Raw genomic sequence first — 57,671 nt, 5'->3', positions numbered from 1 at the left:
ACACATAGATAGATTTTCACCTCTATCATTAACTGCATGTAATCAAATCCCATTCCCTTGCACTTGTGTCATCTGATATAGTAAAGACCAGTACTCCGGATTCGTTCCTATCGGAGAAAAAAACTCCTTTTTCAATGGATCAAGCACGGGGCTAATAACTCTCGTATACTTTCGCTTATAGGCCTGTCTTTCTGCGGACTGAATACTTATCATATCTTTATACAATAGATTGGATAAATCTTCAAGTTACTGTGAAAACTAATGGTCAGATTTGCGTAAAAAGGAGACCATCAAGGCACACGTCCGTATACCTCAATGGTCTCCTAATGTTCGTACCACCGAACAAAATACGTGATATGTTCGCAGGACAAACGCTCTATTTTAGTTCATCTACTTCTAGAATCTATAGCTCGTTGTTAAGCTTGACCAGAGCTTGATCAAGACTCTTCTCCGTCAGCTTGCCGGCGCTGAATGACACTAGTCCGCGCAGCGGCAAATAGTTCAGAAACGCCGCCATCATATCCGATGAAGACTCATCGCTCTCCCCCGTATTGGCGGATCCGCCAAATGGAGTCTGATTCACGAGCTCCTTAATGATCGGTGCCGCTAGGGGGTTTTCCATGATATCCCCGACCGTTGAGTTTCTTGTATATCGCGGTTTGATTGATGTAGTGGACTTTACATGAACTGTCCCTGTCAGAACCATCTCTGCTGAAGACTTGCCCACCAAGAGCTCAAAGTCTCCCGTCTCCACATGCCAGTCCTGCAAACCTACATGATAATAGGCGAACGAACGTTTATCCAACGTAAATGAAACCGTGCTTTGCTCGCCGGGCTCCAGGCTTACCTTGGCAAAACCCTTCAGCTCCTTATCGGGGCGCGACACGCTGCTCTTCACGTCACGAACATACAGCTGTACGATCTCTTTTCCCGCCAGCTTCCCGATATTTTTGACATTGACTGTTACTACCAGCGTCTCCGTATCCTCGATTTGCGATTTACTTATTGTCATGTCGGAATACTCAAAATTTGTATAGCTTAAGCCATGACCAAAAGGAAATAAAGGACGCATTTTTTTCTTGGCATAATAACGATAGCCGACGTAGATGCCCTCTTTGTACTCCACCGTATCCCCGTCTCCAGGGAAGAAGAGGTAAGATGGGTTGTCACTGAGTTGGGCCGGGAACGTCTCTGCCAATTTGCCGCAAGGGTTCGCATCGCCGAATAATAGATCCGCTATTGCACCGCCCATAGCTTGACCACCCAAATACGCCTCCAGGACGGCTTTGACATCATCGATCCATGGCATTTCAATCGGAGCGCCATTGCTTAACACGACGACGACCTGTTTCTGTATGGCGGTAATCCCTTCAATGAGCTTCATTTGATTATTCGGCAGACCCAGGTGGGTCCTGTCAAATCCTTCCGACTCGTAGCGATCGGGCAAACCGGCAAAAATGATAGTTACATCCGCATCCTTGGCAGCTTGAATTGCCTCATCTAAGAGCACAGTATCTGTATCATCCGTGTTAAGCGTATACCCTTCCGCATAAGAAATCTCCGCTGTACCCCCTGCCTTGGCCAGTTCCGCCATAAGATCGTCCATTTTGGTAGGCTTGATGTGGGAGCTCCCTCCACCTTGATAGCGTGGTTGTTTGGCCAAGGCGCCAACGACCGCAATGCGTTCCCCCTTCTTTAACGGAAGGATCCTATCTTCGTTCTTTAGAAGAACCATGCTTTCTCGGGCTACCTCTCGGGCCAGCTGGTGATGTGCTTCCATATCGTAGGTGGAGCCAGGTTTTCTATGATCGACCGCTTTATATATGACCCGCAGTATTCTTTCCACAGCGGCGTCCAGCTTCTGCTCAGAAAGCCGGCCTTCCCTAACCGCATCAATAATTTTTTGGTCGCCGACACCTCCTGAGGCAGGCATTTCTAGTTCGAGTCCTGCCGCTATTCCATCGGCTCTTTCGTTAACTGCGCCCCAATCGGATACAACAAAGCCTTCGTGTCCCCATTCGTCCTTTAGTATCTCTGTAAGCAGGCGATGATTCTCCGCACAATATTCCCCGTTAAGCTGGTTATAGGCACACATAACCGTCCATGGCTGCCCTTTCTTGACCGCTCCCTCAAAACTGGCCAAATAAATCTCTCTCAGCGTTCTCTCGTCCACAACCGCATTCGTTGTCATTCGGCGATGCTCTTGATTGTTTGCCGCAAAATGCTTGAGTGAAGCACCTACGCCTTGACTCTGAACGCCTAGAATGTGCTCGGCCGCCAATTCCGTTGACAAATAAGGGTCCTCCGAGAAGTACTCGAAATTTCGTCCGCAAAGCGGCGATCTCTTTATATTTGCCCCTGGTCCGAGAAGAATGCCTACCTGCTCTGCCTGACATTCTTCCCCTAGAGCAACGCCAACCTTGCGAAGCAGTTCCCGATCCCATGATGTAGCCAGACCTGCCGCTGAAGGGAAGCAAGTCGCAGGCACGCTATCGAATAAGCCCAGATGGTCTGCAGAGGCTCGTTGTTTCCGAAGGCCATGAGGCCCGTCTGTCATCATGATGGATGGTATGTCAAGTCTCTCGATGGCTTTGGTATTCCAGAAATCAAACCCGGAGCAAAGTCCAGCCTTTTCCTCCAGAGTCATGGTGGAAATCAGTTTTTTCAAGTCGCGATTCATTGATATATTCTCCTCTCTATGGGTATGGAGCCTGTTATTTATCCTTTCACAGCTCCGATCGTCATTCCTCTCACGAAATATTTCTGGAAGAACGGGTAAGCGATCAGAATCGGAATGACGGCAATAACCGCAATGGCCATGCGGAACGTTTCACTAGGCAGCTGAGCAACCTTCTCGCCCGCACTCGCGCTCAGATCGCCGTTGCTTGCAAGAAATTGGATATCGCTCATGATGCGATTCAAAACATTTTGCAGACTGAACAATTGGGGATCGGTCACATATATGAGCCCGTTATTCCAGTCATTCCAATAGGCAAGGCCCTGAAATAAGCCTACTGTGGCAAGGATGGGCAATGACAAGGGCAACACGATTTTATAGTACATTTTAAATTCACTTGCGCCGTCAATACTGGCGGATTCCAGAACGGGCACCGGTACGGTTGTCATGAAAAACGTCCGCATTAACAGCGTGTTGAAGCCATTCAATAGTAATCCGGGAACAATAAGCGCCCAAATCGTATTTTTTATATCCAGCAGCTGTGTATAGACGAGGTACGTAGGAACAAGACCGCCGTTAAATAATAAGGTAAAGAACAGCAGGAAGGCGAAAAACATGCCTCCGGGCAAATCGCGCCGGGAGAGCGGGTAAGCAAGCATGGACGTGATGATCAAGCTGGCCGTTGTTCCTACCACGGTAATCAGTATTGTTATCCCATAAGCGTTAAAGATTAGGGAGGATTGCTCCCATAAATATTCATATGCTGACAGGCTGAACTGCTTAGGAAAGAAAGAGTAGCCATTCTGCAGGATGGATTTCTCATCGCTTATGGAGGACATAATCAGCAATAGAAACGGAAGCAGGCACGATAGCGAAAATAAAAACAGGATGGTATGGGCAATCCACTGCCAAGCACGATTTTCTGTGTTCACGATGGTTCCTCCTCTAAAACAATGCGTTTTCCTTATTAATTTTCCGTACTACGTAGTTAGATACAAGGACGAGGATGAATCCGACGAGCGATTGATAAAAACCTGCGGCGGACGACATCCCGATATTGCCCAATTGAAGCAACCCGCGGAATACATACGTATCAATGACGTTCGTTGTACTGAACAACGCTCCTGCATTCATTGGAACCTGGTAGAACAAGCCGAAGTCGGAATAGAAAATCCGCCCGATCTGAAGGAGGGTCAGCATGATAATAACGGGTGTGATCAGCGGAATCGTGATTGTGCGGATTTGCTGCCACTTGGATGCTCCGTCCAATTTGGCTGCTTCATAATACTCCGGATCAATTCCAATGATGGCCGCCAAGTAAATGATGCATGAGTATCCGACTCCCTTCCAAGTATGCACAAGCGTTAGTATCACAGGCCAGTATTTTGGTTCGTTATACCAAGAAATCGGATCTATGCCCAAAGCCGGCAAGACGGTTTTATTCATAAACCCGCTCTCCATGCTGAGCATCGAGAAGACCAAATAGCTGACGATAACCATCGAAATCAAAAAAGGAAGTATAATTACGCTTTGATAAAACCGGGAGGCAAACTTGCTTTTGATTTCATTGAGAAGAATTGCAAAAGCGACAGCAACGACGAGACCAATAACGATAAAAGCCGCATTGTACAGTATCGTGTTCCTGGTAATAATATAGGCATCCGACGTTTGAAACAGGAACTTAAAGTTTTGAAAGCCTACCCAGTCACTTGCCCAGATGCCTTTGGCAAAGTTAATATCCTTGAATGCAATGATGAGGCCAAACATCGGCAGATAGTTATTAATTAGCAAATACGCGATCCCCGGCAGCATCATGAAGTAGAGCGGGCTGTATTTCCATAGTTTCTTCATAGCCACGCTCTGTGAACGATTTGTCATTTCTGGTTCCCCTTTCCGTATTAACGAAATTCTTGTTGTACTCTTATAGTAATCAATCGGCAGTCCTTCTCACTACCGCTCACACGACTTCCAATTTGCACTTTGCCGACCATCCGTCAATGGATGAAAAAAGCTCTGCCAGGCCAAGCGGCCTAGCAGAGCAGTTCATCCGGGATTTACTTCGATATGATGTTGAGCTCCCGGTTAATAACCGGCAGCAATTCCGGAGGAATTCCGTAAAACACGAGCTGGGACATCTTGTCGATAGACATAACCCCTTGAGTTACCTCAAAGAACGGATTGCTCGTCACATGTCCGAAGTATTTGAGAAACACTGCTTTGGAAGCATCATTGCTATACAGATCCTCGATCGTATCATAGATGGAATAATAGCCTTCCTTCACTTCAATCTGCCCTGCCTCGGACAAGTCGAATTGTTCAAACCAATTGACGACGTGCTTGCTCTTCTCTTCTTTCACATGAATATAGCTGGTGTCGATCTCCGATACATGGCGCAAAACGATCTCATCTGTATAGACCGTTCCTTGGTCATCCACACCTTCCACTCTAATGCGGTTATCCCCTGGCTTCAACAAGACGTTTTTAACGACGTATACCGGCTTACCGTCCTGAGTCTCCGTCAGCAATATATCGTTGTGATATAAGCGGATATGACTCAGATTCGATAAAATGATGATATCGTTCCCCTCTTTATGCCGATGGTAGAATCGGCGTCCGGCCACGTGAACAAAAGGATCCTTCGACCAATAGGCCTTGCAAAGATAGAAAGCATCCTTCTTCAAGGTCCGGTCAATGGTGACAAGTCCCTTCAAATTTTTGCCGACTTCTCCGCCTTCCTTACGGTTCGCACTACCGAAATCAAACATGTTCCAGACGTATCCGCCAAGAACGAATGGCCTCGCCTGAAAGGTTTCCAGCGCGTTATGATGGAACAATAGCTGGTATTCTTCTGTATAATCCTGAACCTGTGGAGTATAAGAATGGTATCGGGGATTCGTGTCGACCCCATATTCCGAAACCAGCGCAGGAACGTCAGGGCGAACTCTGTGAAACTCGTCAAGCCTCTCCCCAAGATCCTTGATTTCGCCATAGTACCAGCCATAATATAAATTGTAACCGACAAGGTCGGTGAAATTATTGATTATACTATCGTCCGCAACTCCATTAATATTCGCCTGTGCGACGAAACGGCTTGGATCCAGCCGCTTGGCTTCCTCCACCAGCTTTTGAATCGTTCGATACGTATTCTCCGTCTCAACGGCGATCGTTATTTCGTTTTGAACTCCCCAACAATAAATAGAAGTGTGATTATAGGCTTGTTTAATCAAACGCTCCAACTGTTCGAAGGCGTTACGGCTTTCCGGATCCTTGGTCGAAGGAATGCTAATATACGGAATTTCGGCCCACACCAGCAAACCATAGCGGTCACAGAGACTGTAAAAATAATCGTCATGCTGGTAATGGGCAAGACGAATGCTGTTGGCGCCGATCTCCCGAATGAGCTCCATGTCCAATTCCATGTGAGCCTTCGTAATGGCATTGCCCACGCCTCCGAAATCCTGATGGCGGCACACTCCATTGAGCTTGACCGGTTTTCCGTTCAAAATGACGCCTCGGTCGGCTGTAAGCTCGACGGTTCGAAAGCCGATTTCGATTTGACGAGCATCCGCAACTTCTCCTTGGACGCTGACGGTGATCACAGCCTTATACAGATAGGGATTATCCACGCCGTCCCAAAGCGTAGGATTGCTGATGGTTCCATGCAAGGAGAACTCCGTTTCGGTTGCAAAGGACAACTCGGAGCTTGCTTCCCACACGATGGTTCCTTCGAGGTCCGCGAGTTGAATCAGGACGCTTCCATTGGCTGGTGCGCATGATTCATTAATGACCCGTCCGCGTACATCCAGCCGAAATGAATTGTCGCCGCTGCTTGTCTGCGTTAGATATACACCGTCTCGGCCGTGATCCATCACATCAAAGTGGATGTCGTCCATGATAAGCAGGTTCACTTCCCTGTAGAGGCCGCCAAAGAAAGTAAAGTCCGCCATCAGCGGGTACACCTCATTATCATAGCTATTGTCCACTCTTATGGCGATTAGATTATCTCCTTCCCTCAAATAAGGATTCAATGCTGCACGAAACATTGCGTAACCGCATCGGCTTTCCCCTACAAGATGACCATTGATATAAACCTGGCCCATATTGCCGGCTGCCCCGATTTCCAAATAGAAACGTTTGCCAATATCTTCTGGAGCGATATGGAGTGTTCTTTGATACCAGCAGGCCCCCCTGTAATACGGCTCTGTCCCCCCTTGTCCGTCCATATCATTCCAAGTGTGCGGTAACGTAACTGACTGCCCTTCTTTTATTAAGGTGCTGGCATAAGAGGGACTGTTTTCTTTGGTAAACATCCAAAGCTGATTAAATGGAATTATTTTCAACATGAACGACCTCTTTTCTTGGGATCTAGACGATACTCGGCAAAAAAATGCCCGTTCAACCAGAAAGTTGACGGGCAACGAATTTCGTCTTATTTATTACCTTTCGCCCATTCGTCAAGCTGTTTTTGCTTTTCAGCGATAATTTTATCGATACCGGCGGATTTCAGCTTGGATATAAATTCCGGCAATATCTTATCCGGATCAACGCTTCCCGTTTCAAGCGGAAGCTTGTATTGAGTGATCACGTTGGACACGGCGGCATACTCTGTCTTAACCGATGTAGCGTCGAACGTGAAGCCCAATGCTTTGGATTTTATAGCCGACTTATTGAAATCATCCATCTTTTTCCATATATTAGGATCGTCTCCGTTAAACACGTAAGACAAGAATTGATTGCCGAATAAATAGCCCATATTCAAGCTGTAGCCAGAGGTTTTAGCATCTACACCTTGCGGAAAATCAATCACATTACCGGATTTAACGACGTAATGCTTATCTGCTACACCCCAATCGAACAGGTTGACGATATCTTTGTCGGTGTACATTAAATTCAGGAATTCCATCGCTTTTTCCGGCATCTTGGAATTAACGGGTACGCCCCACATAATACTCGTGACGTTTGTCGTTGTTGAGACCGGTTTAACCAGGTTGGCTGTCACTACCGGTACGCCGCTGCTCTTCGATTCCTGCTCCTCAAATCCCGGCTTCATATTGGAAAAGTATGCGAAGCCGCGGTTAGATTTTAATAAATCAAACTGAGAAGTCTTATTGGTGGCGGCGTCTTTCAAGATCAACCCCGATGTGTACCAGCTTCTCATCTTTTGCACGAACTGGGCATATTCCTGTGTTTCGTATAAATTCACGACTTTCAGGTTATTATCATAATTTGGAAGTACTCCCATCGAATCGCCCAGCATATCGAACCATCGATAAGAATCGAGCATCGTTCTGCCGATATTGCCCGGAACCAGCGGGGTCAGGTCCGGCTCTTTCTCCTTGATTAACTTCAATGCCGCTTCTACCTCATCCAGCGTATGAATTTTGCTGACGTCAATTTGATACTTCTCGACAAGATCCTTCCGCATGGTCAAGCCCTGGCTAGCGGCAAAATCTCGAATTGTGGGCACTGCGTATGTCGATCCGCCGATTTTTACTGCATTCAGGTAAGCCGGGTCCATAGATTGTTTAATTCCTTGTCCTTGAGCTTCAAGCAACTTATCCAACGCGATGATTTGGCCTTTGGCAACCAAACTGCTGTAAAGACTGCTCGTAACTACCATCAGATCCAATTTCTCATTGCTGCTTAGCATCAGGTTGACCTGCTGCTCCCAATTCCCGAAGCTGATCGGTGTCAGTTTCACTGTAGCGTTGATCTTTTGCTGCGCAATTTTGTTAATAGAGTCCTGCACCACCGGCAAATCCTTCGGCACCGAACCAAAAATCGGATAAGCGATATTCAACTCTGGCAATTTCTTGTTCGAGGCATTCCCTCCAGAAGCGCCGCCTCCATTATTTCCGCCGCAAGCGGATAAGAAAAGCATGGAACCTATTACGAGCCCGCTTGCTGCTGTAAATCTCTTCCTCATGGTACTCCCCCATTTGCGTAGTGTCATTCACCTTGAAACCGATTGCGAGCAAGCGGATTCAAAAGGTGAACATACGCCTATTGTACTTCCGCTGCAATTATGGCACTGCTCCGGTCACGACTTTTCAATGTGCATTTGCAGACTATCTAATCGTCCTGTCTCTTTTGCTGGTGTTTTTGGCGATATTCATTCGGATTCATGTCGGTATACTTCTTAAACATCCGGGAAAAATGCGAAAAGTTCGCATACCCGATATGCGAAGCAACTGCACTGATCGGCATCTCGGTTTTCGACAACAGCTCCTGCGCAAGCTTAAGCCTTTCCTGAAACAAGTAATCGGAAATGGCCATTCCCGTCTCCTTTTTGAATAGCCGGTTTAAATAATCGGGGTTTAGATACACGTGATTTGCGATCTCTTCACGGGACAAATCCTCTGCCAAGTGAAGCTTGATATATCCGATAACCCGGTTGACCACACTCTGAGATTGCTCCACAGTGTTAACGTACTCCAGCGCTCGATTAACGACATGATTCATCCAGGAAACCAAACCGGTAACGGAGCGGGTCGCATTTGCCGAGACATCTAATGAGATGCTGTCGCTAAACAATTGATGCGCCTGAATCCCCTTATTTTGAAGAGCGACATACATCGTTTGCTGAAAATCCTGGTACCATTGATGGAGCAGCGTAGCATCCACAGTATCCCGCTGCAGCATCCCATCCAAATAAGCGGTAGCCTCCTGAAGCACCCTGCCATACTCGCCTTCCTTGAGCATAACGGCCCATACCCCCATGTCCGGGAGCACGTGGAGTGATGATCGTAATGAAACGTCGGAAATGAAGAAAACTTTATTATTATAGGCTACATTGTTTCTCTCCAATTCACGGAGTGCCTTAACCATCCCGAACATATCTTGCCCGTGAATGGCATCCCCGATATAGCATGAAAGATCGCAAGAGAAATATTGCTTGCAAGCCTCAATGTAACGATTGCACGCCCGCTCCATCGACATTTCAAAATCGTCACGGCTGGTTGCCGGTAAAATAGCAAGCAGGCCTCTGTCTAATGAAACCACTTGTCCTTTTTGATGATCACCAATAATCATTTCTTCCGCGGCATTTTTAAGAGCATACTCCATAATTTTCTCCTCACGGAGCGTCAGCGGCTTATGCCATCTTTGAACGCCGATCAGTATCGGAATAAAAGTCATAGAGTCGTCGTAGGGGATGTTACGTTCCGCCGCGGCACGCTTCACTGCATCCGCACGGGCCGGAATCACTTGATGGATAAGATCTAGCCAAAATCGTTCGATCAGCACAGGTTGATGCTGAAACCAAAATTGGCCATATTGGCTAAACTGCTCGATCTCCGAATCTTTGAGATTTTTTTCGATCGCTTTTTGAATCGTTTTTTCCAGTTCAAGAAACGGTATCGGCTTGAGAATATAGTCAAGACTCCCCATCTGAAGCGCTTGCTTGGCATATTTGAAATCGGCATGACATGTGAGAAAAATGGTGGCCGTTCGCGGATACCTCTCCCGAACCCACTCCGCCAATTCCAAGCCGGTAGCCTGCGGCATTTCGATATCGCAGAGCATAATGTCGACCTGCTCCGTCTCGAATACTTCCTTTGCCTGTTTAACGGTATAAGCGGTGAATACCGCCGTAATCCCAAGCCTCTGCCAGTGAACCCCGGACAATATTCCTTCAACCGCATGAATTTCATCGTCTACAATTAAAAGTTGAGGCATCATCATTATCCCCTTTCTGACCGTTCTGAAGCATAGGGCAGCCTGATCTCGACTACCGCACCTCTCGGAAAACCGTTATAGCAAGAGAGAGTAGCTTCTTCGCCGTACAACAGCTGCAGTCTCCTTTGAACATTCCATATCCCTATGTGCTCCCCCTCCTCGTCTATCACCCTGTTCCCTGAACGAATCTCCGACAATATTTCCTCAGAAAAACCTTTGCCTGTATCGCGAACGATAATTTCAATGTAAGGCTCCAAGCCTGTTTCCATTAAATCGATAGATACACTGATATGGATCGGTTGATCGAGAGTGATCCCATGCTTGATTGAATTTTCCAGGAACGATTGAATGATAAGCGGTGGTACCGGAACACGCTCAAGAAAATCCGGGACATCTATCGTACAGGTAAGGCCCCCGGGAAAGCGAAGCTCCTGAATTCGAGCGTAGTTACGGACATGCTGCAGTTCCTCACCTAAGGATACGAATGTCAGGTTGCTTTGAAACATAAAACGGAAGTACCGAACCAAACATAGCGTTAGCTCCTGAATCAATTCATAATTTTTCACTTGAGCCAAATTGAACAGGATGTTAAGCGAATTCATAAAAAAATGCGGGTTAATCTGAAGCTGCAGATGCTGAAGCTCCGCCTTTTGCTTGTTCAGTTGTTCTTCATACACGTTGATCTTTAATTCTTCAATTTGTCCCATCATGCGGTTGAATGTTTCGTTAACCAATAAAATTTCATCCGATGCAGGATAGGATTCAACCCGCACGTTGACGTTCCCGTCGTTAATTCTCTTCATGACGGCAATCAAGCGCTGCAGCGGCACTAGCAAAATATGACGAAGGAGAAGCAGACTGATGGGCAGTAATCCTATGGATACAATGGAAATAAACAAGGTCAGCCGCGATAAATTAGGCAGGTTTTGCAATATCTGCTTGTCCGGTATGACAGCAGCCAGGCTGAAATTTCCTACCTGTGAAGGTTCCCCGACGACAAGTAAACTATTCTCGCTGCCTGTCATATAATACTCGCTGAAGTCCACTGTAAAATCTATCTGCTCATCCGGCAGCGGATTTGTACTTACCATCACGTTCCCATCACTATTCACGAGCAAAGCGCTTCCTTCTTTCCCTAAATTAATCAAATGGAGCGGAACTAGCAGCGTTTTCACATTGACCCAAGCACCGAGATATAAATCACCCGATTTCAAAATTCGCAGTGCATAGTACTCTTCTCCGATTTGCTTTACTAACCATCGGCTGCCTTCATTATTCGAAAGGTTTGGCTCGCTGCTCAGAGATTCACGCAATTGCTGCTCAACCCGATCCCTGTCGGTAAATGAAATGGTCGACTTGAAGACGTCCAACAAATCCTTCCTGGATTGAGAATAGACAAAAAAAGCATCGACGGATTTATATAATACAATATCGCTTGCTAGCTTATCGGAGACGCTATGTTTGGCCAGCTGGTACTCGTCTTCCGAATTCGGAGCATTCATGGATTGAATATCATAATCAGATGTCAGCAAGCCGATCAGATTACGCTCTGCATCCTTTAATTGCGTATCGATCTGTCCCATGTACAAAGAGATTAAATTTTTATTGGATAATGCAACCTGGTCGTGCACGACACGAATACTGTAGAAGTTATTGTACAGCAGCAGTGTAATGAGAGGCACGGTTACAAGCAGTAATCCCATAACCAGTTTGAAACGAATCGAATTCCATGAAATATGCGGGATCCTCAAAAGCACACCCCCCTACTACAAATTTAAAAACTGTCGTTGCCCGACAGTCTTGTTATATCCTATTTTCGATTATAGAACCGATTTTTGAATCATAACAAATAAAATGATTTCCAAGCTACTGTTTTCACGACATTGCATAATGCATTTCACGACATTTAAGCTTGTATCGAATAGCTTCTGGTCATTGACTTGAGACAAGGAAATGTTCAGATAAAAATAAAGACCCACGATTATACGCGGGTCTGCATTGGTTCACATCTTGTCATCCGACAAGTATTTATTTTGATAAGCTCGAAAGTCCGTCAACACCCTATCATTTTATTCTTCTTCAAATAATTTCTCGCCTCGATGGAGCCGCCATGCAATTTTTGCCGTATGAGGCCTCTCGCGGGAAGTTGGGGCGTGAGCCGCCAAATAACGGGTAGCAGCAAGGATCATCGTTTCGCGAGCTTTCTCTGCGAACGGTCCCGATTCGGTAGCCCAGCGGTCATATTCCGCGACGGCCGCCTCGTACATCTGGAAGGAGTGGAATTCCGCATCCTCTCTAAGCAAAGCATGACCCAATACGTTGAATAAAGGTTCAGGCTTTCCGCCGCTGCGCAGATAGCGGATCACCCATGCCGCCGCCGGAGCTACCTGCTGCTGCTTATCGAGAATGTCCAGCAGCTCCGTGGGCTGAGGCACTTCCCCAGCCTCTTCAATCACTACCGGCCTTGGGGCCGCCGGGATATTCAAGAACCGGTCCAGGTATATCGCAGCTGCTGTATGGAAAATTCCGCGAATCAGCCATGGATTAGTGGAGCGGATCAAACCTTCATGAACGGCATGAGCATGCGTAAACGTATGCAGTACCGAAATCCAATCTCCAAAATCATTCTGCGTATGGAAGCGGACGATCCGTTCCGCCGCAGCTAACGCGGCAATTTGCGAGATGCGTACCGGGGAGGCGCCGCCGAGCAAAGATTCCTTTAGCACGCGAACTGTCCGCAGCGGATCGTCTCCGAGCAGCACTTGGAGAAGCTCCTCATCGTCGATACCCGGGTCCACGCTTCCAGTTACATTGCCTTGTTGGGAAACCTCCTCGAACGCTTCCATCAACGGCTGAACCAAATTGACAGGTGACTGCCAGCTGTGAAGCTCTTCGCTGCGGGAGGCGTCTCCGAACATCGGGAGCAGTGAGGCGAGGATATAGCTGCGCTGCTCGTCCCCGACATACTTCAAGCTCTCGAATGCTTTATTATGGAAATCCAGTGTATGGCCTCCATTAATATAGAAATGGTCCGTTGCTGCCATGCTCATCATAGAGAATAATTGCATCTCATCCGTCCCCGCCTGTATGGCGGTAAGCAGCACCCGTTCCGCGCCGCGAGTATCCCGGACCTCGATGCAGTCACGGTACCATTCCGTCAACCGATCTTCGGAGACGCTTGTATTCGGGAGCGGATCGAGCAAGAAGCGCGTTCCGCTTCCGGCCGAGTCGCGCGCTGTGTGCAGCAAGCCTTGAAACAACGCCAGGATCCGTCCTTGTTTATCAAGCTTCGGCAGGACGTTGGCCATCGCGGTAAGAATCGTTAATCCGGAGCCCCACCCTTGCCTGCGCTGTTTGACCCCGAATTCGATCCCGATTGCAGCGATTTCCGACTCGGGAACACCCGATTCCATTAAACCGACTATGGCCTTGGCAATGACAAGGCCGATGTTTTGCTCAAGACCGCTCAGAAGCCGGTCCTTATATAGCTGTACTTGATTACCGTTCCGGGAATTCGGGTCGACCCAAATCACTCCTTCATGAACGGCTATTTCGTGCACCGGAACATCGTCTGCCCAAGGGTCGAGCGTTCCTCCGCTGCATACGTCAAACCGCGCGTGATGCCAATGACAGGTCAATATTCCGTTGCACAAGCTTCCCATATGAAGGGGAAACCCGAGGTGAGGGCACCGGTTGTCAAGCGCATACACTTCATCCTCATGAAAGAAAACTACAATGCCCCCTTTGATCAGCTTCGGACCTTGCTCTCGAAGCTCTTCGACGGTACCTGCCTGGATCCAACCATTCATGAAAACGCCTCCAATTCCCGATATAATGTGCTTTCCTTGCTTATACCATATCATACTTTAAAAACTTTATAAATATGTATATTTATAAAGTTTTTTTCTGCATCTAGCTGATCCAGAACCCTTTCCTTTCCTGAACCTCCCACCCGCTTTCCCGCTTCTTTAAAATAAGCTGCTGCCCTGCGGCTCCTAAAGGAGAGCGAAACTTGTAGCCGTCAATTGCCACAACCGTGCCCGTTTCGTCCGATTGAACCTTTTCTACATTCAGAAGAATCCCTTGCAGTCTTTTCTTTGTCTTATCCGTCCGTTGTCCATCAAGCAGCTCTTCGTAGGAATAAAATATGACATCCACTTTGTATTTTGTTTCAAAATATTGCTTTAGCTGCTTCTGCTCCTCCTCTGTCCATGCTCCTTTCATGTTTTGTATATGTAAGGAAATGTACTTCATATCATCGTTTAAGGCGTCGTCCATGGACATAAATTCATCGAAGACTACAGTGAATAACGAAACTTTATTCTCAAGCTGCTCTAGCGATTGTACAGACTTGCTTATTCGAGGTAATGTGTTAGAGGAAGTGCAGCAATGCATGGCCGTCAGCACCTCATAGGCAGGGAACAGCATTTGCCGAGTAATCGGCTTAAGTCCTTCGAAAGATCCGTCTGCATGTAAAAACGGATACAGCTGGACGGCCAAGGTGACGTAACGTTTCGCATAGTCGGATACGGTTTCGTCGTTTATTGCAGCCATCGTTTCCGCTTCTCGCTGCTTTAATGAGCTGCGAATAAGAAAGACGGCGAGTTGTTCCCTGGTTACCGGAGCGGCCGGATCAAACTGGTCCTCGCCCACACCTTCGATCACACCCGCTTCCCGTAATGCTTCGATGTAAGGAAGCATATCGCCGTAAAGCGGATCATCCGCCCTCACATCCGTGTATCGGGATACGGAAAGCGACTTATCCACTTTCAGACTTAGGGACAGTGCGACGAATTTCGCAAATTCCGCACGGCTGATTGGGTCCGTCAATCCGAAGCGATCTTTCGCCGCCCCATCGATTAATCCTTTGACTAGCCAACTATCGACGGTCATTCTCGTCTTGGCATCTGCCTTGTCCAAATCGTGGAAATCGGCGGATGCTTTACCTGCGGCTGCCAGGACCGGTTCCGTGATCAACGATGTACCAGCCAGTACCAGACATATCCCTCCAACAAGGATGCTTAGCCTCAGTCTCCCGGCGCGTGTTGAGTCGCTGCAACGCGTACGGCAAGGCCGCGTGCCGGACCACATCCTATTTTTACTTGGTTTCACCATGCTTTTTCTCCTCCTGCTTCTCACTCAACATGATCCTTTCGCTAGACACAGTTTATAAAAAAATACCCTGTCCCCCATGCTTCCGTTAAAGCCTATGTATAAAATATACCATATTTTTACTGATGCTGATTGAAATTGCCATATGCACTGCGTGGCAAAATATGTTTTAATATATCAAAGGAGCGTGATACTGTGGACATTAAATCTTTTCTACATCCAAAGAATGAGGTCTCTTACATCACGACATCTTCCAATATGAAAGAAGCCTTAGACAAATTGGAGGCTTGCCATTATTCGGCCATTCCGGTCCTGCAGGACAATGGAGTATATTACGGAACGCTTTCCGAAGGAGATTTGTTATGGAAGATGAAAGCCACACCTGGCCTTACTTTCGATACGATGCATGAAATTCCCGTCGTTTCCATCAATAAGCGGTTAAAGATCGAATGCGTCAAGATTGGCGCCGATTTGGACGACATGCTTGCGCTTGCCGCTGATCAGAACTTCGTTCCAGTCGTAGATGACGATGGCATCTTTCTTGGGATCATTCGGCGTAAAGACATCATCGAATTCTACACCCGGAATATTACGGATTAATTGCAAAAAGACCCGATCGTTTGAAAAAGATCGGGTCTTTGCTTTGCTTATTTTGACAAGAGATATCATGAGATACAGCGATCTCAGTTTTTTTTCGTCACGGTTCATAATCTAAAATGGGAGTTGAACGTTCCTAGTCTAAATGTTAAAGCCTGCCTGGTGTTTTTTTAACTTCAAAAGTAGTCGAATCGGTATAGCTAGTGGTCGATAAGCTCTCGTAATTGGACGGAACTTCGTCCTGATCCATAGTTGCTTCCGTCGCCTCTGTCTCCGGCAATTCCCAGCTTGCCTTTTGGAAGTTCATTTTTTCTTTTGTTTCTTTATTATTATCTTTGAGCATGAATGTATAGACCTCTCTTATTTAAAGGTTTCATCCCCAAATACTTTTTCCTGCCTGTAAAGGATTTATACAAGAACGATTTTTGATTACTATGTGCTTGTCCTGCTTTTGAAAAAAAAATAACAAATTTTAACTAGTGCAGAATGTACGACTCGTTAGTATGCCATGCTCCTCCCTCGTCTGTACTTCGGTAGAACATCGTGGCCGTTCGAAGAGCCCCTTTTGCGGCAGCTTCCACCGTTGTAAAACGGTTTTCCTCGGAAAACTCTGGATCCGCCTGATCCGCTCCCCTATAGTAGTGACTGAGCTCATAAAAGTAATCGTCCGTCCGATTCCTTAGAATTCGAATTCCAATTTCCTTCCCGTCAATGCGTGCTTTAAACGATAAAACGATCTCGTGCACCGCCTGGATATCCGCGTGAACATTCTCGAGCTCCGATAAATCAAACATGAGGCTTCCTCTCCCTTCTTATGCCATACTATCTGTTTACATTATTCCCATGATTCCTCATCTATCGGCATTAAGTTTACTTCCAGTTTTTGTTTATCACCAATTATTTAGTTAAGATGGCGGATTAATATTTTTAAAAGGCCCTGCATTATTAGTTCTATTTTTGTAGGATAGAATGATTTCCATCATGAAGACCAAAACTAAAGAAATGCCAAATAACGGCATTATAGAACCTAATACCAACATGAGAATAATAAATCCAATCGATAGCTTGCTTGTTGGGTTCGGCGGAGCAGACAAAGTACTTTTCTTTTTACGAGCCAACCATGTTTTGAACCCCCAGAAAATAACAAGCAGGAACGTAACACAAACTAGGAGATTGATAATTTTGTTGAGCCATCCGAATAAATGCCCTTCATGTAAAGGAATTCCCCAGGTGAACAATTTTCCTAGTATCCCATAATCTTCATAACCAACCTTTGAAATCATTTTGCCGCTATATGCATCAAAATATGCTGTTACTTCATCATTAGGGCTAACGTCTAATCCTGTCACTCCTGAATTACTTCCTTTAGAGACAATGAATACACCATGTTCATCTTTAGGATAAATGATGGAGTACGGCTTGGAAATATTGGCCTGATTAATTTCGTTCATTAATTGCTGGAGGGTAATCATTCCGTTTCGTTCAGACATAATAGTCTGATGTGCCACGCCGTTATGTTCTTCATGAGATCCACCGATTGATGCCGGTAGTTCATTTTTACGAGTGGCCCAAGGAATTTCGTTCATATCCAATGTCGGCGGATTTTGTTTTAATACTGGAAATCCGATAGACGGATGCTTTTGCGCTGTGGAGTATAGGATATCGCCCATAAAGGCTGACCATGGCAACCCGGTAAAAATAAGGATTATCAATGGTATGGAAATGATAATACCGATTCTCGCATGCCATTTCAGATTTGTTTGCCGCTTGGTTAGATTCGGCTCCTTCTTCAACACCCTTCCTTTGAATGTCATGTACATTCCGGAGAGCAACAGGAAAATTGTCCAGCATGCAGCCAATTCAACGAGATAGTTGACAACAGTTCCCCCAACAAAGAGAGAACTATGAATGTCCCTCATTACATTAGAAAACGTATATTTGGGATTCTGACTGCCCACTATTTGATAATTGGAGTCTAAAAATACATATTTTTGTTCTCCAGCTCCATTGATCATTGTTAAACGCGTATTATATGGATCATCTAAAACAATAACTTTTGAAACAGAAAAATCTTGATAGGTTTGCTTGGCTTTCTCAATACCTTGATCAATCGTCAGTGGTTCTGTTTGACTGCTTTTGTTAAAAAATTCATTCTTATACATCACATTTTCTACATTTGTATAAAACAAATACCCGATACCGCTTAGCGTTAATGTAATGAGAAGTGGTGTAATGAACAATGCTGCATAAAAATGCCATCTCCAGAAGCGATTATAATTATTTTTTTCCATTATCTATTTCCCTTCATTTTCTCTTCGGCCTGTTTTTATTATAGCGATACAGTTTCTCGTTACAATGACTCCAACGAGCTATCTTTTCGTATGCTGGACTACCTATTTGCACCTTTGCCTGTCCTCTAATCGGAAGGAGCAGCCCATTTGCCCTGTGGCTCTATTCATAGGTAGATAGACTGCGTTGCTTGTGTGTGGGCGCCTCGCTTTTAATACAATTGTAGAGAATAGCCATGATCAGAAGCATAATAGCATCCATGAATATAACGGTTAGAACAGGATGATCATCAATTTCCATAACACCCAGCATCGCTCCCATCATGCCGCCCATAATACCGGATAACATGCCGTCCATCGCCGCCAGCCAGCTATGCCGTTCTCCGGTAAAGTAACCGACTGCAATCCCCCACAGCATCCCAAGAGCAGTTGAAAAAAATAAGGATTGAAGCCAGATGCCTAAAATGGTCCCGGCTGCCAAGCCGGTCATCATCGCAAGGGCCATTGCTGCCATCATAGCTGTCATTTTGGATAATTGTGACGAATATGCCCTAATACGAATTGTTAAAGAAAGAGTGCTCAAGGCAACAACAGTCAGAGAGATTCCGTTCACTACTGCCACTCCCGATGAAGAATCCGTTATAGTCATAGTTCCACCACCATGATTAAATTACGTAGAAATTGTGAAAAATTGCATGTCTTTCTTTAACTCCAAAGAGCTATATACAAACATAACTTCGAGATGCTACTATGATTCAGATATTTAAGGAGGGATAGTGAATGTATAAATGGATTATGTCCATTCTGCTCGGCATGGCATGCATAGCCGGTATAATCGTACTGTTCATGAAAGTCGGGGAGCACCAAGCACAAACGAAGCAGGAAGCGTCCGCACCAGCCATGCCTGACACCCCGCTGAACAGTCAAGCAACTGAAGCTACGTATAAGCAATCTTGTATAGCCTGTCATGGTAATGATCTGGAAGGAAAAATTGGTCCAAACTTGCAAAAAATAGGCGGTAAAATGACAGACCAACAGCTGTACAAAATTGTACAAAATGGGCGCGGTGGCATGCCGGCATTCAAAAGCACTCTGAAAGATGAAGAAATAGTCAATTTGGCCAAATGGCTTGCGGAGAAAAAATGATAAAACATCGTTTCAAGTTTCTGGTCGGGTTCGTAATGCTCTTAATGGTCATAAGCCTCTACTTCTGGATGACGCAGGAGCGTCCTATACTGCCCGTCATTAAACAAGCGCCTGATTTCAAGCTGCTGGATGTGAACGGGAACCCGTTCCAATTCCATGAAACCGACAGTAAAGTCCGTTTGGTCGAATTTTTGTTCACGAGTTGCCCGGACATTTGTCCAATGACGACTTATAACATGGTTCAAATTCAGAATGAACTTAAAAAACAGCAGCTTTGGGGAAATAAAGTTCAATTTCTCTCCATTACCTTTGATCCCGAACAAGATACACCTGAAGTATTCAAAGCTTATGGCGATAGAATGGGTATGGACTATAGCGGTTGGACCTTGTTAACAGGCACCGAAACTGAAACCGCTGACGTAGCGAAAAGCTTCGGTGTCATGGTTCAAAAACTGCCGGACAATACCTTCGTACATAGCGTGACCTCCCTTATGCTGGTCGATCCTACCGGCAAAATTCGTAAAATATTCAAAATGGGTGACGAAATGAATAACGATGAAATCATAAAAATGATCCGGCAAGCTGCCGGATCTTGACTTAAGCTCGATTATGAAGCAGGGGATGATTTGTGTCCTCTGCTTCTTCATTTTCTTTACGATACCATTGAAAAAATACATACCCCAGCATGCACCCGTAGGATACCTCCTGAACGATTTTCATTACAACGCCCCCCAACTGCTGATCGTTTAAAGGCGTTAGCCAGCTCACATTCATAGCCAGTCTGTCAACAGTAACTGAGTAAAAAGGCAAGCATAGCAAATGGGTACTGCTGGTGTACGTTTCATACAGGATATCATTTGCAAAAATAATCAATGCACAGGCAGGTGTGAGCAAAATACCGTTCAAGAAGATATATCCCATCTTTTTTAACGGACTTAGTGCATACTTGCTGTCGGAATGAAAAACTGGCCACCATAACCCGATGGCGGTAATAAGCAGCAATACATGAATCGCGTTGTGGAGCGCATAGTTAGACATGGCTGCATCAAATATGAGCGGAATGTGATAAAAGGAAAATGCTCCGTTAAAAAGGAACAATGCTATAAGTGGATTACAGAGGAAGCCTACCGCCCACCTGCTGAATTTGCTTTGTCGGACTAGCTCATACCACTTGGCAGGCATTCCTCTATAAAGAAGCGGCGGCACAACCAAGTAAAGCACCGCTTGCTGGAGCATATGAATACTGAACCAGAAATGGCCGAACAAATTTAACGGCCCTCCCAGGGCGAAGTAAAAAAGAAACAGCCCTACTATGAAATAAGCTTTTCCCTTGCCCATCAACTCGCTGCTTGTTTATTTCATGTAGAATAGAGCAAGAAGCAGCATGCCGAGGAATAACTCAGGACTGAATACAGTACGGAAACCATAAACTTGAATGATCGTCAAAAAATCCATTTGGAAAGCCTCCTTCCTCCATTCACAAAGTTAACCTTACTATCATACACAGGAATCAGGAATCGCTTACTTCAAAATGATCTCTAATCCTTCCTTCATAAAGAAGTCATGATTTGTTCAAGGATACGTCAACGTAATAACTCCATAGTGCCATGCACACGCCTCTTAATCAGGTTACAATTTGATCATAGGAGGCGATTAGGATGTCCCCGTTTCATATTCTAATAGCAGATGATGAAGAACATATTCGTAAACTTATCCAAATGTACCTAAATAAAGATATTGCCGTGATTGACATAGCCGAAGATGGTGAAACCGCACTTAACAAAGCATTGTCCAAAGACTTCGATATTATTCTCCTTGATTGGATGATGCCGGGAATTTCGGGGTTAGAGGTCTGCCAGCTGTTAAAAAGCATGAAATCAACCCCGGTTATTATGCTATCCGCTAATGGGAATGAAAGTGATCGCTTGAAAGGCTTTGAAGCAGGGGTGGACGATTATGTAACCAAACCGTTCAGCCCTAGAGAGCTTCTATGCCGGGTGTATTCTATTCTGAAAAGGACCCAGCAAGTAACGACAACCATGAAACGTCTACAAGCCGACAAGATTATTTTGTCACCATTGACCATCGATCATCATGCTCATCGAGTCACCATTGATAATCAGGAACTAACTTTAACTCCGAAGGAATATGATTTGTTAAGATTTCTAGCCATTCATTGTGGAAAAACCTTCTCCCGTAAAGAGTTAATTCGCGAGGTGTGGGGGTTCGAGGCCGGCAGCGATTTTAGGACGGTAGATTCTCATGTCAAAAGGCTGCGAGATAAATTCGAAGCAGTCTCCCCTGCTTTTTCCAATACGATCAAGACCATCTGGGGAATTGGTTACCAGTTTGATCCCACCAGATAGGCGGGAAATTTTCAGAGATACAGCTATGAAAGTGCTGGATACAACCATGACAAATATGACACAACAAAGGCCCGTCTTTACTTTGTAATTCGTATCCATCCTTTTTCATAGGCATATCTCGTTAACTGAACACGGTTATCCAGATGCAGCTTTTGAAGGATGTTCTTTAAATGATTTTTGACCGTATGCTCGGATATGCACAGATCCGTTGATATTTCCTTGTTCGATTTTCCGCGAGCTACACAAGTTAAAATTTCTTTTTCACGAGAAGTTAACGGAGATATTTCCTGAACGGTCGTTGATCCCCCTGAAAACTCCTTCAATAGCCGAACTGCCAGTTCCCGGGACATAGGTGCTTCATCAAAGGCAACCGCACGCAAGTACTCATGCCATGAGGCCGGATGAAGATTTTTCAGCAAATAACCTTGCGCTCCCCTCTTAATAGCTTCAAACAAGTGAGTGATGTCATCCGAGACGGTCACCATAATGATTTTCACATAAGGAAAGCGATCTTTTATCCGTTTGGCAGCTTCAAGGCCATCCATTTCAGGCATGGAGATATCCATTAAAATAATATCCGGCATGAATTGTTCTGCCAGCAGCACAGCCTCGCGTCCGTTGACTGCCTCGCCTACGATTTCAAAGCTGGCATCCGCTTCAATAATATCTTTCATCGCAGCACGTGCAAATGAATGGTCATCCGCAAGAAGGATTCGTATCGGATTCATAACGGTCCCCTTTCCTTATCTCCAGTATTGTTCGTTCTTCATGACGTTCTATGAGGAAATTCCATCCAAGCCTTGTCGCCCTTTCTTGTATAATCATCAATCCGTAACCATTACCGCTCATAGAAGTAGAGGAAGACTCTAGCTGAAATCCCTCGCCATCATCCAGAATGGAGCAAAACCACCCTTCCTGGCCTTGGTTGCGGCTGCGAAGCCATATTTGCGAAGCTTTGGCATGCTTGTAGACATTAAAAAGGGCTTCACGCATGGTTGAATACAGCTCCACCTTCTCTTTTACGCTTAATCGCTTTTCCTCCAGCGTCCAATCGATTGTTACAGGAATTCCCGTATTTTCGCTGAAATCCTCGATTAAGCGGTTCACCGATGACATCCACGCTTCAGTCTCATGGTTAGCAGGATACCTTAAATTGGCAATGGCCTGGCGGACATATTCATTCACTTCCCTAACCGTTTTCCGTAAGCTTGGATAGGCATCACCTGGATTACCCGGGCTTGTGGTAGCTGATGCATAACTAGGGGCGAGCTTGTCAACGCGGACGGATAGTAAGAATAACGATTGTGCAATGCCGTCATGCAGCTCTTTAGCCATTTTTTCTCTTTCTTCCAGAGCAGCCTTAACCGACTTTTCCATCTGAAGCTCTTCTTGCAGCTGCTCCATTAACGTGAACAATTTGCGTAGAAGGGTCATCGTAACAAAGTAAACGAGCAGAGGAGCAAGCCAATTTCCCAGCTCCATAGAGATATAGGGAAGCAAGAAGGCATGCCTTACATACTCCCACAGCCCAATCGTGAGGGTCGGAATAATTAATATTAAGCTCTTGAGATGCTTGTATAGCATGGTACCTTCTCCTTTATCAGCGGAGCGCAGACTGTAATATACAAACAACCGTACCTGAGGTACGGCGTTCCTATAAGCAGATTGATCAAGCTCCAGGCTGCACACTGTTCAATAATGCTTTGATTTGTTCGGTATTCGTTAATTCGCCGGGAACCATTTGCTTCACTTGTCCCTGAGGGCTTATTAGAAAAGTCGCGGGCAAGCCGTTCACTCGATAGGCACTAGCTGCTTCACCGCTAGGATCGGTCATGATAGGAAAAGGAAGCCGGTGCTTTTGCACAAAATCCAGTATTGTTCCTTTGGACTCCCCAACATTAACTGCCACTATGTCAACTCCGCTTCCCCTTTGCTCATACGCCTCTTTGAGCCGTGGCATTTCATTTACACAGGGTCCGCACCATGAGCCCCAAAAATTTAGAAGTACTCCTTTGCCCCTATAATCCGATAGCTTAACAGCAGTACCATCCAATGTCGTCACATGAATGTCAGGGGCCATGGAGCCGATCTGGAGCATATGGCTTGGCTTGCTTAAGCTTGTTATCACAAGAGTATATAGCAATACTGCTATCATAAGTCCCACAACAACCCAGAACATCATTCTTTTTCTTGGCATTGGATTATTCAACGATTTCTCCTCCGTTTGGCTGTATGTAGGAAGGCAAGCCGAACAGACGATGAAAAGCACCTTGAAGACCATGACTTCCGTAGGTTTGATGAAATGCACTAACCGTACCTTCTTCCATAATTCGGCCTTCTTTTAGAAAAATGGCGTGATCGGCTACAACCTCTGCAATCTCGAGCTGATGAGTGGAAAAGATAACAGTATGGCCATCGCGTTTGGCTGCCCGCACTAAGGAAATGAAGGATTCCAGCCAATACGGATCTAATCCGTTTGTTGGTTCATCCAAAATAAGCAACGAAGGCTTTGTTAGCAATGCCTGTGCAAACAGCAAGCGTTGTCGCATTCCTTTGGAGAAGGAAGCAACGGATTTGGCTCTCACCTCATGAAGTCCGACAGTGCTCAGAATCTCTTGAACTCGATTCTTGGGCACCTTGCGAAGCGAGGCCCAAAACGATAGTGTTTCTTCAGCAGACAACCCTTGACCAAACATATAATCATCCGGCATAAAGCCGATTTGCTCCGCATAGCCCTGCCGATTCTGCTTCCAGCTGACTCCATTCACTTCGATGCTGCCGCTTGTCGGCTGCAGGATGCCGGCTATCATACGCAGAATCGTGCTCTTCCCGGCACCGTTCCCGCCGCAAAGTGCAAGTGCTTGCCCTTGGCTCAAGGTGAAGTCTACGGAATGAATAATCTGCTGCTTCTGTATTCGTTTGGCGACTTGATTTAAACGTAAAACAGGCTTATCCATGGGAACGCCCCCTTTCCCATACCCAATGCGCAAAGCCCATAGCTGTACTTACCCAAATCAGACAAACCGCTGCAAAGCCCCAGGTCCCCGACGGCGCTTTGATCCAACGAATCCACTCGTAATATTCCGGACCGAGCGCAGCCCCTCCGCCAAGCTTCACGACGACAAAGCATCGCACCAGCTCAGCGGGATTGATCAGCGTCAACACGGCAAGTAACGGCTTGATCCATAAATAGGGCAGTAGACCGAGGACAGCAATCAGAAGGCTCGGCCATCCGATAATGGCAAAAAACCAGATGGCAACGCCAAACGTTAATGCTTGCCAGCGGTTTCTGGCCCAGGTGCCAATAAAAAGAGCGATGGCGAGAAACAAGATCATAAGACCGCCGGAGAACACAATGAACAGACCAAAGCTTTGAAAATCCAAACCTTTGCCGAAGAAGGCTCCTACGATACCCGTAACTCCATAGCCAAATGCAATAATTGTCAGCAAAACCATTGCTAATCCCGCATATTTCCCTGCCAAGAATGAGATTGTACGAATCGGATAGGTGGATAGCAGCTGCCAGCTCCCCTCTTCCTTTTCCGCTGTTAGAGAGAAGGAACCAATCAATAACGTCATAAGTGGAAGCAAATATAAAATAAAATTCAACATGGTGGAGGTGGCGCTTGAATACCCTTCAACCACATTTTGCGTATTGATCAAAAGCAAGGATAAGCTGAAGACGGTAAACAGGATCATGAAGGAGTAAGCCCATGGATTTCTAAACCCAAGCTTTATTTCACGAAGCGCAATATGGACCCAAGTCATTTTCAATGCATCCCTTTATTGTTAGTATCCATTTTCATGCTGTTCTCTGATTCGGAGTGCGAATTGCTATCATGACTATGTCCACCCATATCCATGGTTCCTTTTGCCCGTTCCCAGGTATGATTTTTTAAATCCGCCGAGGTCATCAGCTTTCCTTTCTTTTGCTCGTCGATGAATTTCTGTGCTGATTGTTTATCTTTAAAGGAATAGATCCCATAGGCCATTGGCGTTTTAAAAGTAGCATCGTATACGTAGGAAGCCGTGTTGTACGCAATCCATTCCTTCGTGTTATAGTCTCTGACGAATTCAGCGCCTACTGTTTCGATACCGTTTTTGCCAACCCATTCGTTCATGCAGCCGATATCATCAAACTTGTAGTTCTTCCCTTCTTTAGTCGTAAGTTGAACAGCAAACGCATCGTCCTTCACCTGCATATTGCAGATGGCACATTTGTCGGTAGCTTCATTAATTGGAACAGCTGAATAGCTCTCCTTACCACATCCTGATAGCAAGACGAGCATCATCATCAAGGAAATCAATAACCAAAAGGATTTTTTCATATTCGTTTTACCCCCATAGAAGTAATTAATGTTATGGAACCTAAGAACATGATAAGCCCCAGTATCCAAACTTTGGGATCATTGGTATATTCGGCAGGTTCGAGTTCTCCTGCTGAAGGATTCATTAATGGAGCTTTGTCGGTTGTCCATTCTTCCTTGCTTGCCGAGTACATGCTTTCCAAAAACTGCAGGCCAGGCGACTGGAAAAACAGCTGAAAGGCAGGTGTTGCCGAGGTCAAACGCTGAAAAAAAGGATTCATTGAGTACTTCAAATCGCTAAGACCATCACCGTCGGTGTCGATTCCATGGAATTCGTCCCAATAATTGCGCTCAAAACGATTATCCGCGCTTTCGTTGGTTTCGGCCGGAATGACATTGCCGACAAAATCATTATTAAGAAACTGATTTTGGTTGGATTCCAGAAACTGAATGCCGACAAAATTTTGAAGAATCTTATTGTGCTCGAATTCATTCTTATGAGATTGTTCGATATATAGACCGACCCGGTTTCCTTCGACTTTATTGTTGATAATACGGGAGGTCTGAACGTCGAAGAGCAGCAAGCCCTGTGAATTGACATTCTCGCTTTGCTTGACGAACCTGTTGCCCGTCACCTCGGCATCCCGGACTCCCATGATCATCGCCCCGGTTACATTGAATTCCCCCATATTGCCACGAACGACCGTTTCGTTCGTATACATGCAATGAATGCCGTAACGGGAATGATCAACCTTATTGTTCTCGACGATGTTGCGGTTGCTGCTTTCCAGATAAATTCCGTCGTTCATCTGTGAGATGCGGTTTTTATGAATCCTATTTCCATGCGAGTTAAAAAGATCAATTCCATTCCTCTTGTCCGAAAGCTTGATGGATTGCTTCGAAGAAGATGCAGGTATCCAACGTATTGTCGTATTGGATATTTCATGCTGTCCCCCGTCTCTTAGGACGATACCATAGGAGCTAGTATCAATGTTCAATGCTTCCAGTAAGGCATTGTTCCCGGTTATCTGCAATGCGGCATTATCGTCGGCATCGGAAGGCTGAATAATCTTCAGATTACGGAGAGTCACTTGATCCGAGTCGATTTGAATTACGGGGGCTTGTTCCCCTGTACCGCTAATTTCAACCGAACCTTTTCCCTCAATCGAGATTGGTTTCCTAATGATGACGGGTCCGCGGTAACTCCCTTCTGATAAGAATAGCGTGTCTCCTTCTGCCGTTCGGTCTATTAAGGATTGTAGCTCACCGCTAGTGAATGCTTTCGCAGCTATTGCGCTGTGTGGACTCCATCCCCATATCAAGACTGACAACAAGAATCCGATAACTGGTATTAAGCAATACTGCAGTTTCTGACAGCAGCTCATGACACTTGCAGCTCTTTCTTTTTGGTAATGTGGAGGTCTCCCTGATAAAGATGAATGTAGATCGAATAAGCTCCCGGTTTATCGAAAATTTTGTCTACAGAATATTGCCCATTGCCAATCGAAGTTGCATCCTTCGTATCCGGAAGAATGCTATTATCCGACTTGCGAATGTCGATCTGCACGTTAGCTCCTTCTACTTTGTCCAGCCCCGAGACCGTAGCTGTCAGCTTCACCTTTTGTCCTACCTGTACAGCACCCGGTTCTGACGCCAGCTCAACCTTGATTTTAGCAGGATCCTGCCCTTGCTGAGTAGAAGTACAGCCGGTTACATTAAATAGCAGAAGCCCCCCAAGTATAATGGCTACGATGGATTGTCTCATGCAGCAGCTCCTTTCCATTCAAATTCCAATATTAATTTTACGCGTTATGGTCATAATTCCTATCACCCGATAGGGCTATTACGGTTAACATCGTGTGAAGAAATTGAGAACAACTTTTGAAAAACTTTCATACCTATATACAGATAGCAAAAGAGACCGGCACTTGTCCGGTCTCTTACCATTAAGATAATGCTGCTTGATCTATACAAGAAATCAATCTTTTTTCTACATCCTCCGCGATGGTTTGGAGTACGCTGTTATCTACCATTCCAATTAAAGCCGTTGGTTTGGGCAGGCCGATTTTTGTTTTTCCCTGTTCCTCGTAAACGGCTATTTTGCATGGCAGAAAATACCCTACAATGGCATTCTCGCTAAGTACACGTTTGGCTTCGATTGGATTACATACCTCTAGGATGTGATAGCGTTGCTCAAGCTCTACTCCTTTCTCCCTTAACTTCTCCTGCATATCCAGATGCCATAGTACACCGAACTTCTCTTCCTTCAGATGCTGTTCCAATTTCTCTATTGTTTGCGCGGTTATTTGATCGGTATCGATCGTATAATGAAACATGTCTTGTAATCCCTTTCAACTTTATTTTATTTACAATCAAGCTTTCCTCGTTTTATAATCAATTCATAGTATATGAATCGGAATTTGGAGGTATAATTCATCCCCGCACTAGAAGGCTATGTAGAACATTACACTACAGCGACTAAATAAGTTTTTGCAATTATTCTATACTTATGTAAAAAAATCATTAGCTCTCACGTTGGAGCTAATGATTTTTTGCTTCACTTCGATAGTTTCCCGTTCCAAGCCATGATGCCGCCTTGCAGGTGGGCTAGCTCACGGAAGCCTTTTTTCTGCAGGATTCGTGCCGCCTGCTTGCTCCTCATTCCGCTTTGGCAATATAAATAAATGCTTTTCCCTGCCGGGATTTCACCGCCCCGCAGCTTGAATTGCGATAATGGAATATTGACCGCTCCGGGAATATACCCCCGCTTTACTTCATTCGGTTCCCGCACATCGATCAGGACATTATTACGGTTTTTTTGCAGGGCCTCCCGGAATTGCTCCGTACTTAAATTCCTAAGTCCTTTGACTCCGACTGCCATTCGAATCATCAGATAGACATCCACTGGAGTAGCCTCCTTTCTTGGGCTTATCTGCTTTTCACTAGCAATTCGATAGCCTGATGTACGACTTTACCCGTATCTCTTCCGGCTTCCTTTTCTTCCATAATACATTGCTCCAGATTGACGGCAACGATGTAGGCGATGGCTTTATCCGCAGCATTCCTAACCGCTGACAGTTGGGCCACAACATCTTTGCATGGCTGCTCTTCTTCCATCATCTTCAGTACGCCGCGAATTTGTCCTTCAACCCGCTTTAATCTCTTTTGAACATCCTCATCATAATGCATGGAATAACCGCCCTTCTTTAATACCGGAATAGGTATATAATTGCAAAACAGCATCATAAAACAATGCCACGCAGGCTTCGTTAAATAAACAAATTGACTTTGGCGTCTGCAGCGTCACCCAAGTAGGCGGCAACGCCTGCGTACTCAATACCGTCCAGAAGCTCTTCTTTTTGCAGCCCAAGCAGGTCCATCGTCATGGTACAGGCAACTAATTTAACCCCTTGCTCCTGGGCCAGTTCGATTAATTGCGGCAGCGTCAAAGCGTTGTGCTTTTTCAAAACGTGCTTAATCATTTTGGGGCCAAAACCTCCGAAGTTCATCCTGGAGAGACCAAGCTTATCCGCTCCGCGCGGCATCATTTTCGCAAACATTCTCTCCAGCCAGCCTTTCTTCACGAATACCGATTCATCCTTACGCAGCGCATTCAATCCCCAGAAGGTGAAGAAAATGGTTACCTCATGATCGTAAGCCGCTGCCCCATTAGCAATAATGAACGCAGCTATCGCTTTATCCAATTCCCCACTGAATAAGACTATTGTCGATTTCTCTTGATTCACTTATCATCACCTCTTTACTTATACATGTATGGGTATGTTGAAATCCAAAAAAATTTAATCAGGAGCCCTTCTTCACGATTAAGGTAAAGACGCCGTTGTCTTCTCTTGCTTCTACCAGCTCATGATTGGTTTGGTTGACCCATGCCTGGAAATCCTTCATGGAGCCTTTATCCGTCGTTTGCAGCTCCATAGTTTGTCCGGGTTCCAATGTATCGATTCCCTTCTTCGCCTTTACAATCGGCATCGGGCATGCCAGTCCTTTTGCGTCTACAGTCAAGTTTGCCATGTGGATATCTCTCCTTAATTTTCAGCTAATGTCTCTTCAATTTTTAGAAATTCAAGCTCACTTGCGCATCAAAGGCAAAATCCAGGAATGTCGCTGCACCGCCCAGCTCGATTCCGTCAATAAAATGCTCCGGCTTCAGTCCCATAACATCGATCGTCATTTGGCACCCGATGAGACGTACTCCGGATTCCTTTGCAATTTCCATGAGCTCACCGATGGATGGGACATTGGCATTCTTGAAGCCTTCCGCTAATCCTTCGTTGCCGGGCTTCAGTTGAAGCAGATGCTCCGACTGCTTGTGAATGATAGAAAGCCCTTCAAAGGTGAAAAAGATGGCTACCTCGGCATCAAGTGCCGCCGCTGCTGTGGCTATGTTCAGAACCTTATAGGCTGTCTCCAGACCGCCGGAAGATGCAATAAGAGCTACTTTTTTATTTGTCATGATATACACAGTCTCCTTTTGTAAATCTTGTTTTTTAATCTTGCTCCAGTTCATGTGTCCACTCTGACATGCCGGGAATAACGTTTTTGATATGAGAAAAACCTTTTTCCGTTAGGATCTGGCAGGCTATATCGCTTCGGTTTCCGGCTCGGCACACTACGTAGTATTCCTTATTTGGATCGAGCAACGACATCTGCTCTTCAAGCTGGCCCAATGGAATCGAAATCGCCCCCGGGATGCGACCAAACGCATACTCTGCAGGTTCCCGAACATCGATGATATTCAACTTTTCTCCGGCTGCCGTTTTGGCGTAAATCTCTTCATTCGTTGCCGTATGCGGGTGCTTATTCTCGGCTTTCGTTTCGGCTGCTTCCGCTTTGCGAATAAAGTGGCGGAACACCCCATTCTCTTCCTTCAAGCCAATATATTGATGCCCGGTACGGCTGGACCAGCCCTTAAGATCTGCGACGGAACCTTTATCTGTTGCGCGGACTTCCAATACTTCGCCTGCTTTCATATCATCGATGGCTTTCTTGGTTCTAACAACGGGTAGAGGACAAGCTAGTCCTTCACATTCTATAGTGCGATCTACTTGCAATGTTGACATGATAAACCCTCCCTATTGATTAAATGCTTAAGCCCCGTATACGGTATCTCCGGTCCACTTCGACATGCCACCTAGCATGTTGACGACGTTAAAGCCCATCGAAGAAAGGAAATCGCAGGCCTGACCGCTTCGGTTACCGCTGCGGCAGACGATGATGGTTTCCTGCTTCGGATCTAATTCATTCAACGCTCTTGCGATTTGTCCGAGCGGGATGTGCTTGGCACCCGGAATGTGTCCGAATTGCCATTCCTCAGGCTCACGAACATCTAGGATGACGAGCTTCTCATTCTGCTTCTGCCTCTCAAGAACCTCTTCCGGCATTTGCTCCTTGTACATATGCTTCACCTCCTTGATCGAATCGGATCATCCCGGATTATTCGTCATGAACTGCGCAGCGATTGGGACCAATCTCCATTTCCATTTGCTCCTCTTCGGTTGGAGTGATTTTCCCCATGTTGGTTTGGCGAATTTCTTGATAAGCATTTGGCTGTGGCGGCAAATTTTCGGTAACCGTACTGCGGAATACGGAAGCGTCTTGAATGTTTAATCCCGGATTTTCCTTATATAGATCACCAAGACGTGCTGATACCTTGCCACCCTCACCTAGTTCTGTAAACTTGCCGAAATGCGCTGGAAGCACGATCAGATCTTCCGAGAGCCGTTTATAGCGCTCATACAGAGTTGCTCTTAGATCCGATACCCAGTCCTCCGCCTTGCCAGCCAGATCGGGACGGCCGATAGATTTCACGAATAAAATATCGCCCGACAGCAAATACTGATCGTCCACAATTAAAGATGTGCTCCCAATGGTATGACCTGGAGAATAAACCGGTTGAATCTTGATTTGCGTATTGCCTACAACGATGGATTTGCCTTCCTCCAGCTTTTCATAATCGAAACTCACTTCGTCGGCATCTTTTGGCGGCAGCCAGTAGGTTCCACCGGTTTGTTCAGCTAATTGTTTTCCTCCGGAAATGTGATCGGCATGAAGATGAGTGTCCAATGTATGCTTGATCTTCGCATTATTTGTTTGGGCATAATCTATAAAAACATCGGTCATCCTAACTGCGTCAATAACAGCGGCTTCACCGTTCGAAATCACCATATAGGATAAGCAGCCTTTGCCGATGCGGAGAAACTGAACAATTTCTCCGCCGCCCTTCAGATCGCCTATCTTAACGGGCTCCAAATGCTCGCTCCAAGATTTCATACCGCCAATTAAATAGGAAACATGATGCTTCCCTGCTTCGACCAGCTGCTCTGCAACGAATTTCGAAGAGCCTTCTTTGGCGCATACAACCAACACTTCTTGATTGTCTGGGATCAGATCCAGGACCTCTTCTACTCCGTCAATCAAATCAAAATACGGTTTGTTGATGATCCTTAGCTGTTTCCCTTCGATTCTCCAATCGTTAAAGTCACTTTCGTTTCGTACATCCAAGATAAAAAGCCGCTCATGATTCAGGACTTTTGCCGTCAGCTGTGCCGCAGTCATTCCTTGAAGTTGAATTTGATTCGTCATTTTTGATTTCCTCCTTAGAGTAATATAGAGATCCATATTTTGATTACTGTTGCGGTGATCAACCCTGCCAGAATCCATTGGAGAATTTTCGTATTGATTTTTTTGCTGACAATTGCTCCTAAAGGCGAGGCGATTAAACTGGCTGCTACTAGGGCAATTGACGGAATCAGCAGCATATGCCCGCCCATCAGCTTCCCTGCCATCGAGCCGATAGAAGAAATGAAAGAAATAGCCAACGATGATGCAATTGCCATTCTTGTCGGTATCCTCAGAACCACTAGCATGACCGGTACGGTGATAAAAGCCCCGGCGGCGCCAACAATCCCCGATACCATACCAATGATAAGGGCAAGAATTACAGCCACGGGCTTGTTAAATGGTACCCGGCTGGCCTCCTGACCTTCCGATCCTTTCTTGGGCAAAAACATCATGATAGCCGCTATGAGTGCCAGCACCGCGTATACCATATTGATGACTGAGCTTGGTAGTAAATTGGATATGAAGCTTCCCAAGAAACTTCCGACAATGATGGAAATTCCCATATAGAGAACAAGCAGCTTGTGAAGGTGCCCACCCTTGCGGTGAACCAACATACCCATCATGCTTGCAAAAAATACTTGAACCGCACTAATCGCTGAGACTTCTTGAGGTGAAAAAGCTGCAAAGCCAAGAAGCGGCGGAATAAACAATAGCATCGGATAGTTAATGATCGAACCGCCGATCCCAACCATCCCTGAGATATAAGAGCCCAGGAAGCCGATTGCGAAAATGGTTAGGATCCATGTCCAATCCATAAAGGCACCCGCCTTTCTTTCTGCATTTCTAGTAATTTTTATCATGCTTTATTCTCTTTACCATATACCCAGTGGGGTATATAATTTGGCAAAAAAAATGATTTGAAGTATTGTTCTGGAACTTGAACCGACATCTATTTGACAATGATACTATGTCTGACGATGTCGACGAACATCACGTAGTTGTTTACAGCTTATCGGTACCTCCTTTTGATTATATACATATACCCGTTGGGGTATGTGAGTAATATAAACCTTTTTGTTCTTTTCGTCAAGCTTGAACTGTCCTCCATAACGTTGCCTCAGTCTTCCTTTTAAATATCCTCTTTTTACCGGAATTGGCTAGTGCTACCTAGAGAAAAATAAGATTACTGGGCTCATGTACGTTTCGCGATCCCCTCTATTGGCATTAACTTATATCAACGTTTCAAGACAAATACCCTGGAACGAATGTCAAACCTTAGTAAGGAGGATCATGCGTGCCGCTTAAAAAGTTTGTTACTCCTCTCGCCATTCCGCCGGTCTTACAACCTAAATCCCGCAGTTCGAAGGGCACCTATTATGAAGTAAGAATGAAACAGGTAAAGCAGAAACTGCACAGAGATCTTCCCCCAACTACCGTATGGGGATATAACGGAAGATATCCAGGACCGACCATCATCGCTCGAAAAAATAAACGTGTCCGGGTAAAATGGATCAACGCTCTGCCGCTTAAGCATCTGCTGCCGGTAGACAAAACGGTTCCAGGGGCCGGACCTAACGTTCCGGAGGTTCGTACGGTTGTTCATCTTCATGGTATCGTAGCTCGCCAAGGAAGTGACGGAAATCCGTTAGCCTGGTTCAGCCGTTCCTTTAAACGAGTCGGTCCATTGTTCAAACAAAAGGTGTATGATTATCCGAACCAGCAATCTGGGACCACTTTGTTTTATCATGACCATGCGCTTGGAATTACCCGTTTGAATGTTTATGCCGGTTTGGCTGGTGCTTATCTGCTTCGTGATGCCCGCGAAGCGTCTTTCCGTTTGCCCAGAGGAAAGTTCGAAATTCCGCTGCTCATTCAGGACAGGTCGTTTAAGAATAATGGGCAGCTTTTTTATCCGAGCAATACTTCCCCGCCGGTAAAAGGAGTAAATCCTTCGATCGTGCCGATGTTCTTCGGAAATACGAATCTGGTTAATGGGACGGTATGGCCGTACCTGAATGTGGAGCCGAGGAAATACCGGTTCCGTATCATTAACGGTGCCAATGGACGTTTTTACAAAATGAAGCTGAGCTCCGGGCAGTCGTTTATTCAAATCGGGAACGACCAAGGATTCCTGCCGAAACCGGTTCGGGTAAAAGAACTGATTCTCGGTCCTGCCGAGCGGGCGGATGTGATCATAGACTTTTCACGGCATAAAGGACAAAAAATCTTACTTACCAACAGTGCACGGGCCCCGTTTCCAGGGGGAACAATGCCCGATCCGAATACAACGGGAAAAATTATGCAGTTTCGGGTAGGCCATCGTCTCACTTCTCCGGATAAAAGCCGGATACCTGCCAAACTGAGAGTCATCCCCCGCTTATTGCCCGCCAAAGCGCGCCGGGTACGGTATCTTGAGCTCAATTCATCCCCCGATCAATTTGGGAGACAGGTTCAGCTGTTAAATGGCAAGGGCTTCATGGCGCCGGCTACGCAGCGGCCTAAGCTGGGTTCCATTGAGGTATGGAACTTCGTTAACCCGGGAACTAACACGCATCCTATGCATACGCATCTGGTTCACTTCCAAATTCTCAGCCGTAGACCGTTCGATGTAAATTACTATAACAAGACGAAAAAAATACGCTACACTGGTCCTGCAGTTCCTCCAGCAGCTAATGAACGGGGGAATAAAGATGTTGTTCGGGTACCCCCGGGATTTGTTACAAAAATGATCGCAAAGTTCGTACCATATACAGGCAACTACGTTTGGCATTGTCATATTCTAGAGCACGAAGACTACGATATGATGCGGCCGTTAAAAGTTGTTCGCGGTAAAGGACTTCCCCGCAAAAAATGACTATACTAAATAGTTCAGGCCCGGACGGGTTAATTCCGTCCGGGCCACATGCTGACCGGAAGCCGCCAAAGGCGATTATTGTTGAGAGGCGTTGATTCCCTAGATCATGGCTAAGAAATCGTCTCCCTTTTATGAACGGACATCGGATGATTTCATGAAGATTTCTATGAGACTGGTAAAACTGTCCCCAGCATGACCCTTCTCTACCCCTCGTTTGAAAATATCCAGAACCGCAGATGGCAAAGCAATATCGATGCCGGCATCCTCTGTTGTATGAACGACGTGCTCGACGCTCGCAACCCCCATAGCCAGTCGGTCCACATCGCCAGGATGCTTACCGGCGTCAAGTCGCGGTGTGTAGAACTTAACAAATGTTGGCAATGATGACAGCGTTGCTGAAGCATATGGCAGGAACTGCCCCGCCGTTATGCCGTTCGCGCTTGCCACTGCAAATGCGTGCAGGTAGCCCAGCATGGACGTCCAGAATATATCCATCTGGATCTGATAATACAGCATGGCAAGTCCATGATCCTCACCTCGATAGTCAGTGCCGGTGAGGACTTCAAGATCCTTCTGGTGAGCCTCGAACACCTCTTTTGGACCGCTGTAGTACGTGTAAGAGTCCGGCTTACCGATACCGGAAGGCGGAACCTGTACTCCCCCGGTAATCAGGCTGGCCCCACGGTCGGTTAACCATTTTGCTGCCGTACGAACTTTTTGCGGAGTATCCGAACTCAGATTGACGAGAACCTTGCCGGACAATTGTTCCGAAGCCGATTCAAGGATTTCATACATTACATCGTAATCCGTAAGGCTGAGGATCGCCAGATCATTTGCGTCCAACGCCTCTTTGATGGTGGATGCTTTGACGGCTCCCCTCAATGCAAGCTCGTCCGCTTTGCTGGTGGTTCGGTTCCATACGGTTACCTTATAACCGTGCTCCAGATAAACGCCCGCCATCGCCTGGCCCATCGGACCCAGGCCGATGATAGTCACCGATTTGCTTTTCCCTGCTGCATGTGCATTGCTATTCAATGTAAAAAACCCCTTTCATGATAACCTCAAGGACATCATAAAGGATTACACTAGTGTCAAAGTCAACACAAAAAACAAAACGGCCCAGGAGCATTTCATTATCTCCGGGGCGTGTCTGCGTCAGACGGTGTTTGTTTCCTCTTCGTTATATCGATTTGTCTCTCCAACAATCTTCTCAGAGCATGAAGCGCTTCGATCTGATGATTTACATTCCCAAGCTTCTGTTCATACGTCGCCAGCATTTCCTCGCAAAATTCATATTCGTCGGGATCCGCCGTCTCGCCTTTGAACAAAGTTCCGATTTCATCGGTCGTTAGTCCGAGCTTCAAGTATAGTTGAATCGCTCTGACTCTTTCTACGGCAGATTCGCCGAAATCCCTATAATCATTCTCCATTCTAACGGCGTTCAGAAGGCCTTTGTTGTCATAATGCCTGATCGACCGTATACTTACGCGGGTCAATCGCGACAGCTCGCTTATTTTCATCCCGCTTGAACCTCCTTCTATGTTCGTTATAGGATAAGAAGACGCTTGTCGGAAATGGCATTATCTTAATTGGCTTCCCCATTTATATGTAGATAGGTCTAATGGGCATTTTTTTTGACGCCGGGCAGCTGGATGCCTCGCCAGATACTTACATCGCATTGTCCGTACTCGTTATCCCCCACAGCCTCCACTGTGCCGTCCGACTTAAGGCCAACGATATGACGACGACCCGCCGCTATGGTATCTTTAGGCCACCGTTTCACCTTTAACGCCGCTTCATTCGGTGAATTGTAATCCATCGGTTACCTCCTTGTAAACGTTACTCGCTTGATAATCCCCTATCCTTAGAGCATCTCTATCAGTCCCTATACGGGATATCACAACGCGGCTACCGATGCATATCGGCAACCGCGTTGTTTTTGGAACTTTTTCATTGAATACGCGTATGCGAAAGTCTCTTGTGCCGGGCTGTTTTATTGATTTTCACCCATATCCTTCGTCTTTTGCGTGCCGAGAGTGGATAATCGATACAGACCCAGAACCACGGGGTTAGCCTGTACCAACCCTTCACGTATAAGGTCTTTTAGTGAATGATTTACGTCGGATAGATCCGCAGCTTCCGTAAGTTGACCTGCAATCTGTGCCGGTGTCTGCCATTCCGTGGTTAATGTTAATAAAATGGATTGTTGCAGTGGAGTCAAGCTCAATTTTTTTCACCTCTACTTACACTTTATTCACTTATCATTATAAGGGATCTTTAATGATCATGCGAAACTGAAGCTGTATAGTTCCAAAAGTTCGCTTGTATGCGTTAAAAGACTTTGATTCCACTGAGTGCCCTGGAGAATTGTGAAAATCATCCTTTCCCACATTTATGATGATTCCATTCTATTTCCAGCCCATCACTTTTGACTTATACATCATTTATGGACTAACACCTTACATATTTTCGTTTGAAGCCAAGCTGCCCTTTATCTACGGCTTTTTGAATCGTAACGGAAGCGTTTAAAAACTTGCTTTTTGCAGAACCTGTATGAACTTCTACCGGTCCTACTTCCTTTGCGATAGCGACCGCCTTTTCATGGAGCGGAAGGTAGGATACTGCCACCGTGTAAATGAAATTGTTCATCGCGTACTTCGTACGATCCGGGGAATCATGAATCGTATGTTTAACAAGTTCCAGCAAATCAGCAATTTTCTTTTCGGAAAATTCGCTATCCGGACGATTCCCGAGCAGCCAGCAGTAGCAGCTCCAACCCGCTGACATTTTGAGCTCTATATCGCTTGCAATCCATTTATCCGAAACTTGTTGAGCTATTTCCGTTTCTGCCAAAGTGACAGCAACCACATAATCCGATAGCATATAAAAATAAGCTTTATCAATCCACCGTTCAAAATCAGCCTCTGACATGGCTGCAGGATCTGCAATCATCCCGGCAAAATACATAGCATCGTAATTCCCTGTAGCGTAGAGCTGCTCTGCCAATGGCTGATTTCGTTTTATTTTCCTGAAAAGGGGCTTCATTTCACCTGTGGCTACACCAAAAAGGGGTTCGTGCGCGCCGTTGGACTGGTATATTTTCTTGGTACGCTCCTTACCGAGAGCCTCAAGCTCTTGCATGACCATTTCTAGATTCATTGTTCGCACTTCCTTTATATAGATAGTAGTTAGTGCTTTAGCCGTCTTATCATTGAATATATCATAAATCGGCCATAATCCAATGAAATCAGAACCGCGGCCGTGAAGGAATAAAAGAAAAGAACCGCCACAAGCTTGGCGATTCTTCATTGTTATTACATATCAGTAACTGCACCTGTAGATGCTGAGGAAACTAGTCTTGCATACTTTGCCAGTACGCCCGAATTTGTTTTGAGCGGAGGCTGTACCCATGATTGCGCCCGGGCAGCAAGCTCCTCTTCCGACACTTGAAACCTAATCTGCTGAGTTTCACTGTCGATGGTGATGATGTCCCCATTCCGCAGCAATGCAATTGGTCCGCCTACCTGCGCTTCAGGTGATACATGACCGACTACGAAGCCATGGGAACCACCCGAGAACCTGCCATCCGTAATAAGGGCAACCTCCCCGCCAAGACCCTTGCCTACAATCAGTGCAGTAACAGATAGCATCTCCGGCATACCTGGCCCGCCCTTGGGACCGCAATAGCGAATAACTAGGACATCCCCTTTATGGATTTCATTTCTCAAAATGGCTTCTGTTGCGTCCTCTTCACTGTCATACACCTTTGCAGGTCCGACAAACTGCTGCTTCTTCATACCGGACATTTTGGCAACGGCGCCTTCAGGAGCGAGGTTGCCTCTAAGAACAACCAATGGTCCGCTAGGCTTCAGTGGTTTATCCAATGGGCGAATAATCTCCTGATCAGTTCGAAGAGGTGCTGCCTTGGATAGATTCTCTGCCAAGGTCTTGCCTGTGACCGTGAGGCAATCACCGTGAAGAAGACCCTCAGCGAGTAAGAACTTCATTACACCCGGAATGCCGCCAATTTCGTTCAAATCCTGCATAACAAATCGGCCGCTTGGCTTCAGATCTGCCAAATGGGGAACACGGAGGCGGATTCGCTCAAAATCATCCAATGATAAATCGACACCTACCGAATGCGCAATGGCGAGCAAATGCAGGATAGCATTTGTTGAACCTCCCAAAGCCATAACGACCGTTATCGCATTTTCAAATGCTTTTTTCGTCATAATGTCTTTGGGGTAGATCTCCTGTTCAAGCAGCGATATGACTTGTTTACCAGCCTCAACACATTCTGCCGCTTTATCAGGCGAAATGGCTGGCGTAGAAGAGGAGCCCGGAAGGCTCATACCCATTGCTTCTGCAGCAGCGGCCATGGTATTGGCGGTGTACATGCCGCCGCAAGAGCCTGGACCCGGACAAGCGCTACATTCTACCTTATGGAGCTGTTCATCCGTCATTCTTCCATCATGATATTGTCCGACCGCTTCGAAAGCCGTGACGATATCAACTTTTTTACCGTCGAGATTGCCCGGTTGGATCGTTCCTCCATATACGTAAACGGAAGGAATATTTAACCGTCCAATTGCCATCAAACAGGCGGGCGTGTTTTTGTCGCATCCACCGATCGCCACAAGACCGTCAAACCGCTCAGCTCCTGTTACAATCTCAATAGAATCCGCGATTGCTTCCCTGCTTGGCAGCGAGAACAGCATGCCTCCATGGCCCATTGAAATACCATCTGAGACTGTGATCGTATTAAAAATCAGCGGAGCACCACCATGATTACGCACCCCAAGCTTAGCTTGAACAGCCAATTCATTAATATGCATATTGCACGGTGTTACCTCACTCCAGGTGCTGGCTACGCCAATCATCGGCTTTTTGAAGTCCTCATCTTTAAAACCAACGGCACGCAGCATCGCTCTGTTCGGTGCCCGGTTCACACCCTCGCTGATTACCTTACTGCGAATACGAAGATCCTTTCCGCTCGCCATTATTCCTCTCCCCTGTCTATTAAAGTAATTCGTGCAGCTCCTGCATCGGACGGATGAAGTTTTGCTTCATTATTGCCTGAGCGCGATCGCTATCTTTCTGCTCAAAAGCTGAAATAATCGAAGCATGCTCATCGACTGAAGCTTGTGTCGCCGTAACCGGCTGCTTTAAGAAGACGTATTTAAAGCGCCGGATATGAATCTGAAGCGACGCGCTGAATGAAGCGATATAAGGATTGTCCGAGAGCTCCACGATAAGGTTATGGAACTGTTCATCCGTCTCCATGGCCTGGTAAGCTTGACCGTTATTAATGGCACTAGCAAAATCGTGATTAATCGATCGAAGCTGCTCAATTTGCTCTGGTGCAATAATCTTAGCGGTAATTTCAGCTGCTAAAGCCTGAAGAACTGCCATCGTTGAATACATCTTGAAGATGTCATCCTTCTCAATTTCCGTCACTTTTGTTTCTTTTCCAGGATGCGTCGAAACGAGCCCTTGCACTTCGAGCAGCTGAAATGCTTCCCGAATCGGTGTACGGCTAACTCCAAGCGACTCCGCTAATTCGGCGTCAATAAGTTTTTCCCCTGGTTGAAGCGTACCATCGATAATCCATCGTTGAATTTGGGAAAAGGCTCTTTCTTTTGCGGACATCCGCGCGGGCGAAACGAAATTTTTGGGTACTGGCAATTTTATCATCCTTACTTTTTTGATCTTATATGCAATATATCGCATACATATATGAAATGCAATAGGTTATTTTTAATCTTTATTTGTATCCCAATGATGATTTCATCACTTCCTTGTTGAAATCAATTTAAGACCCCATCACGTTACACTGCCATCTACAAAAAAAATGGACGCTCCTACGCTTTAGCATAGGCTTCGTCCATACTCTCATTTGCATTTATCTAGATCTAGTCGGAAATGTTACTTCCTTACTTCTTTTTCTTGGGAGATAACTGAACTGTGTTGGCTGGAAATGCATGTACCGTCAGATCATTGATATAATATTCTATATTTGTATATCCTTGTCCCAGGTAATCTCCCCTCGATTCCAGAGTACCATCAGGTGCATAAGCGCTGTTCGGATTAAGACCTCTCGCCTTCTCCCAGTCGTCAGGCATACCGTCTCCATCTGTATCTGTCGACGCGCCGGTCAACACTGCATCAGGATAGGTGTACTTAACTCCAGTCTCAATATGGTATTTATCAAGCTGAGCTTTTTGTTCATCCGTAGCCTCCGAATAAGGTCTAGCACCTGTAAGCGATCCTTTACCCGTCCTAGTTTCCTGAACAACCTGCTTGTCAATTTCCGTCCTTTGATTCGCACTTACCGCTGCACCGGCGTAATGCAGCACATGATTGTAGGAATCCTCCGCACTTTCCGCGTAGACGGCTGTAGATACATTGACCCCGTTTACGAGCATTTCGAAAGGTACATCCGAACGGGTATTTTCTTCTGTTTTTCCAGAGCCATATTTAATTCCAGTCCAGTTATCCGAGGTAAACGTGCTGTATTCTGTATTGTCCTTATTAAGGAAACGATTCCCCTTTAAATAAATAGAAAAGTTTTCGGGACTTGTTCCGCTATCGCCGACACTTATATAATTGAAGCCCCCTTTGGTTGAAACACCCGTTTTCAATGTGTTGTTTACATAATTTTCATGACCTAAAGTTCCATAAGCCGTTTCATATCCCCAATTATAAATGACGTTATTGGTAAAATCGATTGGATTGGTTCCTACCACTTTCCCTCGGAAATTGCGAGATACGTTATGCACAATCAGATTATGATGCCATGAAGCATTAGCTCTGCCAAGCATAACCCCAAACCCGTGAATTCCCTTGGAATGGTAGGAGAATGAATTCGATGGACCAATAATGGAGTACTGTACCGTGTAGTTATCATTTTTTGAATAAAGCCCCCATTGCTCATCATTCGCCCAGCCAATGGAAACATGGTCGACGATGGAGTTGCTTCCGTTTGAACCTCCGAATGCATCATAATCCTTCGCAACACCTCGTTCACCAGGCCTTGAACTGATAAAGCGAAGGATAATATTATCGCCGCCAAGACCGATTTTATAGTTTTTCAATGTAATTCCTGCGCCGCCCGGGGCGGTCTGGCCTGCTACGGTCACGTTGGATTTGACAACGACATCGCTTTGTAATTCAATGGTTCCTCCAACTTTAAAAAGAACGATTCTATTAGGCGTCCCAACCGCATCTCTGAATGAACCTGGGCCACTATCATTCAGATTAGTAACATACACTACATCGCCTCCTCTTCCACCTGTTGCAAACTTCCCTCCGCCTTCAGCTCCGGGAAAGGCAATGACATTTTGGGGAGCAGCTGCCGCCGCACCATTGACATGGTTGCCAGTCGTGCAAAATAATGATAATGTCACCGATAGGCAAACTGAAATTCCGCATAGCTTTTTCATTTTTGACTTATTCAATTTGAGCATACATGTAACCTCCTATTATAGTCTAGCTGTGAGTCTCTGTAATGAAATAGACAACCATGATTGAGCTTGGCGCATCCAATGATTCGACTTCCCCCCCTTGCTCTGCAAACTTGATGCCGCAAGCCGCTGCCCTTCCGGTATAGACCTCGCCACTACCAGTAAGCGCTTACAGTTCTTCATTATACCTATTATTTCAAAATCCTTATGGGGGTCACACATCATAGTTGTAGGGTAGTTACCTTTTTTTGCTGAACAAAAAGCTGCTGACACAGAGAATCCCATAGAAAGTGTTATGTTAGTGCCAGTAATTCGCCGGGTCGAATCCGGAACTCAAATAACCCTCACCTTGTTCCCAAGAAGAGGGCTGCTCTCACACCATTGGATTCTCTTTTTTTCTTAGTTCTTAGATTGCATTTCCTTAATGATTTCTAGAAACTGATTGACATCCTCGGATGGCTGCAAAGGATATAGCAAACCATAGGGTATAGTGAAATCCAAATCGCTAGGAAGGGTCACCAAGGACGGATGAATATCTTTCCATGCATCCAATGTTAGCATGATTGTATTACTTTCTACGCAGCGGTTGAATACGTCAAGATCATATAGGCGCGGAATATATTTAATTTTGATTTGAGGATGGTTCCTTATCAAAAAATCGCGAATTGTTTCAATTGCGGCGCATTTTCCGCCGTTCACCACAACCAGCTTCTCCCCATATAAATCTTTGACAGACAATGTTTTTTGGAAAGCCAGCCGATGGTTGCGAGAGACTGCAAAGCAAAAGCGGTAACTGCCTAGTTCTAGCACGCGGAAATAATCCTTCCAGTTATCTGTAAGTGTTGGCCCTACGATGAAATCAAAGTTTTGGCCAAGGGTACGATACGTAGTTGGGAGTGTATAAGCATCATCCTCAAAATGGACGATGTTGATCTTAAACTGCGGATATTGATCGCTGATTTCATTCCATAGATCGAGCAAAACCTTGCATGGATTAAGCATAGAGGTCCCAACGCGAATAACCTGACTTGTCTGTGCGGCATGACGTGTACGCAGCAGGGCTTCTTGAAAATACTGCAGCATAAATGCCGCATCCTTGCTAAACGATTTTCCGGCCTCAGTGAGTCCAACACCATGATTCGTGCGAGTCAAAAGAGGAACTCCTATTTGCTTCTCCAGCAAATTCATTTGCTTCATCACTGCGGTTGGAGAAACAAATAGTTTCTCAGCCGCTTTGGAAAAGCTTCCGGACTCCGCCACCTGAATAAACGTATTCAACTGTTCATTCATTATTAAGCCTTCTCTCCGTATAAACTAATAGTTAATACCATGCTAACCTATTTGAACTTCCGTATCAAGCACTCCAACTGTAACATTAGAGAGGAACTCAGAGAAAATGAAAGGAGCAACAGCAATGTATAAAAGAAAATTGAGAGATTTGGAAGTGTCCGCGATCGGCTATGGCTGCATGGGATTATCTATGGGATATGGTGCTGTACCGGAGCGCCGTGATGCGATTCGCCTGATTAACGAGGCTTATGAATTAGGCTGTACTTTTTTCGACACGGCTGAGATCTACGGTATGGGGTCTAATGAGGAGCTGGTGGGTGAAGCGCTGAGGCCGATCCGGGATCAAGTTGTGATTGCTACAAAGATTATGTATGAAAAAAGCGACGAAGCGAGCTCGACTGAAAAGATGCTGCAGCAAATTAGAGGGCGCGTGGATGCTTCTCTGAAGAGGCTTGGAACCGATCGTATCGACCTCTACTATCAACACAGAGTGAATAAGAACATACCGGTGGAAGAAATCGCATACTGTATGGGCGGGCTGATTAAAGAAGGAAAAATACTGGGCTGGGGGCAGTCGCAGGCCACAGAAGATGAAATCCGACGCGCACATGCGGTAACTCCATTGACTGCGATTCAGAGCGAGTATTCAATCATGGAGCGGATGTTTGAAAGAGATGTGATCCACACATGTGAAGAGCTGGGAATTGGCTTCGTACCTTTCTCCCCGCTTGCCAGCGGATTTTTGTCCGGGAAAATCCAAGCAGATACGGAGTTTGTTGGATTTGACGCAAGAAGGGTGATCACCCGCTTCAGCAAGGAGAATAGGTTAGCCAATCAGCCGCTGCTGGATTTATTAACGCGATTTGCAGCATTAAAGAATGCCACCCCGGCACAAATTTCTCTGGCATGGATGCTGCATAAAAAAGATTTTATTGTTCCTATCCCCGGTTCACGAAATTTTGAGAGAATTCAGGAAAATCTGGGGGCGGCTGATGTCGAGCTAACGGATGATGAGTATAATCAAATTGAGAATGAACTTGCTAAAATCGAGATCCACGGCAACAGAACGGATGAAGATATTGCTAAGCTGCGGGATCTCTTGTGAATATAATTGCTGCGAAAAGAAAGCTTGGCATGTCAACGGGCAATGATGACCAACGATTGACATAGCAGCACGCCCAACGCAAAGCCGCCGACCATATCGGCGGCCTAGTTCGTTATTTCAGATCTCGATATAGATGGCATTAGTAAAAGCAATCATCGTCCGGCACCTGTTCATCGTGCCATACAGCTCCGCCCGAAGCCATGATAAAGAGGAAGCATCAAGAGAGACATTTGTCTCGCGAACGCCTGACGGCAGCGCTATCGATTGGATAACCCCTTCGTTGCCGACTAGCTTAACCTCAAGCGTCTGCTCAGGCAGTGACCAGCAGGCAGCCCGGCGCCCAAAATCCAAATGAACCGATACTTCGATCGTCTTGGATCGCTCCATAAGCTTCATGACGCCGCCGATGCCCGTCTCTCCGCCCTCTCCGGAGGCCGTTATCGTCAGAAGCGGCCCCATTGACACGGCGACTGCCCCGCAGGCAATGCCCGACACCGGATTATCGCCAGCGATGTAGGTGACGGCGACCGGCTCCCGCTCCGCTGCGTCCGGCGCCGAATCATGCCAGTCACGGCCGCAGGTCGCCGCTATGCGATAGCCCCGGTTCAGCGCTTCCGTCCATAGGGCAAACGCCCGCTGATTACTTGTCTTCACGGCGGGAAACGTGCCTGACCATACCTCGATAAAATCGATGTCGCGCCAATCTTCGATTTCGTACTCCCAATAACAGCCGGTGCACATGGGACTGCCGACCCGATACGGATGCGCGAGACCGGCCAAAGCGCCTAGCGCCTTCACCTCGCGCAATCCATACGCCAAATCGTTGACGCCCAACATACGCCAATCCGCATAGCTCCCGGTGGGCAACCCCAAGACGAGCATATGACCGTAAAAGGTCGTCCATTCCAGCCCGTTCTCTATCGAGATGCCGGACTCGTGCTCGGCTTCTTCCTTGTGGAGCAGCCCCGAGGTCGTATTATGATCGGTCAGAGCTATCCAGTCCAGCTCCAGCGCCGCTGCGGCGAGCGCCAGCTCACGCAGCGTATGGCGGCCGTCACTGTGATACGTATGGGTATGAAGCTCGCAGGCAAGCCACCGTTCCTCTGCGGTTTCTCCCTTATTATGCAAGCCCATCATAAGCCTCCCCTTCGTTCCAGCCCGTCACCTTCAAGGAATAGCCGCAATCCTCCGTGACAACGGCATGAGCACTGATGGTGATCCGCCATATCCCTGCGGCCACCGGTCCCGGGAGAAATCCCGGCGACGCTTCGGTCCGGCCGACCCGGTGCGACTGCTCCGGCGAATGTCGATGCGCCGCTCCGCGGAAGCCGCTCGGATCATCGAGCGACAGCGTAAGCAAGTTGGACAGCGGGAGCGCATCCTCCCAGCGTTCCAAATAACGGCTGAGCTGGGGCTCCGCCATGTACCTCGGGGCCGATTGCCGGATCAGCTCTTCGGCTCGTTCGGTATTCTCCAGCAATTTAGGTGAGTAGCGGAAATGGATCGTCAGCCCGGCCAGGCCTTCCGGCAGCGGAAACGCGTACACGACCTGAGTCTTGGACATCACGGGCGTCAAGGTGCCTTGCGCTTCCATTAATATTCTCATGGTGCGCACCACAGCGATCCGACGGGCTCGTCAACTGTCAAGCGCAGCTCCTCCAGCGTCTCTACGGCGTCGCCCGGCAAATAATCGGCCTCCAGCATGAACGCTTTCAGCCCGCGAACCGTCACAGCGTGGTCGCCACCTCCAAGCAGCTCTGCCTCAATCGCTTCAATATCGCCTAGGACCGTCCCTGCAGGGAGCTTCACTGACGTGGTGAACCATTCGTAAGGCCCTGTATATGCGGCCCGGAACTCCCCTGCGCGAAGGTCCCCGAACGAGCCGGAGTACACCGCAGCACTTCCCTTCAGCCTAACGCGTATATCGACGCATGTACGGTTTTGCAGCACCGGGTCCTCCGCCCACTTGGATGTCTGAACGAATAAATACTCCCTCACATCCGTCACTTGCCAAGGCTCGGAGCCCGTGCCCATGGCGATTAATTGCGACAAGCGGCGGTGCCGTTCCAGCTCCCAAGCCATCATCTGATACGTGTACGGGTAAGCGTCCATCACCCTCTCGCGCGGCTCGATCGCCGGGTTCCAGCAGTACACCGGGGCAAGCAGCATCCGGTAACGCGAGGTCGGAACATCGGTGACCATGCCGTGAGCACTCGCCGATTGCAGCGCCGGGTGACCTCCCAGCACAAATTCGCCCCTAAAAGGGGTTGTTCTATGATGAAGTCCTTGATAGACGGAATCCATAATCGCTCCGTCACCATCGAGCACTAGTCTAAGTGTCCACTCGATATCGGTCAGACGTCCCCATTTGGACATGAGCATAGGAGCCGGTGTTCCCTCGTCCTCGTGGCTGTACAGCACGTGATATTCAATGACCGTCCTGTCCTCCCCTTGCGTTAGCGTGTACAGCATCAATAGCGGTGTGTCCGTGTAGCGGCTCTCGACCGGATGACCCAAATCTCTGCCGTACAGCATGGGGGCGTACCGGTAAATCATGCCGAGCGAGGAATCGCGGTCCACCCGGTAGATGGCCGCCGCCTTTACGGCCGCTTGTCGTGTGCCCGGAGAAGATTGTTCGTGAAACCGCAGCTCGAGCTCGTAATCGCCTGGCTCCAGATAACCGAGCAGCCGAGGGTATTTCAGCCAGCGGTCGCCGTAGAACACAATCACATCCTGATTGTATTCCCCGTTCAGCAGCACTTGCAGCAGGACGGATTCCTTGCCTTCAATCAGCCAATCCCCGTCGCAGGCTGCGGTTAACGCAAATTCTGCAAGCCCCGCTTTGTCCATCTGGAACTTCAGTTTAAGTTCCTGTCCGGCATCCACCAGTACAGGAACCGCCGGTTCGTAAAACATCATCCGTTGTTTCATTTATCGTCGCTCCTCCTGAATCATACTGCGAATGTAGAAATAACCCATGAACGAGCACAGGATGAACATAAAAACAGCAGTTGCACTCGTCCGGCCGATCTCCTTGTAGACACCAAACATCTGCTCCATCGCGACGCCAAGCACCTGAGGCGCATTCGGACCGATCAGGAACGGCGCGGTGAAGCTGCCGATGATGCCCATAAATACGAACGTCATCGCTACGAGCATGGTCTTGTAGGACAGCGGGATAATAAAGCGCAGCAAAATTTGCAGCCGCCCGGCGCCCGCGTCCTTGGCGCTTTCCACGATGGAATTCGGTATGCCCGATAGTGCGGAGCTGAGCATCATCGTTGCGAACGGAATGTTAAACCATAGATTCGCGAGAACGATTCCGCTGTAGCTGTAGATAACTTTCGGAAAGTAGTCTCCTCCCGCAAGCAGTACAAATCTCGCCAGCCAGCCGTGATTGCTGTACATCGAGATGATGCCGTAGGTACCAATAACCGACGGAATGAACATGGGAATAAAATAGAGCCGCCGAATCCAATCGGCAATCTTCCCTTGGTTAAACCGCAAATACATCGCAAGCAAATAACTGATGAAGATGACGATTACCATCGATACCAGGGTGATGCTAAGCGTGAACCCGATATTGCGTCTCATGAAGGAATCGGCGAACAAGAAGGTATAATTGCTCAGCGTAAAAGCTCCGGTGTCATCGTCCTTGAAGCTTTCGAGTACCGCAAGCACGATCGGAATAACGACGACGAGCAGCAGAATGAGAAAAGAAGGGATAACCATCGCTATCCCTAGATAATTATGCTGTTTGTTATTCATAGCATTCTTAGTTGCCTCCGGCTACTTCACGCTGCCAGCGCTTGTTGATTTCGTCGCCGAGCGAGCCGATCGTGAAGGTGCGGTAGCCCTTAGCTACACTTTCGAACTTCTTCTGTAATTCTTGCGGCATCTCGGACCACTTAATCCCCGGATAACCGTACATTTTGTTGATAACGACGGTCTGTGCTTCGGGGGTTAAGGCATAATTAATGAATTTCTGCGCCGCTTCCTTCTTCTCCGACATTGCCGGAATTGCAATGTAGGAAGGGCCGCCGGTAAAGGCCGGTTGGATTTGGGTCAGCTTGATCGTATCCGGCAGCATTTTCTTGCTCAGCTGCTCGAGCGCCATATCTGACCACGCGGGGATCATGTCGACTTCACCGCTCGCCAGAATGTCCATCGTGCCCTGGTTTTTCTTCGGATAAACGCCTTTTTGATACATGGAAGGCCCGAGCTCCTTGAGCAGCGCAAAGCCTTTATCCCACTGCTTCATGATTGCGGGATCCTCGTTGTGAATCGCTTCGGGAGGAAGGAAGTTATAAATTGCCGTCTGAACGAACGATGATCCCGAACCGCCGGTAGCCGGATCGTTGTACGCGAATTTTCCCGGGTGCTTGCGGATCCAGTCGTACAGCTCGTCCGCCGTCTTCGGCGGCTCGGGTACATTCTTGCTGTTGTAGGCCAGTACGACAGAGGAAGCGCGGTAAGGCACGGCCAGCTGATGAACGTCGTTCATGTAGGCGGAGTCAACCTTGCCCAAATTCGGAATCATGGACTGATCGAGCTTCTGCCATACGCCGTCTTTTTCACCCTTGGTCAGATTGCTTAGCCCGGTCTCGAACACATCGATGTCGATGCTTTTCTGACCTGCTTTCTTGGCGCCAAGCACCTTGTCGATCGCCGCTCCCTCAGCCTGACCGTCCGGCAAATGAACGAGCTTGACCTTGATTTCCGGGTTCGCCTTCTCGAATTGCGGCGCCAGCGTCTCCCACATTTCCTTGACGTTGGCCGAGCCGGAGAAGTAGAAGTTGATTTCGACAGGCTTCGCTCCGCCGGATTGTGCAGCTCCCACCGCACCGCCATTCGTAGCAGCTTGTTCTACCTTGCCGCAGCCGCTCAGAGCGACAACTATCGCCGCAGCGGCAAGCACCAAGGTCTTGCCCTTAAGAACTCTGATTTGTTTCAACCCTTTTTTCATCAATGCCGCCTCCTCAAATTCGTTACCTATTTATCCTGCATATGCGGTTACCCGCGTGAAACCGATGGATATGGATTGTCCGGAATGAAGCGACACAGCCCGCTCACGGGGCACGAACAGCTTGACCGGTCCGGCGGTGGTGTCGGCCGTCACTTCGGCGTAATGTCCCAGGATCATCACTTGACGAATCGTCGCGGGGAACACGTCCGCGCGGTCTTCTCCCTCCCATTCGAAGATGAACACATCCTCTGGGCGGACCGCTGCGGTAACCGCCCCGTCCAGCTCGCGCCCGACCGGGAAGCTCCGTCCCTGAATATCGACCGAAACTCCGTGCCCGCGTCCGGACAGGAAATTCATTCGTCCGATAAATTGGGCAACGAACAACGTCTCCGGATGATCGTAGATGCGCTGAGGCGTATCGATTTGCTCGATGCGTCCGGCATTCATGACAACGATCCGGTCGGAGATCGACAGCGCCTCCTCCTGATCGTGCGTGACGAAAACCATCGTCAGGCCCGTGCTTGCCTGTATATCCCGCAGCTCTTCGCGCATCTCGAACCGGAGCTTCGCATCGAGCGCCGAGAACGGCTCGTCGAGCAGCAGCACCGCCGGCTCAAGAAGCAAGGCTCTGGCGACCGCAACCCGCTGCTGCTGGCCGCCGGACAGCTGACCAGGCATCTTGCTCTCGATGCCAGGCAGACGAACAAGCTGCAGCGCCTTATCGACGGCGGCGCGTATCTCCTCTTTTTTCTTCTTGCGGATTTTCAAGCCGAAAGCGAGGTTATCGAATACCGTCATATGCGGCCACAGGTTGTAGCTTTGAAACACCATCGCTGTCGGGCGCTTCTCCGGCGGCACTTGGAGGACGCTTCGTCCTTCGATTAGAATGTCTCCGCTGTCCGGTTCCAGGAAGCCCCCTACGGCGCGGAGCACTGTCGTCTTGCCGCAGCCGGACGGGCCGAGAAGCGTTACGAGCTCCCCTTTGTTTACATCCAGGCTTACGCCTTTGACTCCATCCCCCGTTTTAAACACCTTCATGAAGTTTTGAATCGATAACTGAGGTTGTTGGAAAGTCATTGCATCCTATGCCCCCTATTTGATGGTAAATCCGCTCGATAATACATCGGCGCTGATGAAACGACGTGCGGCTAGCAGCAGAAGAAGCGTGGGCAGTGTCAATAGTATTGAGAACACCCCTCCCGCGGTCGTCGGATAGTTCTGAACGATCGTATACATGATCAGCGGCATCGTACGAAAATCCGGGATGCCGACCATAAAGGTTCCCTGGGCCTCGTCCAGAGAAGAAAGAAACGTGAAGATCGAGGCAACGACGATACCGGGAAGCGCCATCGGCAGCGTGATGTACCAGAACACACGGAACGGACCGGCCCCCGCATCCCGCGCCGACTCTTCCTGGGAAAGATGGACGCTCTTGAAGGCCGCCGCTGGAATCCAGGTCATGTACATCAGCGTGTTGACCATATGAATGAGCACGACACCGAGAAACGTATTCATCAGGTTCAGCTTATAGAAGAGAACTGCAATCGATACGTACAGCCCCATCTTGGGAAAAGCGTGGGTTAACAAAAACGAAAATAAAAACAGCTTGCTTAAGCGAAACCGCATCCGGGCGAACGCATAAGCCGCCGGCAAACAGAGGATGACAGACAACAGGGTTACGACCGCGGCGATCCCGAAGGAGAGTGAGATGGATTCGATCACCTCGTTCTGGGTCAATACATAGGTCCACCAGGAGAGCGACCATTCCTGAGGCAAAATCGCAGGATACTGCCACTTTCCTGAGAAAGCCAGCACCAATAGATTAAGCAGCGGTCCCATGAAGAAGATGGCGAAGATCAGCAGGACAGCCCATTCGATCCACGCTTTGCCGGAGAAGATTCTCAGGTTCCAGCTCATACAAAGCTCCTTTCCATTTTCTAAGAGGTATAGACATCTATAGGATTATAATAGCCGATGATTATTAGCAGATCATCAAGCGGGGATAAATAATTTGTAAAGGCTTGGACGATACGCAGGGTGTTGGAAGCATGGATTAGTAATCAATGAAAAGCCCCGGTCTGAAGGACAGACCGGGGCTTAATCGGAAGCTGTGGAATTACGTTGTGCGCCGAATCCGGAACGTAAACACATCGTTACGTAAGTAATCGAGCGAATATAGCACAGGTTTGTTGGCGTCGTCATAATGTACCTGCTTTAGCAGCAGGACTGTCGTTTGCGGATGGAGCAGCAGCCGCTGGCAATTGCGGTCGATATGAAGCGGCACACAAATTTCCGAATCCGCCGTCGTAATTTTGCGGCCGAGGCGGCTTTCGAAATAATCCAGCAGTGAACCGTGGAATTCGCCTTGGTCAAAGGCATCACCGGCAATACTGCGCGGAATTATATTGATGGAGAAGGCGACCGGTTCCCCCTCCGCGGTGCGCACGCGTTCCAGGATAACAACTTCATCGCCCGGACGGATGTCTAGCGCCCGCGCAGCCTCCGGAGAGCAAGCCTCCGTCTTGAGAGACACGCGGCTTTCCCCTTCGTCCAGCTGCGCCGTCCGGATGATATGGCCAATGCTCGTCAGCTTCTCCAGCGAACTCGGGATAAGCGGCAGCGGCTGAATAACGAAGGTCCCTACGCCGTGTTTGACAAGCAGCCTCCCTTCTTTCTCCAGCATGCGGACCGCAGCCCGGAACGTTTCGCGGCTGACTCCGAATTCTTTGGCCATTTGCAGCTCGGACGGAAGACGCTGGCCGACGCGCAGCTGCCCGTTCTCCATCATGGACTCCAGGGACTGCTTGATCAATTGCTGCTTCGCTAGCATAAGATAACATCTACTCCTCTAGACATCTTTACACTTCCTATTGTGAACGAAGCATGGAAACTTGTCAACGCTGTGCTGACCGGTTACAACGGCCTAACCACCCTTTGCAATTGATCGGGGCTTAGGCGGCCGCAAGGGATTCGAAGACTAAGCTCAAAAAAGCATTTCAACATTCAAAGCATGTCCGGTTTCATACGACGTAAATATGAGTTTTAAGCATAGCCTATAAATGAAAAAACACCGCATCCGGATGATCGGTTACGGCATTTTTTGCACGTCAAGCTTCAGCTTTTCTTCGGTTCCTGTGCCCTCCATCGGCGTAAAGACGCAGCAGTGAATGTCCTCATTGCCGTTAATATGGGCAAAGGTATTGATTTCAAAGGATAGCGGGCCAAGATCCGGGTGGTCAAGCTGAAATGGCTGCGCCTGCTTCTCCCGGACATCATGCCGCTCCCATAACACCGCGAATTCCTCACTTTCCTCGGAAAGCTTTTGCGCAAACATCTCATACCACGGGTCCCCGCTGGATTGTCCATGGTATGCACGGAGAATGGCGGCACTGTAAGCGGCAAATTGTTCCCAGTTCAGGACGCGATCCCGCAAATATGGATTCATGAAGATGGACCAGACCATGTTGCGGCCCATTCCGGGTTCTGCCAGAAAGTCATACAACCATCGCGGCGCTATGTGATTCCATGCCATGATTTCGGTCCGGCGGTTGACAATAATGGCGGGATACATGAATTGATCAATGATCTTCTGTATTCCCGGCTCCACCGGCGTGAAGGGCATTGGTGCGGACCATTCCGGAAGATCGCCGAATCCCGCCAGCCGCATGACATGCAGCTTTTCGTCAGGCGACAGGAGCAGTGCCCTGGCGATATTTTCCATGACTTCCCTGGAAGCGGCGACATCTCTCCCTTGCTCCAGCCACGTGTACCAGGTGGTACTGACATTGGCAATCTCCGCCACCTCTTCACGGCGAAGTCCAGGGGTTCTCCTTCTTCCATATCCCCCGCCCATACCGACGTCACTTGGCTGAAGCCTAGCCCTGCGCGATTTTAAAAATTCCCCGAGCAAATTCCGGGTTTGCGTCATTGCAGCAGCACCTCCGAGATGTTCAGCGTTTCCTCAACTATAACATTCTAATGATACCATCCCTCCCGCCACAAAAGAAAGCCTCCAGTCCGCGCTTGGGGCGGGCTAGAGGCAGCAGGGTAATCCCCTTTTTGCGAGTGTTCACAAGACCGCAGGGAACAATAAAGCGATAACTCTTAGCCCATCTGCAGGACTAGTTTTCCCGATGTTTGCCGACTCTCGAGCAGACGGTGCGCCTCGGATGCGTTCTCCATCGGGTAGATGCCGTACACCTCCGAGCGGATCTTCCCGCAGGCAAGCAGCTGCATCGCCTCGCATGCCGCTTGGCCCACGGCTTTCGGATCATAGACGGCATACGCCCCCAGGTTAAATCCGGCGATGTTCATGTTGCCCAACCAAATATCGTTCGTATTGTGCAGCACTTCGCCGCCGCTGGCATTGCCCAAAGCGACGATTTGTCCGAGCGGTCTCAAGAGCTCCAGGCTGCGAGCCCGCGTCTCTCCGCCGACCGGGTCAAACACGGCATCGACGCCCTGTGCTCCTGCAATCCGTTTCGTTTCCTCCACAAAATCCGACCGCAGCAGCAGTTCATCGTATCCAAGCGATGCGGCCAATTTGATTTTATCCGGCGAACCAACCGTTCCAAGTACCCTCGATGCACCAAACCGCTTGGCGACTTGCCCGAGAAAGCTGCCGAGTCCGCCTGCTGCGGCATGAACCAGAACCGTGTCCTCCTCCCGCATCCGATTCACTTGCTTGACCGCCATGTAGGCTGTAGTCAAGTTAACGATGGAGGCCGCCGCCTCGGCCATGCTCAGCTCTCCTTCCAGCGCATCTAGCGGTACTGTAAGCTGAGGTGTTACTCTGGCCTGAGTGGCGTATCCGCCAAGCTCAAGCAGCTTCATAGAAGCAACCGGCTGGCCGATCCGGAATCCCTCCACCCCGTCTCCTATGGAGCGGACATATCCGGACACCTCAATTCCTGGAGTCAGCGGAAAAGGAAATAGCTCGGTGAACTCGCCCTTACGGATCAAAATATCCACGAGCCCGACGCCCGCATAAGCTACATCTATGATCATCTCCCCATATCTGGGTGCAAGCCCCGGCATTTCCTTGACCTTAAGCACCTCTGCCCCGCCTGCTCTTTCAATAACAACCGATTTCATTGTGATAACCTCCAGGAAAAATAGTAATATTCATGGGATTATCTTACCAAGGAGGGTCTAAGGCAGACAGGTTCAGTTTATACGGGTATAAAAAGTAACAGGTTTCGCCTCGGCTGGGACAGGCCATTTGTCTTTTGCCATACAAAATGCAGCATTAGCTTTCTGAAATCAGAACAGACCAATCTGCTTCTTTAATCCATGTCCGGTCGCTGAATTCACGGCCGCGCAGCACGACCTTGTCGGGATATACCTCTATGTACAAGCCTTGTGCAGCATCCTTCCTTACATTTTCGTATTTGGTATTCATCACGAGACCAATTGACGAGTTCCTGAACCAGTGGAACGTTTCTTGGATATAATGCTCCGTGTTTACGGTAAAGTCCTGATGCGTATGCCCGGAAAAAACGAATACGTTACGGTATGGTTTCAAGATCTCTCGGAACTCCTTGGCTTTGATCAGCATATGATTGCCTCCATCCTGGCCTATCGGCGGCAGCTCTTGGTGAATCATAACAAAGACAGGCTTACCGTCATTGTTTTCTGCCATCTTGCTCCGAAACCAGCTCATTTGCTCGTCCGAGTACCATGCGCCTTCGCCCACTTCCGGTCTTTCCTGAATATACGCTTCCTGCGACAGGAGAATAAAATGGAACCCGTTCAGCCACACGTCATGGTAAGGCTTCTCAAGATTGAACATGGATGTGAACGCCTGCCGAGCCATGCTATCGGTCTTACCGTTCGGGAACGAATCATGATTCCATGCACCATCCTTTCCGATCCAAACATTATAATAATCGTGGTTCCCCATATTGGCATATACCGGCGGAAGCTCGTATCGTGACATGATATTTTTGAACTCCCTGTAATCAGCCGTTGTTCCCGAATCGGTAATATCCCCGGTAATAACGATTGCTTGTACTTTATCTCCGAACGTCTTTATATCGTCAAGAGCCTTTCGCAGGTGATTGGATTGGGCGGTAATTCCCGAGTTGATATGCAGGTCGCTTATAATGAAAAAGGATAGTAACGGTCCAGCGTCTTCCGTTGGTTGCTTCTCATCTGTTACACTGCCTGGTGGTGCAGCCGTCGAAGGCATCGCTCTATTATCGCCCTCAGCCCCTCGAAATCGGCGGGACGTAATAAGTCCAGAAATGGTTAGGATACTCGCCCAAACAGCTGCGATCAACCATTTAATAAAGTTTCGTCTTGTCATTGAGTAATGATTTTTCCTTTCAGAATAAGGTTATGAATTCCGTTCTTCTTGGCATAAATAAGCGTTAACTTCATACTGTTAATCAAACTCAATTGATTAATCAACTTACGTCTATTATTATATAAGTAAGACTATGCTTATCAATGGTTAAAGATCCGTAATCTGTTGATTATTCAACACAGTGTTTGAAAATGCTCAATATCTATGAAAGCTTGGTGAATAGTTACGATGACCAAAGTGGACCGGAGAATTCTTAAATCACAAGAAGCTATGAAAAAAGCGGTTATTGAATTAATGACGGAAAAAAGTTTCGATGAAATTACCATTCAGGATATAGCCGACCGGGCAAATATTAACCGCGGTACTATCTATCTTCATTATCAGGACAAATTTGATCTGTTGGACAAGCTTATAGAGTCATACATTAACGAATTAAGGGAGATGGGTGAATGGGCTTGCAGATTGGATTGGAGCAGCGCACTCTTGCCCTTTTTCGAATATTTTGAAAAAAACTATGTATTCTTTTCGACTATGTTAGCGAGTAAAGGGGCCCCTTCATTTCGAAAACGGCTTCTTGATTATATTACCGAAGGGTTTCAAGGCGAGATTGATAGAGAAAGCGGAAAAAATAAGGATCTAAGCGAAAATGTTATGCTGCAATATGCGGGAACCGCTTATGTAGGTGTCATTGAATGGTGGATCAGAAATGATATGCCGTACCCGCCTGAAGAAATGGCGAAACAAGTTGGGACACTGCTCGAGAGAAGCCTTTAGCCGCCCGCCCGATCATACTGATCAAAGCATTTCCGGATGTCCCCCACGAAAAAAACCGCCGGTTCGGGACTGTTGACAAACGTATCAATTTAATAGGTTTTTTGGAGGGCCGTGTAGAATTTATTTCTATACGGTCTATTCTTACTTGGGGGGGGATTTT

Annotated in this window: 60 protein-coding genes (1 of these 60 running past the window's edge); 7 read left to right on the top strand and 53 right to left on the bottom strand. The window is 47.3% G+C overall.

What is annotated here, in order from left to right; genetic code table 11:
- The 10 genes from GGC63_RS25575 to GGC63_RS25530 all read right to left on the bottom strand — a co-directional run.
- Window positions 1–6: the beginning of a hypothetical protein gene (locus tag GGC63_RS25575; protein WP_192704728.1), read on the bottom strand. Its footprint begins 792 nt before the window's first position; only the first 6 of its 798 coding nucleotides appear in the window; the start codon lies at window positions 4–6; its stop codon lies off the left edge, out of view.
- A gap of 397 nt (window positions 7–403) precedes the next feature.
- Window positions 404–2,680, bottom strand: a complete 2,277-nt coding sequence (locus GGC63_RS25570; RefSeq protein WP_192704727.1) for a beta-glucosidase — start codon at window positions 2,678–2,680, stop codon at window positions 404–406.
- 38 nt (window positions 2,681–2,718) lie between these two features.
- Window positions 2,719–3,609, bottom strand: coding sequence for a carbohydrate ABC transporter permease (locus GGC63_RS25565; protein ID WP_079913171.1), 891 nt, complete (start codon window positions 3,607–3,609; stop codon window positions 2,719–2,721).
- Between the two features lie 13 nt (window positions 3,610–3,622).
- Window positions 3,623–4,555 carry an ABC transporter permease gene (locus GGC63_RS25560; protein WP_192704726.1) on the bottom strand — a complete coding sequence of 311 codons (933 nt, stop codon included), beginning with the start codon at window positions 4,553–4,555 and terminating at the stop codon, window positions 3,623–3,625.
- Between the two features lie 176 nt (window positions 4,556–4,731).
- Window positions 4,732–7,020, bottom strand: a complete 2,289-nt coding sequence (locus tag GGC63_RS25555) for a glycoside hydrolase family 2 protein (RefSeq protein WP_192704725.1) — start codon at window positions 7,018–7,020, stop codon at window positions 4,732–4,734.
- 86 nt (window positions 7,021–7,106) lie between these two features.
- On the bottom strand, window positions 7,107–8,603 hold the full coding sequence (locus GGC63_RS25550) for an ABC transporter substrate-binding protein (RefSeq protein WP_192704724.1): 1,497 nt from the start codon (window positions 8,601–8,603) through the stop codon (window positions 7,107–7,109).
- A gap of 146 nt (window positions 8,604–8,749) precedes the next feature.
- On the bottom strand, window positions 8,750–10,354 hold the full coding sequence (locus GGC63_RS25545) for a response regulator (protein ID WP_192704723.1): 1,605 nt from the start codon (window positions 10,352–10,354) through the stop codon (window positions 8,750–8,752).
- Between the two features lie 5 nt (window positions 10,355–10,359).
- Entirely contained in the window at window positions 10,360–12,105 is a 1,746-nt protein-coding gene (locus GGC63_RS25540) for a sensor histidine kinase (RefSeq protein WP_225948498.1), read from the bottom strand.
- A 318-nt stretch (window positions 12,106–12,423) separates the two neighbouring features.
- Window positions 12,424–14,163, bottom strand: a complete 1,740-nt coding sequence (locus GGC63_RS25535) for a Rieske (2Fe-2S) protein (RefSeq protein WP_192704722.1) — start codon at window positions 14,161–14,163, stop codon at window positions 12,424–12,426.
- A gap of 103 nt (window positions 14,164–14,266) precedes the next feature.
- Window positions 14,267–15,469, bottom strand: coding sequence for an S-layer homology domain-containing protein (locus tag GGC63_RS25530; RefSeq protein ID WP_192704721.1), 1,203 nt, complete (start codon window positions 15,467–15,469; stop codon window positions 14,267–14,269).
- Between the two features lie 192 nt (window positions 15,470–15,661).
- Here GGC63_RS25530 and GGC63_RS25525 point away from each other — a divergent pair, with 192 nt between their 5' ends.
- Window positions 15,662–16,066 (top strand): CBS domain-containing protein, encoded by a 405-nt coding sequence (locus tag GGC63_RS25525; protein ID WP_079913163.1) that lies wholly within the window; start codon window positions 15,662–15,664, stop codon window positions 16,064–16,066.
- Between the two features lie 145 nt (window positions 16,067–16,211).
- On the opposite strand, the gene GGC63_RS25520 is transcribed toward GGC63_RS25525, so the two are convergent.
- The 4 genes from GGC63_RS25520 to GGC63_RS25505 all read right to left on the bottom strand — a co-directional run bounded on the left by GGC63_RS25520 (window position 16,212) and on the right by GGC63_RS25505 (window position 19,000).
- Window positions 16,212–16,406, bottom strand: coding sequence for a hypothetical protein (locus GGC63_RS25520; RefSeq protein WP_192704720.1), 195 nt, complete (start codon window positions 16,404–16,406; stop codon window positions 16,212–16,214).
- A gap of 133 nt (window positions 16,407–16,539) precedes the next feature.
- The gene (locus tag GGC63_RS25515) at window positions 16,540–16,857 is read right to left on the bottom strand and encodes a hypothetical protein (protein WP_192704719.1); all 318 of its coding nucleotides are present in this window, start codon (window positions 16,855–16,857) and stop codon (window positions 16,540–16,542) included.
- A 111-nt stretch (window positions 16,858–16,968) separates the two neighbouring features.
- On the bottom strand, window positions 16,969–18,354 hold the full coding sequence (locus tag GGC63_RS25510) for a PepSY-associated TM helix domain-containing protein (RefSeq protein ID WP_192704718.1): 1,386 nt from the start codon (window positions 18,352–18,354) through the stop codon (window positions 16,969–16,971).
- Between the two features lie 160 nt (window positions 18,355–18,514).
- Window positions 18,515–19,000, bottom strand: a complete 486-nt coding sequence (locus GGC63_RS25505) for a hypothetical protein (protein ID WP_192704717.1) — start codon at window positions 18,998–19,000, stop codon at window positions 18,515–18,517.
- Window positions 19,001–19,131: 131 nt separating this feature from the next.
- Between GGC63_RS25505 and GGC63_RS25500 the strand changes: the two genes are divergently transcribed.
- Together GGC63_RS25500 and GGC63_RS25495 are read left to right on the top strand one after the other, a co-directional pair.
- Window positions 19,132–19,497, top strand: coding sequence for a c-type cytochrome (locus GGC63_RS25500; protein WP_192704716.1), 366 nt, complete (start codon window positions 19,132–19,134; stop codon window positions 19,495–19,497).
- A complete protein-coding gene (locus tag GGC63_RS25495; RefSeq protein WP_192704715.1) occupies window positions 19,494–20,093 on the top strand; it encodes an SCO family protein in 600 nt (199 codons plus the stop codon). The genes GGC63_RS25500 and GGC63_RS25495 overlap by 4 nt, the downstream gene beginning before the upstream one ends.
- A gap of 1 nt (window position 20,094) precedes the next feature.
- On the opposite strand, the gene GGC63_RS25490 is transcribed toward GGC63_RS25495, so the two are convergent.
- On the bottom strand, window positions 20,095–20,835 hold the full coding sequence (locus tag GGC63_RS25490; protein WP_225948497.1) for a cytochrome c oxidase assembly protein: 741 nt from the start codon (window positions 20,833–20,835) through the stop codon (window positions 20,095–20,097).
- Between the two features lie 320 nt (window positions 20,836–21,155).
- Between GGC63_RS25490 and GGC63_RS25485 the strand changes: the two genes are divergently transcribed.
- Window positions 21,156–21,863 carry a response regulator transcription factor gene (locus GGC63_RS25485; protein ID WP_192704714.1) on the top strand — a complete coding sequence of 236 codons (708 nt, stop codon included), beginning with the start codon at window positions 21,156–21,158 and terminating at the stop codon, window positions 21,861–21,863.
- A 77-nt stretch (window positions 21,864–21,940) separates the two neighbouring features.
- Here GGC63_RS25485 and GGC63_RS25480 read toward each other — a convergent pair whose 3' ends face one another.
- The 18 genes from GGC63_RS25480 to GGC63_RS25395 all read right to left on the bottom strand — a co-directional run bounded on the left by GGC63_RS25480 (window position 21,941) and on the right by GGC63_RS25395 (window position 33,567).
- A complete protein-coding gene (locus tag GGC63_RS25480) occupies window positions 21,941–22,591 on the bottom strand; it encodes a response regulator (protein ID WP_192704713.1) in 651 nt (216 codons plus the stop codon).
- Window positions 22,560–23,447, bottom strand: coding sequence for a sensor histidine kinase (locus GGC63_RS25475; protein ID WP_192704712.1), 888 nt, complete (start codon window positions 23,445–23,447; stop codon window positions 22,560–22,562). Before GGC63_RS25475 ends, GGC63_RS25480 begins: the two co-directional genes overlap by 32 nt.
- An 85-nt stretch (window positions 23,448–23,532) precedes the next feature.
- Window positions 23,533–23,943: a redoxin domain-containing protein gene (locus GGC63_RS25470; RefSeq protein WP_225948508.1), complete on the bottom strand. Its 411-nt coding sequence runs from the start codon at window positions 23,941–23,943 to the stop codon at window positions 23,533–23,535.
- 121 nt (window positions 23,944–24,064) lie between these two features.
- Window positions 24,065–24,820 (bottom strand): ABC transporter ATP-binding protein, encoded by a 756-nt coding sequence (locus GGC63_RS25465; protein ID WP_192704711.1) that lies wholly within the window; start codon window positions 24,818–24,820, stop codon window positions 24,065–24,067.
- Window positions 24,813–25,631 (bottom strand): ABC transporter permease, encoded by an 819-nt coding sequence (locus tag GGC63_RS25460; RefSeq protein WP_192704710.1) that lies wholly within the window; start codon window positions 25,629–25,631, stop codon window positions 24,813–24,815. The genes GGC63_RS25465 and GGC63_RS25460 overlap by 8 nt, the downstream gene beginning before the upstream one ends.
- A 2-nt stretch (window positions 25,632–25,633) precedes the next feature.
- Window positions 25,634–26,191 (bottom strand): nitrous oxide reductase accessory protein NosL, encoded by a 558-nt coding sequence (locus tag GGC63_RS25455; RefSeq protein ID WP_192704709.1) that lies wholly within the window; start codon window positions 26,189–26,191, stop codon window positions 25,634–25,636.
- Complete coding sequence (locus tag GGC63_RS25450; RefSeq protein ID WP_192704708.1) at window positions 26,188–27,501, bottom strand: nitrous oxide reductase family maturation protein NosD; 1,314 nt, start codon at window positions 27,499–27,501, stop codon at window positions 26,188–26,190. Before GGC63_RS25450 ends, GGC63_RS25455 begins: the two co-directional genes overlap by 4 nt.
- A gap of 50 nt (window positions 27,502–27,551) precedes the next feature.
- Complete coding sequence (locus GGC63_RS25445) at window positions 27,552–27,935, bottom strand: FixH family protein (protein ID WP_192704707.1); 384 nt, start codon at window positions 27,933–27,935, stop codon at window positions 27,552–27,554.
- A gap of 181 nt (window positions 27,936–28,116) precedes the next feature.
- Entirely contained in the window at window positions 28,117–28,506 is a 390-nt protein-coding gene (locus GGC63_RS25440) for a DUF302 domain-containing protein (RefSeq protein WP_192704706.1), read from the bottom strand.
- 221 nt (window positions 28,507–28,727) lie between these two features.
- Window positions 28,728–29,075 carry a rhodanese-like domain-containing protein gene (locus GGC63_RS25435; protein WP_318781123.1) on the bottom strand — a complete coding sequence of 116 codons (348 nt, stop codon included), beginning with the start codon at window positions 29,073–29,075 and terminating at the stop codon, window positions 28,728–28,730.
- A gap of 23 nt (window positions 29,076–29,098) precedes the next feature.
- Window positions 29,099–29,359, bottom strand: a complete 261-nt coding sequence (locus tag GGC63_RS25430; protein ID WP_079913352.1) for a metal-sensitive transcriptional regulator — start codon at window positions 29,357–29,359, stop codon at window positions 29,099–29,101.
- 80 nt (window positions 29,360–29,439) lie between these two features.
- Window positions 29,440–29,916, bottom strand: coding sequence for a DsrE/DsrF/DrsH-like family protein (locus GGC63_RS25425; RefSeq protein ID WP_192704705.1), 477 nt, complete (start codon window positions 29,914–29,916; stop codon window positions 29,440–29,442).
- A gap of 58 nt (window positions 29,917–29,974) precedes the next feature.
- The gene (locus GGC63_RS25420) at window positions 29,975–30,202 is read right to left on the bottom strand and encodes a sulfurtransferase TusA family protein (protein ID WP_192704704.1); all 228 of its coding nucleotides are present in this window, start codon (window positions 30,200–30,202) and stop codon (window positions 29,975–29,977) included.
- Between the two features lie 43 nt (window positions 30,203–30,245).
- Window positions 30,246–30,644 carry a DsrE/DsrF/DrsH-like family protein gene (locus tag GGC63_RS25415; protein ID WP_192704703.1) on the bottom strand — a complete coding sequence of 133 codons (399 nt, stop codon included), beginning with the start codon at window positions 30,642–30,644 and terminating at the stop codon, window positions 30,246–30,248.
- Window positions 30,645–30,678: 34 nt separating this feature from the next.
- Window positions 30,679–31,251 carry a sulfurtransferase TusA family protein gene (locus tag GGC63_RS25410; protein WP_192704702.1) on the bottom strand — a complete coding sequence of 191 codons (573 nt, stop codon included), beginning with the start codon at window positions 31,249–31,251 and terminating at the stop codon, window positions 30,679–30,681.
- A 27-nt stretch (window positions 31,252–31,278) separates the two neighbouring features.
- Window positions 31,279–31,587, bottom strand: coding sequence for a rhodanese-like domain-containing protein (locus GGC63_RS25405; protein WP_079913154.1), 309 nt, complete (start codon window positions 31,585–31,587; stop codon window positions 31,279–31,281).
- Window positions 31,588–31,624: 37 nt separating this feature from the next.
- A complete protein-coding gene (locus tag GGC63_RS25400) occupies window positions 31,625–32,773 on the bottom strand; it encodes an MBL fold metallo-hydrolase (RefSeq protein ID WP_192704701.1) in 1,149 nt (382 codons plus the stop codon).
- A 14-nt stretch (window positions 32,774–32,787) separates the two neighbouring features.
- Window positions 32,788–33,567: a sulfite exporter TauE/SafE family protein gene (locus GGC63_RS25395; RefSeq protein ID WP_192704833.1), complete on the bottom strand. Its 780-nt coding sequence runs from the start codon at window positions 33,565–33,567 to the stop codon at window positions 32,788–32,790.
- A 479-nt stretch (window positions 33,568–34,046) separates the two neighbouring features.
- Between GGC63_RS25395 and GGC63_RS25390 the strand changes: the two genes are divergently transcribed.
- Window positions 34,047–35,606 (top strand): multicopper oxidase family protein, encoded by a 1,560-nt coding sequence (locus GGC63_RS25390; protein ID WP_192704700.1) that lies wholly within the window; start codon window positions 34,047–34,049, stop codon window positions 35,604–35,606.
- 129 nt (window positions 35,607–35,735) lie between these two features.
- On the opposite strand, the gene GGC63_RS25385 is transcribed toward GGC63_RS25390, so the two are convergent.
- The 9 genes from GGC63_RS25385 to GGC63_RS25345 all read right to left on the bottom strand — a co-directional run bounded on the left by GGC63_RS25385 (window position 35,736) and on the right by GGC63_RS25345 (window position 44,359).
- The gene (locus GGC63_RS25385) at window positions 35,736–36,641 is read right to left on the bottom strand and encodes an NAD(P)-dependent oxidoreductase (protein WP_225948496.1); all 906 of its coding nucleotides are present in this window, start codon (window positions 36,639–36,641) and stop codon (window positions 35,736–35,738) included.
- Between the two features lie 98 nt (window positions 36,642–36,739).
- Entirely contained in the window at window positions 36,740–37,126 is a 387-nt protein-coding gene (locus GGC63_RS25380; protein ID WP_192704699.1) for a MerR family transcriptional regulator, read from the bottom strand.
- A 98-nt stretch (window positions 37,127–37,224) separates the two neighbouring features.
- On the bottom strand, window positions 37,225–37,425 hold the full coding sequence (locus GGC63_RS25375; protein WP_192704698.1) for an RCC1-like domain-containing protein: 201 nt from the start codon (window positions 37,423–37,425) through the stop codon (window positions 37,225–37,227).
- A 174-nt stretch (window positions 37,426–37,599) separates the two neighbouring features.
- On the bottom strand, window positions 37,600–37,833 hold the full coding sequence (locus GGC63_RS25370; RefSeq protein ID WP_192704697.1) for a hypothetical protein: 234 nt from the start codon (window positions 37,831–37,833) through the stop codon (window positions 37,600–37,602).
- Between the two features lie 224 nt (window positions 37,834–38,057).
- Entirely contained in the window at window positions 38,058–38,765 is a 708-nt protein-coding gene (locus tag GGC63_RS25365; RefSeq protein ID WP_192704831.1) for a DNA alkylation repair protein, read from the bottom strand.
- 155 nt (window positions 38,766–38,920) lie between these two features.
- Window positions 38,921–40,606 (bottom strand): dihydroxy-acid dehydratase, encoded by a 1,686-nt coding sequence (gene ilvD, locus GGC63_RS25360; protein ID WP_192704696.1) that lies wholly within the window; start codon window positions 40,604–40,606, stop codon window positions 38,921–38,923.
- Window positions 40,607–40,625: 19 nt separating this feature from the next.
- Window positions 40,626–41,291 (bottom strand): GntR family transcriptional regulator, encoded by a 666-nt coding sequence (locus GGC63_RS25355; RefSeq protein WP_192704695.1) that lies wholly within the window; start codon window positions 41,289–41,291, stop codon window positions 40,626–40,628.
- 248 nt (window positions 41,292–41,539) lie between these two features.
- Complete coding sequence (locus tag GGC63_RS25350; RefSeq protein ID WP_192704694.1) at window positions 41,540–43,072, bottom strand: dockerin; 1,533 nt, start codon at window positions 43,070–43,072, stop codon at window positions 41,540–41,542.
- A gap of 396 nt (window positions 43,073–43,468) precedes the next feature.
- Window positions 43,469–44,359, bottom strand: coding sequence for a LysR family transcriptional regulator (locus tag GGC63_RS25345; RefSeq protein ID WP_192704693.1), 891 nt, complete (start codon window positions 44,357–44,359; stop codon window positions 43,469–43,471).
- A 124-nt stretch (window positions 44,360–44,483) separates the two neighbouring features.
- Here GGC63_RS25345 and GGC63_RS25340 point away from each other — a divergent pair, with 124 nt between their 5' ends.
- Entirely contained in the window at window positions 44,484–45,464 is a 981-nt protein-coding gene (locus tag GGC63_RS25340; protein ID WP_192704692.1) for an aldo/keto reductase, read from the top strand.
- Window positions 45,465–45,581: 117 nt separating this feature from the next.
- Here the strand turns inward: GGC63_RS25340 and GGC63_RS25335 are convergent, their stop codons facing one another.
- The 11 genes from GGC63_RS25335 to GGC63_RS25285 all read right to left on the bottom strand — a co-directional run bounded on the left by GGC63_RS25335 (window position 45,582) and on the right by GGC63_RS25285 (window position 56,737).
- Window positions 45,582–46,601 (bottom strand): CehA/McbA family metallohydrolase, encoded by a 1,020-nt coding sequence (locus GGC63_RS25335; RefSeq protein WP_225948495.1) that lies wholly within the window; start codon window positions 46,599–46,601, stop codon window positions 45,582–45,584.
- Window positions 46,585–47,070: a hypothetical protein gene (locus GGC63_RS25330; RefSeq protein ID WP_192704691.1), complete on the bottom strand. Its 486-nt coding sequence runs from the start codon at window positions 47,068–47,070 to the stop codon at window positions 46,585–46,587. The genes GGC63_RS25335 and GGC63_RS25330 overlap by 17 nt, the downstream gene beginning before the upstream one ends.
- Window positions 47,067–48,395 (bottom strand): hypothetical protein, encoded by a 1,329-nt coding sequence (locus GGC63_RS25325; protein ID WP_192704690.1) that lies wholly within the window; start codon window positions 48,393–48,395, stop codon window positions 47,067–47,069. Before GGC63_RS25325 ends, GGC63_RS25330 begins: the two co-directional genes overlap by 4 nt.
- A complete protein-coding gene (locus GGC63_RS25320) occupies window positions 48,396–49,232 on the bottom strand; it encodes an ABC transporter permease (RefSeq protein ID WP_192704689.1) in 837 nt (278 codons plus the stop codon).
- Window positions 49,233–49,239: 7 nt separating this feature from the next.
- Window positions 49,240–50,430, bottom strand: coding sequence for an extracellular solute-binding protein (locus GGC63_RS25315; RefSeq protein WP_192704688.1), 1,191 nt, complete (start codon window positions 50,428–50,430; stop codon window positions 49,240–49,242).
- Between the two features lie 30 nt (window positions 50,431–50,460).
- The gene (locus GGC63_RS25310; protein ID WP_192704687.1) at window positions 50,461–51,507 is read right to left on the bottom strand and encodes an ABC transporter ATP-binding protein; all 1,047 of its coding nucleotides are present in this window, start codon (window positions 51,505–51,507) and stop codon (window positions 50,461–50,463) included.
- A 15-nt stretch (window positions 51,508–51,522) separates the two neighbouring features.
- Window positions 51,523–52,347: an ABC transporter permease gene (locus GGC63_RS25305; protein ID WP_192704686.1), complete on the bottom strand. Its 825-nt coding sequence runs from the start codon at window positions 52,345–52,347 to the stop codon at window positions 51,523–51,525.
- 199 nt (window positions 52,348–52,546) lie between these two features.
- Window positions 52,547–53,260: a GntR family transcriptional regulator gene (locus GGC63_RS25300; RefSeq protein ID WP_192704685.1), complete on the bottom strand. Its 714-nt coding sequence runs from the start codon at window positions 53,258–53,260 to the stop codon at window positions 52,547–52,549.
- A 258-nt stretch (window positions 53,261–53,518) separates the two neighbouring features.
- Window positions 53,519–54,358, bottom strand: a complete 840-nt coding sequence (locus GGC63_RS25295; protein WP_192704684.1) for a helix-turn-helix transcriptional regulator — start codon at window positions 54,356–54,358, stop codon at window positions 53,519–53,521.
- 176 nt (window positions 54,359–54,534) lie between these two features.
- Window positions 54,535–55,524 carry a quinone oxidoreductase family protein gene (locus GGC63_RS25290; protein WP_192704683.1) on the bottom strand — a complete coding sequence of 330 codons (990 nt, stop codon included), beginning with the start codon at window positions 55,522–55,524 and terminating at the stop codon, window positions 54,535–54,537.
- A 154-nt stretch (window positions 55,525–55,678) separates the two neighbouring features.
- Entirely contained in the window at window positions 55,679–56,737 is a 1,059-nt protein-coding gene (locus GGC63_RS25285) for a metallophosphoesterase family protein (protein ID WP_192704682.1), read from the bottom strand.
- Window positions 56,738–56,965: 228 nt separating this feature from the next.
- On the opposite strand from GGC63_RS25285, the gene GGC63_RS25280 reads away from it, so the two are divergent.
- The gene (locus GGC63_RS25280) at window positions 56,966–57,511 is read left to right on the top strand and encodes a TetR/AcrR family transcriptional regulator (protein ID WP_192704681.1); all 546 of its coding nucleotides are present in this window, start codon (window positions 56,966–56,968) and stop codon (window positions 57,509–57,511) included.
- The last annotated feature ends 160 nt before the right edge of the window (window positions 57,512–57,671 follow it).

The sequence above is a fragment of the Paenibacillus sp. OAS669 genome (assembly GCF_014873645.1).
Taxonomy (GTDB): Bacteria; Bacillota; Bacilli; order Paenibacillales; family NBRC-103111; genus Paenibacillus_S; species Paenibacillus_S vulneris.
This window is presented reverse-complemented; position numbering and strand designations above follow the sequence as displayed.

Coding starts and splice junctions, on each gene's coding strand:
- GGC63_RS25570 (WP_192704727.1), bottom strand. CDS start 2,680: ATGAATCGCGACTTGAAAAAACTGATTTCCACCATGACTCTGGAGGAA.
- GGC63_RS25560 (WP_192704726.1), bottom strand. CDS start 4,555: ATGACAAATCGTTCACAGAGCGTGGCTATGAAGAAACTATGGAAATAC.
- GGC63_RS25555 (WP_192704725.1), bottom strand. CDS start 7,020: ATGTTGAAAATAATTCCATTTAATCAGCTTTGGATGTTTACCAAAGAA.
- GGC63_RS25550 (WP_192704724.1), bottom strand. CDS start 8,603: ATGAGGAAGAGATTTACAGCAGCAAGCGGGCTCGTAATAGGTTCCATG.
- GGC63_RS25545 (WP_192704723.1), bottom strand. CDS start 10,354: ATGCCTCAACTTTTAATTGTAGACGATGAAATTCATGCGGTTGAAGGA.
- GGC63_RS25535 (WP_192704722.1), bottom strand. CDS start 14,163: ATGAATGGTTGGATCCAGGCAGGTACCGTCGAAGAGCTTCGAGAGCAA.
- GGC63_RS25530 (WP_192704721.1), bottom strand. CDS start 15,469: ATGGTGAAACCAAGTAAAAATAGGATGTGGTCCGGCACGCGGCCTTGC.
- GGC63_RS25520 (WP_192704720.1), bottom strand. CDS start 16,406: ATGCTCAAAGATAATAATAAAGAAACAAAAGAAAAAATGAACTTCCAA.
- GGC63_RS25515 (WP_192704719.1), bottom strand. CDS start 16,857: ATGTTTGATTTATCGGAGCTCGAGAATGTTCACGCGGATATCCAGGCG.
- GGC63_RS25510 (WP_192704718.1), bottom strand. CDS start 18,354: ATGGAAAAAAATAATTATAATCGCTTCTGGAGATGGCATTTTTATGCA.
- GGC63_RS25505 (WP_192704717.1), bottom strand. CDS start 19,000: ATGACTATAACGGATTCTTCATCGGGAGTGGCAGTAGTGAACGGAATC.
- GGC63_RS25500 (WP_192704716.1), top strand. CDS start 19,132: ATGTATAAATGGATTATGTCCATTCTGCTCGGCATGGCATGCATAGCC.
- GGC63_RS25495 (WP_192704715.1), top strand. CDS start 19,494: ATGATAAAACATCGTTTCAAGTTTCTGGTCGGGTTCGTAATGCTCTTA.
- GGC63_RS25490 (WP_225948497.1), bottom strand. CDS start 20,835: ATGGGCAAGGGAAAAGCTTATTTCATAGTAGGGCTGTTTCTTTTTTAC.
- GGC63_RS25485 (WP_192704714.1), top strand. CDS start 21,156: ATGTCCCCGTTTCATATTCTAATAGCAGATGATGAAGAACATATTCGT.
- GGC63_RS25480 (WP_192704713.1), bottom strand. CDS start 22,591: ATGAATCCGATACGAATCCTTCTTGCGGATGACCATTCATTTGCACGT.
- GGC63_RS25475 (WP_192704712.1), bottom strand. CDS start 23,447: ATGCTATACAAGCATCTCAAGAGCTTAATATTAATTATTCCGACCCTC.
- GGC63_RS25470 (WP_225948508.1), bottom strand. CDS start 23,943: ATGGCCCCTGACATTCATGTGACGACATTGGATGGTACTGCTGTTAAG.
- GGC63_RS25465 (WP_192704711.1), bottom strand. CDS start 24,820: ATGGATAAGCCTGTTTTACGTTTAAATCAAGTCGCCAAACGAATACAG.
- GGC63_RS25460 (WP_192704710.1), bottom strand. CDS start 25,631: ATGACTTGGGTCCATATTGCGCTTCGTGAAATAAAGCTTGGGTTTAGA.
- GGC63_RS25455 (WP_192704709.1), bottom strand. CDS start 26,191: ATGAAAAAATCCTTTTGGTTATTGATTTCCTTGATGATGATGCTCGTC.
- GGC63_RS25445 (WP_192704707.1), bottom strand. CDS start 27,935: ATGAGACAATCCATCGTAGCCATTATACTTGGGGGGCTTCTGCTATTT.
- GGC63_RS25440 (WP_192704706.1), bottom strand. CDS start 28,506: ATGTTTCATTATACGATCGATACCGATCAAATAACCGCGCAAACAATA.
- GGC63_RS25430 (WP_079913352.1), bottom strand. CDS start 29,359: ATGCATTATGATGAGGATGTTCAAAAGAGATTAAAGCGGGTTGAAGGA.
- GGC63_RS25420 (WP_192704704.1), bottom strand. CDS start 30,202: ATGGCAAACTTGACTGTAGACGCAAAAGGACTGGCATGCCCGATGCCG.
- GGC63_RS25415 (WP_192704703.1), bottom strand. CDS start 30,644: ATGACAAATAAAAAAGTAGCTCTTATTGCATCTTCCGGCGGTCTGGAG.
- GGC63_RS25410 (WP_192704702.1), bottom strand. CDS start 31,251: ATGTCAACATTGCAAGTAGATCGCACTATAGAATGTGAAGGACTAGCT.
- GGC63_RS25405 (WP_079913154.1), bottom strand. CDS start 31,587: ATGTACAAGGAGCAAATGCCGGAAGAGGTTCTTGAGAGGCAGAAGCAG.
- GGC63_RS25400 (WP_192704701.1), bottom strand. CDS start 32,773: ATGACGAATCAAATTCAACTTCAAGGAATGACTGCGGCACAGCTGACG.
- GGC63_RS25395 (WP_192704833.1), bottom strand. CDS start 33,567: ATGGATTGGACATGGATCCTAACCATTTTCGCAATCGGCTTCCTGGGC.
- GGC63_RS25380 (WP_192704699.1), bottom strand. CDS start 37,126: ATGAAAATAAGCGAGCTGTCGCGATTGACCCGCGTAAGTATACGGTCG.
- GGC63_RS25375 (WP_192704698.1), bottom strand. CDS start 37,425: ATGGATTACAATTCACCGAATGAAGCGGCGTTAAAGGTGAAACGGTGG.
- GGC63_RS25365 (WP_192704831.1), bottom strand. CDS start 38,765: ATGAATCTAGAAATGGTCATGCAAGAGCTTGAGGCTCTCGGTAAGGAG.
- ilvD (WP_192704696.1), bottom strand. CDS start 40,606: ATGGCGAGCGGAAAGGATCTTCGTATTCGCAGTAAGGTAATCAGCGAG.
- GGC63_RS25350 (WP_192704694.1), bottom strand. CDS start 43,072: ATGCTCAAATTGAATAAGTCAAAAATGAAAAAGCTATGCGGAATTTCA.
- GGC63_RS25345 (WP_192704693.1), bottom strand. CDS start 44,359: ATGAATGAACAGTTGAATACGTTTATTCAGGTGGCGGAGTCCGGAAGC.
- GGC63_RS25340 (WP_192704692.1), top strand. CDS start 44,484: ATGTATAAAAGAAAATTGAGAGATTTGGAAGTGTCCGCGATCGGCTAT.
- GGC63_RS25335 (WP_225948495.1), bottom strand. CDS start 46,601: ATGATGGGCTTGCATAATAAGGGAGAAACCGCAGAGGAACGGTGGCTT.
- GGC63_RS25330 (WP_192704691.1), bottom strand. CDS start 47,070: ATGAGAATATTAATGGAAGCGCAAGGCACCTTGACGCCCGTGATGTCC.
- GGC63_RS25325 (WP_192704690.1), bottom strand. CDS start 48,395: ATGAAACAACGGATGATGTTTTACGAACCGGCGGTTCCTGTACTGGTG.
- GGC63_RS25320 (WP_192704689.1), bottom strand. CDS start 49,232: ATGAATAACAAACAGCATAATTATCTAGGGATAGCGATGGTTATCCCT.
- GGC63_RS25315 (WP_192704688.1), bottom strand. CDS start 50,430: ATGAAAAAAGGGTTGAAACAAATCAGAGTTCTTAAGGGCAAGACCTTG.
- GGC63_RS25310 (WP_192704687.1), bottom strand. CDS start 51,507: ATGACTTTCCAACAACCTCAGTTATCGATTCAAAACTTCATGAAGGTG.
- GGC63_RS25305 (WP_192704686.1), bottom strand. CDS start 52,347: ATGAGCTGGAACCTGAGAATCTTCTCCGGCAAAGCGTGGATCGAATGG.
- GGC63_RS25300 (WP_192704685.1), bottom strand. CDS start 53,260: ATGCTAGCGAAGCAGCAATTGATCAAGCAGTCCCTGGAGTCCATGATG.
- GGC63_RS25295 (WP_192704684.1), bottom strand. CDS start 54,358: ATGACGCAAACCCGGAATTTGCTCGGGGAATTTTTAAAATCGCGCAGG.
- GGC63_RS25290 (WP_192704683.1), bottom strand. CDS start 55,524: ATGAAATCGGTTGTTATTGAAAGAGCAGGCGGGGCAGAGGTGCTTAAG.
- GGC63_RS25285 (WP_192704682.1), bottom strand. CDS start 56,737: ATGACAAGACGAAACTTTATTAAATGGTTGATCGCAGCTGTTTGGGCG.
- GGC63_RS25280 (WP_192704681.1), top strand. CDS start 56,966: ATGACCAAAGTGGACCGGAGAATTCTTAAATCACAAGAAGCTATGAAA.